The organism is Mesorhizobium bavaricum, assembly GCF_056781655.1.
On the sequence record NZ_JBXAYV010000001.1, the window covers coordinates 230131 to 285851 of the forward strand.

The following is a 55721-nucleotide window of genomic DNA, read 5'->3' on the forward strand; positions in this document are numbered from 1 at the left end:
TCTGCCCGTGAGACTCCCGTTCGATCGCAGGAGTCTCGAATCGCCGCAAATCCTCTGGGCCCAACTTACGCTTCAACACTTGATGTTTCTGGTCCTGGCTCAAAACTCTTCCACCTGAGATCACGTGACTATTGCTGTTCGCTGTAAGCGGCGTCAGATCCCACCAGGTTCGGCTTTGAACTGGTGCCGCCAGTGTCTGTCACATTGGCCGCAGAGCTGCGCGACAACCAATCGCTGTTGCTCAATGTGCACAGCGCGTATGCTTTCAACGGGAGCAAGAGAAAGATGTTGATGAGTGTGTGGAGCGAGAATCCGAGAAATCGAAGTTGGCGCGCACGAAACGCTGCCACGCTGCAGCGAACTATAGTCATGGCTGCAATCATCAGGCATGCCGTCCAAGGCACAGTACCTGTCGTTACCAATTGCGCGAGCCCCGCCAGAATCGACAAAGAGAGCAATAATGGGCCAATATTCTGGCCAATCACGTCCAATGTGAGATAAATATTAAGGCCGCGCAGCAGTTGGAACGCCAGCAACGTGTCACGGAAAGTGCTCCGGGCCCAGCGAAGCTGTTGGCGCAGATAGGGACCCATGCTGTTGGGAACGACTGTTGCCGCGACGGCCTCCGGGACATACTCTGTTCGAAAGCCTGCTTTCAGCATCAGGATCGTAAGGTGGCGGTCCTCGCCGAAGTCGCTCGGCTTCCCTCGAAAGCGCTGCGTCTCGTACTGATCCAGCAGCGAAACAAGCGCGGATCGCCGGTACATGGCACACGGACCGCAGCAACACATGACGGCACCGAACCGAGCCTGCGCTGCCCGCTCTTCGTTGCAGGCGAGCCAGTATTCCATGTCGATCAACCGCGTCAGCCAAGTTTCACTGCGATTGCTAGCCGCCAACTGGCCCATGGCGGCGCCGACCGCTTGATCTTGCATCTTTAGCGCAAGCCTTGTGATGACGTCCGGCGCGAGTATCGTGTCCGAATCTACATTGAGCACCAAATCTCCGCACGAGCGGCGAATGGCGGCAATCTGCGCCTTGCGCTTTCCGACATTCTTTGGGAGCGCAACGAAGTTGAACCTCGGGTCGCCCGCGTATTCCTCGTGTACACCTACGAGGGCATCGCGGTTTGCAGAACCGTCATCAACAACATAGACCTGCAGTTTACCGGCGTATTCCTGACTTGCAATGGAAGCCAGGCAGTCCGAGAGGGTGCGAGGCGCCTCGTTGTAGCACGGGATAATGACATCGACGCTCGGCCAAGGCTCACCGCCGGGCGGGTCGCCCGAGGTCGGCGGTACGTTTGTAGGCAGGGTATAAAACACCTGCGCGGTTTTGTAGACGGTCGACAGCAGCGCATAAGAGCAGATGGCAACAGTACTGGCTGTGGCAAACAGGGTCATGAGATGTCAGATTTTTCTGTGAATTTGAGGAAGCGAGCGGATACCAGATCCGCGGTCATAGCTCTGGACCGTTCCGATCGATCAAAGTGCCGGCCGGCCACTCGCTCATCGAGCGTCCAATTGGGAGCACCATGAGGAGTACGTCGTCGTCGACTCGCGTCGTGGAAGGCAGATCGGGGTACACGTCCGGGAGGGTTGAACGCACGCGAACGCCCGTCAGAATGTTCGCCAAGCCTTTGCGGCAGAACCTCCCAACATGGTTCCGGAGCGCCTGCCGAACCGTGCCGAAAGCGAATGGAACGCCAAGCTGCTGCAGCACTGGATACATGACGCTAATCGAATGGGCGATTCCCAGCCCCTCAAGATCCGGACGCACCCCGTATAGACCGAGTTCAGCAACCAGCAGATCAACGTCGCCAACTTTGATGTATCGGCGCAGCACGCCCATGTGAGCCGCTACCCCGTGCACATCATAGCCGATTGCGCGGAGCTCCGGCCTTGCACCGGCCCAACTTCGACCGCCTTCGAATTGCTTTCCATTGAAGGCTCCGGTCGGCTCATAGGTCTTCCGGAAGAACTCAGAGAGTTCGAGGTGATCGGGAAGCTGCAACTCGTTTTCCCAGCATAACCTCCACTGCACGTCAGGGCGCATGCGAAGACTTCCTCTTTTTCGGGTTCTTTTGTGCACCTCACGCGGTAGAGCAATGGCGGTGCATGTCATGGGTCTATGAACGACCCTCCCGGATTGGTAAAATTGATTGTTTAGATCGCGAGCATCCACGCTATGGATGTTAAAACCATGCCTTTCAAAGGCCCTGATCTGAACCTTCTGGTGGTGCTCGATTGGCCCCGATAGCGGCGACGCACCGATGGCAGCTGGCGGTGACACAACCTGCCTCAAGAGCGGCCGCCAGCGGCGTGGCTGTGCCTCGTCGCGAAGCAGCGATCAAGTGGAGGATGGGGCCGATAGGCGTCAGCAAACGCGGCGACCGTTGACGCACGATCGCGCGGCTCTGGATCGCCGTCGGCAAACAGGTTCCGCGAAGCCTCTGGCTCGACAAGTTGCGGCACGGCGGCATGCCAATGGCGCGATGGTCGCGCTCGCCAACAGGAATCGTCTGGTCAATGCTCTCGAGTGTCGCCTGTCAACCGGACTGTCGGCGAAAGCACCTGGAGCGGAAGGAGGGTGGCGCTTTAAGGTTTTGGCCGACTGAAGTGCGCGAAGGGGCTGGCCCCAAACTCTTATCCCGCGCCCCATCAAAGATCGCCGCACACAGAAAAGGCAGCCTAAGGAGCGTCAGCACTTGCGCCGGCCGAAGGGCCGGGACGCGGGACTGACTGCAACGCCGAGATCGGTTAAAAGGGCAGCCGTAGGAGTGTCAGCATAGCGCCGCCGAAGGCGGGACACGGGACCGACGGCCCCCAACGAGGAGTGCCGCTTTCCCGGCTAGGGATCGTCAACCACCTGGGCCGAAACACCTTTGAGGTTCGGTGGCGGCAGCCGTAGAGCCCGTCCCGCATAAGGAGCCATGCAGAATAAGGACTTCGCTTCATTTGGGTATCTATGGGTCATTTATTGGGTAAAGCCGTTACGCAAAATGGCAGAGGTGGGGAACGGTCACCCCGCCGCTTCCGAACCTGATGTCTGGACCGGAAAGGCTTCGGCCGACGTCTGGGGCCGTTGAGGTGGAAGCGGGCGAAAACCCCTCGAGGCTCGCGGCGCAGAACATCGAGCCGCATGAAGAAGCCGGATGTAGTCAGCAGTTGTTACCATCAACCGGATCCAGCTACATGTTGCAATTGGGCGCACTATACGTCCGCATATTGGGTCAGCTTGACACCGCAGAAGCGCACAGTGTCTCCCAGTGTTTTATCAGGAAGCGGAAATCGGCTTTCGGAAGAGAGCCAGCAGGCAGTCTTCATTGATCGACGCGCCCCGGCACTCGATGCACTCGATCTCGGTCAACGATTCGTTCAGCATGGCGATGGTGGTCTCTGCACCAGCAGCGTGCCCCCAGCGTTGGCAATTGGCGTCACGTGCCGATCCGAAAACCAGCTGCCCGCCTGGCGCAAGCAGACCTACCAGGTTGCGGACTGCCGCGCGGATCTGAACGAGGTCTCCGACGTAGTAAAGAACCTCCGCAACGACGATCAGGTCGAACAGCTCATCACTCGAAAACTGTTGAACATCGGAAATTATCCAGCTGATGTGCGGCGTCTCCTTCATGCGTAAACGTGCTCGCGTAATCGCTGGCTCGACGACATCGATAACGGTGAGCCGCTGGCAAATGGGGGCTAGCCGCTCCGTAAAAGCGCCGGCAGCGCACCCGACTTCGAGCGCATTTGCGACTCGACCTTGCGCAAGTGACAACCGGAGAATTTGGGTGTGGCGCTCCCGCTCGAACGGGTTGCCATCGAGCCGCCATGGATCGTCTGCGGCCATTTCTCGATTCAGCAGTTCATGATCGATTTTGTGGGTCAAATTCGCACCTAGCTAAGGCAGCAATCACCGGCGCTGCAAATGCCGTGAGATGGGTAGGGTCGGGACCCGGGCACGCTTCATTCCGAGAAGCGGGGGCGTTCGTGAGACCCGATGTCAAAACACGAGTCCGTTTGACGCGCGACATAGACACCGATGAGGAAGAACGTCCCGGCAGCAATTTCCACTGCATTCGGGTCGTTGCATTCTGTTGCTCCTTAGGGCCCAGGTGGTTGGTGCTCAGGCTTTTTCGTCGGGCGTCCTGCGGGCCGAGGCACTTGATTTCGGTCACGCTCCTAATAGGGTCGGCAGGATTGGCAAAATTGATTGTTTGGATGACAACCATCCACGCGCTGAACACATCGAAGGCGGAATTGGGCTGGCTGGGTCCACTTCTGCGTGGCGCCGGCCGACAACGCTTTGCGGCGGTCGGGAATTCCGCACACACGGCGATTGACACGCTGACGATCCGCGATGGAAGAGGCTCGCGTCGTTCAGCAGCCCCGTCTTCATCAAGCTGATCCCGCGCAGCCGCGACGCCTCACACCGAACCACACGCGCCCGCCTGCTACGACGCCGCACGCTGATGCCGACACTATGGTGACTGGGGTTTACCGCCTCAGCATGGCCGCAATGCCATGACGGACAAAGGGAAGATGTTGGCCGAGGCGCAGCCCCACATGCCTTGCAAGCCGCGCCGCCGGATGCTCGCTTGAGTAGAGTCCGACGAGGATATTCGTAGCATGGTAGAGCGGCGCCGCCGACAGGCGCAGTCGGCTTTCATATCTGTGGAGCATGTCGGGATCGGCAATGTCGCGACGGTCGCGCCATGCGGTCTCTATACCGCGGGCGAGCTGCTTCTGGCCGCCGAGGCCGATGTTGAAGCCATGCGCGGTCACCGGGTGCATGCCAATGGCAGCGTCGCCGATCAATGCGACGCTCGGCGCCCGGAACCTGTGCGCCCAGGTCGTGGCCAACGGATAGATATAGCGTTGGCTTGCCAGGTTCATATTGCCGAGGCGGCCTCGACAGCGCTTTGTCAACTCTCTCAGGAACAACTCGTCGTCGAGGGCAAGCAGCCCGTCGGCCTCGTTTGAGGGCAAAGTCAAAAGCAACGACGACACGCCTTGCGCGAGAGGCAACATCGCCACCGTCTGATGGTGATCGAACCATTCGATCGCGATCTGGTGGTGGGGGCGCTCGTGCCTCACCCGGCAAATCAGCATCGAGTTGCCAAGCCGATTGATATCGGCGCCAATGCCGAGCAGATTGCGGGTGGCGGAAAAACGCGAATCGGCTGCAACGAGAAGCCGAGCGCTCAGCTGCCTGCCATTGGAGAGCGTTATCACTGCTCCTTGACGGCTGTTTGTTGCACGCACGACCGAGTGGCCGCACAGCAGCCGGGCATGGCCCCGCAAGCGGATGATCTTGAACAGGGCATCGCGGATCTGGCAATTCGGGACCAGAACGCCCAGTGGTTCCGCGGATCCGCCGGGGGAATCGAAACACAACGCAAACGGGCTCGATCCGTTGAGGACGCGTGCGCCTTGAAGCGGTGACTTGTCCGAAGCGGAGATAACATCCCAGGCGCCGAGCTCGCGAAGGATTCCAATCGAGGCGTGGGTGAGCGCGATCTCGCGACCGTCGAAGGCCGGACTTGCCAGTCTTTCCAGGGACTGCCCTTCGACAACCGCCAGTTTGAGCTGGCTATGGGCAAGCGATGCGGCGAAGGAAAGTCCGACCGGCCCGGCGCCCACGACAATAATGTCGAAGCTGTCGTCACAGCCGGCCATCAGCGTGCCGCCAGCGCGTCGGTTCTCTTCGTGAGATGATGGGGGAGTCGAGCCGCATGTCGTGCATCGATTGCGCTGTGATCTATTGCCCGCATCGCCTCAAGCGCGTTTCTCACGTCGGTTCCTGGCTGGTGAAGCGTCATTTGCCTGCTTTATGATCTGGATTGTCAAGATGATGGGAGCGACGACCAGGCTGTCGGTCGGCCCATGCGTTTTCCCGTGAAGGACTGGCGATCAAACCACGCCGACAAGGGCGTGGCCTTGATCTGGGTCAGTCGAGGCCCAACCGGCGTCAGATGACATCGATCCAATCCAGTCATGTGCCAGCTGATCCCATGACGACGCCATGGCACCAGCCAGCCAAGGAAGAACCAGGCGTCTGATCTGGGGAAGGCTGTTTCAGGACTTTTGCGAGATCAGCGAATAACCGGCTCGCCATGGAAGCGCCGGCGCGAGGGCGGCGAGACGCCGAAGCCGACTTCCATCATCAGCCGTGGCGTGCGCGAAGGCACGGTGCCCATATGGAAGCCGAACGGATCCTCGACGAAACCGAGACCGGCTTCGCCGGTCAGCGTGACGGGGCTGTCATCGCCATAGACCTTGAGAACCTCCTGCGCCAGCACGCCGCCCGGCGAGCGAATTTCCGAGGTCTTGATCCATCCACTGGCGACGTGCTGAGGGAAATTTCCCGACATGGGGTCGAGGAGGCGCGCAGCGGTCGACCAAGCGTATATGGCGCAGGCTGGATGGGCGGCCATGACGGCCGGGAGTGCTGCGACATGCTATGGCGCTGGCATCAGCTGATCATAGACCATAACGTCGGCCTTGCTGCCATTCTTACGGCGGAGATGGGCAAGCCGCTTGGCGATGCCAGTTCGAAGTCCCTCACGCGGCCCGCGTCTCTGCAATGGTACGCCGAAGGCCAATCGTGTCTATGGCGAGACGATCTCCCCCGCCCTCGTCGGACTGGCGCATGCTGGCGGTCAAGCAGCCGGTCGGCGTTGCTGCCTCGATGGTCGCGCGCTGGCTCCCGCCGGTGCTGGCGGCGGGCTGCGCGGTCATCCTCAAACCTGCCGAACAGACGCCGCATGTTGCAGGCGCGATGATTGCGCTCGCGGCGGAGGCCGGCTTTCCCGAAGGCGTCGTCAACCTGATCTATGCTTGCAAAGGCGATGCCATCGGCCGCAGCTGATTAGCCGATGAACTTGATCCACAGGCGCTTGATCCATGCGAGGATGGCCCTGAGGCCCTTTGGCTGGGCGCCGCGCTTGAGAAGGCGGTCATAGGCGCGGCCGGCTTCGATCTGCTCGCGAGACATCTTGCCCGCCCAATGGATTCGGCCACGTTTGACAATGTAGTGTGAGCCACAAGCGAAGTCGTGGTTGCCGATCGACGGCCAGATCGAAGCGCCCTCGTCCTCCATGACAAGGTCATATTCGGTTGGAACGAGCGGTGTCGAAACCTCCTCGCCACAGCCACAGGCGCAATTGTGGAGGGCAACGTGGCATTGGCGCGACACGTAAAGAACCCCGTCTTCCAGCTGTTCGGGAATGTCTTCGACAAACACCGTTGTAAGACGATCCACCCGAGCCATCATGCCCCCCGGTTGGTGATGTTGTTGCCCTCGATCATGTATGTCGCGTTTCTTTCGTTGCGCTCGTCACGATAGAAGGTCAGCCAGCGCTTCCAGCGCATGATCGCCATGATCGCGTTCAACGCATTGAGCTCGGCGGTCTGGATCTCGGTTCCGTACACATCGGCCTCTTCATCGTCATCACCGAACGACAGATGGGTCGCCACCTCCGCCCACGGCGTGCCGGGGGCAATGAAAGTCGCCCGTGCGCAACCGTCGAGCGTGTTATCGTCGAGCCCAAGACCAATGCCAGTGTCGACGAATGGGATGCCCAGGCGAACCAGCCCTTCGGCAATCACGCGCCGCGAGGATCCCTTGTCAACACAGACAAAGACGAAGTCATAACCCGCAAATTCGTCAATGTTGTCAGCCTTGACCCTGGTGGCGTGCGGCTTCACGCCCTTGTGAATGCGCGCGTAAAGCGCTGCGTAATAATCCACCTTGCGGGGAAAATTCTTCGCCAGCGCCAGTTCGGGAGCACCGGGCGAACGGAAAAGATTGTGGTTGAGAAGTTGGTCATCGTCGTAGATGTGGATCTCGGCAACGCGGGTCTTGGCGGCGAGATCGAGCAGATAGGCACCGGTGCCGCCGAGGCCGATGATTGCAATGCGGCCCTTGAGCTTGCGGTTGGCGATGACGATCCCATAGCGGGCTGACGCAGAATCGGGGATCGCGAAGGGGCTATCGTCCTCCGCGCTGGCTAGCGTGACGCCTGTGCGCGCGTTGGCGGTCTTGTCGTGCGACCGCGCGGCGGCCCCGAGGTGCGATTCGTAGGTGACAACCTTGTCGTAAATGTTGGCATACTGGCCGGTCCCTTCTGGCTTCGACGAGAAATAGTGGTGGACCTTGATGTCGGATCCGACAGTCGCCTCGTTGCTGTTGTGGATGATATTGGTCATCGGCGTGCCATCGCGATGGCACGGCGTCTCTCCGGTAAACCACATGGTGTGGTCGGTTTGTGGAGTCGAGGTCAAGCCTTGGGTATCCAGCGACAGAGTGCAGACAAGCGTGCCGCGGCCAAGCGACTTGTCGCGCTTCACGTAGGGGACGCTGTGAACGAGGAGAAGAACGAGCTCGCGCATCTCGAGCTCAAACCCCTCGTCCAGCAGCCGCTTCAGATGCGGATCACGACTTATCAGATCGGCGGACATTGAAGACCATCCCGTTCTTGACTTCGATGTTCTCGCCCTCCACCAGATCACCTTCCGCGCCGTGGACACCTTTCAGGTACGTGATCGTGTACTTGAACTTCTCAAAGTTGGCGTCGGGGTAGGCGAGCAGTGCAATCTCGCGATAGCTGTGCTTTCTCCTTGGTACCGTGCGCGATCGACCGTTGACCTTGATGATCACCGTTTTCGCCTCGCGGCTGCGGATGCGCTCCACGCCCTGTCCGCCAAGAGTCACCGCGCCGTCAGCGGGAATGACCGCATCGCCGGCGCTGTCCAGGATCAGCTCGAGATCCTCGTCGATGCTCGCGTAGCGATAGATGTCGGCCGCGGAGATTGTCGCCGATCCCCACTCCCAGCCACGCTCGTTGACGGTGAAAGAAAAGGCCCTGTCGCCTTGGAATGAAAGGAACTCAGAGTGGGGCATCTCCCTGAAGTCGATCGCTTCCTCAAGGCCGATCGAACGCGATGTCCTGTCCGCTATCTGGATGAGAATATAGTCGCTGGCCGGATCAAGCCCACCGAGGGCGCGGACCTCGCGACCAGAAATGATGGCGTCATTGGTAGCCACCACGCGGCCGTCCAGCTTGAATGTAAAGTTCGTCACGTCAGGCATCGAAGCCTCCTTGTCTCTCATTCTGCACAAGACATATATGCAATGTTTAGCCAATGTCTAGCTAGTTAATAGCTATTTTATCCTCATTTTTTGATTGACAATTATGGACTTTATAGCTACATAAAAAAACACCGGTTAGGAGGCGCCTATGAAGCGCACGATGACGCTTAACTTGTCGGACGCGGAAATGAGCGTCCTTGAAACCATGTGTGAAGAAAAAGGGCTGTCCAAAACCGCGCTCGTTCGTCAGGCGCTGCGGCTCTACAAATCCGTCGACGATCGACTGGCGCGTGGCGAAAAGGTGTTTGTCGAAAGCGCGGATAAGTCAGAAAAAGTAGAGCTGATGGTTCTATGAAAGAGCTGATCGATCGCGTCTTTCTCTTAAATCGCGCAACAGGCCGGTTCGAAGATGCAGATCTGTATCATGGCCTGGACAGCACGAATCTGGCGCATATCGAAGGACGCTGGCGGCCGCTTTTTGAGCTGCGTCGCAGGGAAGCCAAGGCCTCTCTTCAGACTCTAGCGGAGGTCAATGCCGAAGACGCCCATTGGGAATGGGGCAAGAAGGCGCTGGCAGCGCTGAACGACCCGTTCCTGTTCGATTTCTTCGTGCTCGAATGTGGTGGCAGCACACAGGCCATCATGATGACGCGCAAAGGTGGCCAAGACTGCTTCAGTCGCCATCCCGAGCATCAGCGAGTGCCGCTGATCTACGTGGAGTTTCTGGCGACGGCGCCATGGAATCGACCAAAGCTGGTTGCTGAGCCGACTTACAAGGGTGCGGGGCGTGCGCTCGTTGGCACGGCCGTCAGCTTGAGCCTGGAAGAAGAGTTTGGTGGCCGGATCGGTCTGCATTCCCTTCCTGGCGCAGAAGTTTTCTACCGGGATGCGATCGGAATGACGGATCTTGGAGCGGATAGCGAAGGAGTGCATAAAGGGCTGAGATACTTCGAGCTTTCCAGCAGCGATGCTGCGACTTTCCTATCCGTGCAACACTAGCAAAGAGGAGTCGACCATGAAATTACATTTCACTGCCGATTGGCTACGCAGCCATATCGAACATGATCCAGATGTCGATTGCGACGCGGGACTCCCGCTGCGCGATGCAGCTCCGCTTGAGCGTCTTATGCAGGAGAAGTCTCGTCATCAAGCAACTGCGGGGCAGCCTTCGGCTGCCTCTGAACACAAAACTGTTGTGCTGTTTAAATTGGTGCATCAGCTTCGACGCAAGGACGGATTGAGCATTGCGCAGTTGGCTGCCAAAATTCGTGTTGATGCGGCGGAATTGGAGAAGGTGGAGAAGGATCCCTGCTATGTTCCAGGCCCGCGTACCGTTCATCAGCTAGCCGAGTTCATTGGGGTTTCAGCACGTGCTGTAGAACAGCTGACCGCGGCATCGTCTGCGCAGAACGATAATCTCACCGAAGCGGCGCATCGTTTTGCCGCGAGTTCGGACGACCTGTCGAAGCTAAGCCAGGCTGAAAGGCGCGACCTCAACGATTTCGTCAAGGTACTGGCGTCAATCGATAAGAAGAATGGATGACCATGTCCGCGATTGAGCCGATAATCGGGGACTTTGAGCGCCGAGATATCCATGAGCACATATCACGTCTGCTACGTGATCTCGGCAATCCGGAGCCCCCGTTACGGCTCGAGCAGGTACGCGCGCTGCAAAAGCTTGACCTTACCTATTATAGCAAAGCGAATTTGAGCCTACTGGATGAGATCGCCCACCGGGCGCGAATCGCTGGGAACGAGATCACCAGTACCGCCAAGCGCATGGTCGATGTGGTCCAGCAATATGGCCTTCGTGGTATCCTTATGCTGAAGGAAGGCGACAAGCGAATCTTCATCGATGATGACGTAGCCGAGCTGAAGCGACGCTTCCTCATCGCACATGAGATTACACATGATCTTCTGCCTTGGCATCGCTCCCTGCTTCTGGGCGACAATGAGTCCACGCTGAACCCGACATTCCATCAGGCAATGGAGGCGGAAGCCAATTATGGCGGGCGCCGTCTCTTGTTTCTCGGGGGAAGATTTCGTCCCGAAGCGCTGGACTGCTCATTTGAATGGAAGAGTATCGAGCAGCTTCGCAAGCGCTACGGGAACACCCTTACGACGACGCTTTGGCAAATGGTTTGCGAACGCGATCCGGACTTTCCTGCCTTCGGCGTTGTCAGCCGGCATCCCTATCACAGAGATATCTGCGAGAAGGCTGGGATCGACAATGTAGCCTATTTCCCGAGATCGAAAGCGCTTGCTGAGCACTTTCCCGGAATCACCACTGAAGTTGCCTATTCCGCGATCTGCGATCACGCAACCAGCCGAAAGCGGGGTCCGGTGGGCGAAGGCGAAAGCATCTTTTGTGATGCGAACGGCGAACCCCACATATTCTGGTTGCACAGCTTCTCAAATACCTATGATTTGCTCACTTACTGCATCTACAAGAAGAAACACCAACGCATTTCCCCCGTCGGCTACAGGGCAGCCTGACTACCAACAGACGGTTATTTCAAGTGCCAGATGACAGCACAAAGGCGGCCGCTTGCGGCCCGCGACATGCTGTGGCGCTGGCATCAGCTGATCATCGACCATGCCGTCCGCCTTGCTGCCATTCTTGCGGCGGAGATGGGCAAGGGCGCTCGACGGTCGCCACACTCAATCGGCGCCAGCCGGAATACGAGCAGAGCCGACCGGTGCGCAGAGGCTGGTTGCCGCGCCGATCAAGTCGGACACGTCGGCCTCGGTCGTCGCGAAAGAGGTGACGAACCTCACGATCCCGGTCTGCCAGCGATCATGGTATAAGCGGAATCCCATGTCGAGCAGCCCCCGGATCAGGGACATGGGAAGTCTGCAGAACAGGATGTTGGCCTCGGGACGCTGCTGGATTTTCACGCGAGGCACCAGGGCCAACCCCCGCGCGAGCGCCGATGCCATCGAATTGGCATGGGTCGCGTTGCGAAGCCAGACACCGTCCCTCAGATAGCCGTCCATTTGCGCCGCCATGAAGCGCATCTTGGAACTCAACTGGCCGGCCCGCTTGCGGCGAAAGGCGATCGTGCTCGCGAGATCTCCGCGGAACGAGACGACCGCATCGACCCCAAACGTTCCATTCTTCGTGGCGCCAAATGACACAAGGTCGACGCCGGCCTTCCACGTCATCTCGGCCGGCGAGCAGCGCAGAGTGACGAGGGCGTTGGCGAAGCGAGCACCGTCCATGTGGAGCGGCAGGTTCGCTGACCGGCAGATATGTCCGATCGCCTTGATTTCGTCGAGCGCGTAGACCGATCCCATCGAAAGAGACGGAGGTCCGCCCTGCCTTGATGAACATGGTGGCTGCAGCACGCGCAATTCGGGAAAAAGCGCAGACCGCGTAGGGCTCGGTGCCCCTCGCCGGCGGTGAGCGGCAACGCCACACACCGGGCAATCTTGGGGTGAGTCCATCCGGCGCACCCAAGGCAATCGGGCAGCCCGTAACGATGCGCCTCGGCAACCTTGGCCTGGCCGAGGCCCTTGTCATGGCGCGTCGAAGTCAGCTGTTCCAGAGGCCGCCGTTGGCGGGTGATCGAAGGAGGCTTGGGCCCCAAATGAGCCGGCCAGAAACGAGACGGCTCACCGCCAGCCAGTTTCGCATTATTCCGTATTGGGATCATCCAGTGTCACTATCGTCCCCCCGACCTTGGTCGCCGAGCGCCCGCTCCCCACCATCGGGAGAGGCATCGGCGTTCACGCGGCCGGTCGGCGAAGCGTGTTCCGGGAGATGCAGGGCCAAGCTGGGGGAAGGTTCAAAAGGCATTTCTGGAGACTATTGAGGCGGCATCGACGCTCTGCCATCTGCAGCGGGCCAACTCCCGGTCAATGGCTCCGTCTGCCTCTGTCTCCAATCACGATCGCCGCGAAGGCGAAGCCGAGCGGCAAGCTGGCTGCCGGACCCCTTGTGTTTTGATGGTGGAGACCCGGCGCCGAACCAGGAAAGCCGTCGCGGAAAGAGCGGGGGGTTGGCTTGGTCCTGGCGGATGCCGGCGGAGGAATTCGGACCGCGATCAATAGCGATGCGCAGATGGCCGAAATTCATGAGCGGCGTCCTAACCCGAAAAATTCATGGTAGGTTGGCGGATGTGGTGCAAGCCATTGAAATGACGTAGGATTTGGTTGCTAAGGCCGATCCGAATCATTTCCCGGAGACCACACCCGCCATGAATTTTTAGGGTTAGGAGGATTGAATCAATCATCCAACCGCAAGTATGTATGACATAATTTCCTTATCAAACATAACGAGGGATAACATGATTATCGGTGACGCACTTTTCCGCAACAACGATTTGGACAATTACCTACGGGCTCAGGTTGGCGCGGTTGATGAGCACGTGCGCAAGACCGTCTCCAAAACGGACTTAGGGAAGACCGATTCCGAGATCGCCCAGCAGCATCTGCCAGGTGCTCGGGTCGAACCACTGCAGGTAGACTTCGAAAATCCCCAAAAGGACGTGAGCGAGGCGCGTGTGCGTGTCCATGACGTTTTTGATGGTGCAGTCACGATCGACGGAGTACGCGCGACCCGCAGCTTCGCATTTACGGGCGATCCAGCTCTCTTTTCGCTCAAGACCAATCCCTATTCGAGTGTGTTGCCCCATGGTCTCGTCAGAGGCAACCGCATCGTCATTGGCACGGAAGGCCGCAACGACGCGGAGACGTTGAAACGCGAGATCGATAGCCAAGAGCAAACCCTGCGCGAGTATGTCGGACGCTCAAAAGCACAGGTCGATGCGCATAACGCTAAATTAGAGGCCCTGCTAATTGAGGCCATTGCGCGTCGGCGGAAAGCTCTCGTCGGCATCGACGCCCTCAAAGACCGTATTTAGGAGAAGCATGAACAGTTCGCCGAGAACAGGCGACCGGATTGAGGCGGATATGCGAAGCCACGACGGCGTTGTTGAAAATTGGGAACTCTTAACTGAAGACGAGGCGATAGAAGCCGCGATCGAAAAGCACAGCAAGGACCCTACCACGTCGGTCGCCTATTGCGCCCTGGAAGTGTCTGGCAATGGCGATGATCCAGAATATCGGTTCTGGTACGATCTGTTTCTGAGACTTTCCAAAAAGGATCATGTCGGATGGGCTTAGCGTAAATGGCGATGACAGAAACCAAATACCCGGGAGAGCTCGCCTCCCCGCATCAGATCCATGCACTGGCGGAAGAATACCGAAAGGGGGCACACCTGCTCCTTCCGCTCGGCAGACCCGGAAAACCGCTCACCAGAGCGCCGTTCAGATTATCGGCCATCCACGCGATCGAACTCTATCTGACCGCGCTTTTGCTGCACCGTGGCCACGATCCAAATCAAATCCGCAAGATGCAACACGACCTAGCGGCACGGGCGAAGCACACCCTCGAAGCGGGGCTGCGCCTTCGCGCGAAAACCGCCAATCATCTTCAGTCCCTCAGCCAGAACCGGGAATATCTGATTACCCGCTACGGCCCGGAACTGGCGGCAACCGCCTCGCAGATCAACCGGCTCACCGCCACCCTCGAAGAGGTGGCGGTGAAGGTTACCCTTTTGATCGCGCCGTCCTCAAAAACCCACCCACTGCCAAGCGCGTCCGCAGCAGGCAAGGCCTAAGCGATTACCGACTTGCATGATTCAAGTCTGCGGTTCGGCGGCCTCTCTGTCGGCTTCAGCCGCCAGACCAATGACATGATCGACCAGGAATAGATCGATGTAGTACGCGACCTCGCCGCGCGGCATCGGCAGCTTGTCGATTAGGTCAGTAGCCAGCCAACTGTCGATGTAGTCACCGGCATCCCAGAGGCTTCGGGTCAGCTCCTCATTGCCCGGTTCAGTCCGCTCTATAACTCGCTCGAATGCGATATTAGCGGCGTCGATCGGCACAGTACGGTCGGCCCCCTGTAACCGGCAGGGACTCAATAACGGCCTTGGAATCCATGAGAAGATTATCCTTCTGGAAGTGGCGTTTGCGACATCAGCCTGTCGGTCGCCATCCCGACGGTGGTTCTTAGTGTGGTGGCCAATCAAGGCGCCAGGCGCCACCTTATGCTCACATGCGCACCAGCAGGATACGCGAGAATTCGTCAGACGCAACGCGAAGCAGCGCGGCCGTGCCCCCAACACTTGCTTAGTCGCGCGCGGTCTCCCCTTCCAAATGGTGGAAGCCTGTTCTGAGCGCTAGTATCCTCGCTTTCCCTCGCTCCATCATTGGCGGCCTGACTCGTTAGACGCTTCAGCGCCGCCTTCACGATCGCGCTCTGATCGGAGAGATAGCCAACTCGGGCGTAGGCCGCCTTAAGACCCACCAAGCCGCCGGCGGAAGAATTTGCTGGTCGGTACGGTAGGATCTGAATCGATGACATCCACCGACAGGTGGCCGTGCTGATCCATCAACCTTCGCAGGTGATCCAGAAGCTGTTCATCGGTGATGCGGCTGCCATCTTCGTTGCAGCGGATCGTCGATCGCCTGACGCCCCTCTCATGGCGCTCACGCTGATTCCGCAATGAAGCTTCCCGGCGGGCTGTCGTATTCGCTTCGCCAAAGTCTGCCAGATGAAACGCGTTGGTCAGACCGCCGAACCTGCGAATAAAATACCTAGGCGGTGGGCGACTGGAGATCTTTGTTGATGAGCGCCGCCGCTAGGTGCACGTGCTCGGCGTAGATGCGGCGCAGTTCGTTGAGAAGATCCTCGTTGGTGTAGGGTTGCCCTCGGCATTCAGTTTCCATCGCGTCGGCATTTCATAGCCGACTGACAGATAGGCCGCGTAGAGGCTCCCATAGCGTTTCCGCAACGCCTGGGGCAAAGGCAGGTACGGACAGTTATGCACGAGCGAATACGCATGGAGTCCGTAACCTTTTGAAGAGCTCCCAAGCTCGTATGAAGATCTGGGGCTGGCATTACCGCTCCTCGTTGTCGATCGTCGTCCGCAGCGTCTCTACGGCCGTGCTGATAGGCCCCCAGCTACCATGGTCCAAGCCTTTCAGGAACGCTCGGCATAACACTTCGACATGTTGATCGCTGCGAGCCCAAATACAGGGGAAAACGTGGAATGGACTTATTATGGCCTTCGACACGTCGCGGATCGGCGCAGCAACACCTTGCAAGCGACCGCAAGAAACAAGGGCGTACAAGGCGGAAGCACCGAAATGCCCGCCAGCGGGACCAAGTCATTTCGATGCTGGAGAAAGTTCGTGGCCCTGAGACCGGTTTAACAGGGCGGCCGTAGGAGCATCAGCATAGCGCCGCCATCAGGCGGGATGCGGGGACCGACCGCCTCCGGCGAAGGGCGCCGTATGCAGGCACTACAAGGGGACCTTGGGACCGGGCATCAACCTATCATTTCAATATTCCAGCCCGCCACAGATCGACGAAGATCGAGCGTTCGAGCTGGCACGCCTGCAATTGACGGCGTTCTTCTACATGCAGACCTACAACCACGAGACCCGGCGGGGTGGCTATTGGCTTCACGGCTATCATCCCGTCATGACCACCAACCGCAGCGATTGGGGCAATCCGCTGATGGTTGGTTTCATGCGGACCATCGGGAGTTGGGATTGCCGGCTCTTGGCGATTTCCGCTGACGGTTTCTTCAAGCTCATCACACGCAAGCACCCGTTGACTGAGACTTGGGCTTGGGCACTTGAGTGGAACCACAACCGCCGCTTAATCGGCTTCTTCGGTGAGCCTGATCCTGCGCAAGACATCGTCAATAGCCTGCCGAGATTGGAAGCCAAAACGGTCTACCAAGCGCCCAACGAATCGCTTTCCTTTCGGGTCGAAACGCCGCTTAAGGAGGACGAAGACGCCCTCTTCTTGGTCTTTGATGAAACCGTGCAACCGGACGCCTGACCATATCGACGAGACGCCGGTATGGCATCGGGCTCGTTAGCCTCGCGCTTTGCGCCAAGGTGGGCTGCCCCAAACACGCGACGTGGCGGTTGTCCGGCGCCGAAAGCCTGCGCCCGTGTCATTGGTGAAGACGACAGGCTTGTGTCGGAACTGTAGGAACGACGGCCATCGTGGCGGGACCGACCTGACAGCTCTGACGTGAACGAGTACCTCGTCATGCTCGCCAATGTCTTTCTCTTCTACAACCGCATAGCGAGTGTGGGTTTCGGTCCCGCCATCGGATACAGCCACCACGACGTTGAACCGGGTCGGTGGCCGCAGTTGAGCAACTGCGGCCGCCATCGCTTGTACAGCGTTCCCCGAACTCCGGTCGCCAAAGTACAGATTTGCCGCGCAGTTCAATACCTGCTGATGGTTGCAGGCAAGAATGTCCGCCGGATTTGACACATTGATCCAACCGCGGGCGTGCTCCGCCTGATAGACATCTCCGTCCAGAAAAGTGGCCAGGAGGGTTGGCGTAAGCGGCAAGAACAGCATGGCTCCAGCACTGGAGATACCGTACGATCTGTCTTGCGCGCGCTGTTGATGCCACCGGTTGGCGAGAATGGCGGGATCATCGGATGTGAGGAACGGTACTGACGTGAGGTTTCGAACAACCCGCACCTTTAGATCGTCCACGACGGTCATCGTGTTAGCGTAGTGGCGCATCGCAGCGATGACCGCATCTTTCACCGCCTCCTTGAAAGTTGGTTGTTCGAAGCCGAAGCCACCTACGTTCGTGGTTGCGAAAGCAAGCTCCGCGGATCGACGCGCAGCAGCTTCTGTGCGGACATGCTGCATGTGGGCGAAACGCCTTAGGACCGTGGCATGAGACTCGTTGATAACCGCGGCTGGCTTGCGGAGGTCAGCGACGCAACGGCCGTAGTATCCCTCGACGGCCTGGATGGCCTCTTCGAGCATCGCGTCCTGCCCATAGAAGTAATCCCTGGAGCACTGATTTTTCACAGGCGCGTCGAAAATTACCTTCTTTCGGTCAAGGTTGAACAAGTGGATGGCTTTGCCTTCCGCGCAAACGCTGAAAGGCGTTAAGTGCACCCTGGGGACGAAATGCTGGTTCTTGTTTTCCGCCATGCAATAGTACGATCCACCTTTCCGATATGTCTTCAGTGCTCGCAAGAGGCCCTGCTGGTCGTTGCCTATCACAGGGAGGCACCCCCCGGGAATCTGGCACCCGGGGGTGCTTGGCGGCGCTCAATCGACCAGATGACCAACGCCCCTCGGTGGCGTTGGTCACCCGAAGGGCTCAATTTTGGATGCAACCGGTGCATCGAGCCTCGCTGGCATAAGTCGATCACGACTTATCCCCGGAAATGCCGATCACGGCGAGTGCCGTGAGACTGGCGGTGCCGATCTCCGGACAGCCAACAAAGCGATGTCGGGTCACCCCAATCGATCTTAATGAGCAGCCAGGTCGCGCTGGCTTCCGAAGTGAACGGTTTCCGGATCGATCTCCGTGAGGAGGCAGGTCGCGCCTGCATCCGGCGTGAACAGTTTGACGACGGGCATGAAGTCGATTTCGCCGTCGGTGCCGCGAAGGGGTTGCTGCTGGCGACCGTTCGCCAGCAGCTTGTCCCGCAGTTTTGCGAGATCAGCGAATAACCGGCTCGCCATGGAAGCGCCGACGCGAGGGCGGGGAGACGCCGAAGCCGACTTCCATCATCAGCCGTGGCGTGCGCGAAGGCACGGTGCCCATATGGAAGCCGAACGGATCCTCGACGAAGCCGAGGCCGGCTTCGCCGGTCAGCGTGACGGGGCTGTCATCGCCATAGACCTTGAGAACCTCCTGCGCCGGATGGCCGACAAGCAGCGTCAGCTGATGCTTGATGGCGCGGCGGTTATGACTGCCACGGACATAGACATGCGGGCCGGTGCCTTCGTCGACCGGCGTCAGGTAGAAGAAGAATTTCAGCATCCGCCAGTCATCGAGATCGAAATGATACTTGTCCAGCGAGGCACGGTTCTTGTCGACGTCGGAAGCCTCGCTGGTCGGGAAGCTCCACCACGCGCGTGTGGTGATCAATTTCGCCTCAGCGCCCAGATAATGCGCGGCGATGTCGAGCAGCAGCGGGTCGTTCTGGATGGCGACCGCTGCCTTGCAGCCGAGGATGTGTTCGAAAAAGTGGCCGCTGAGCAGCGAGCGGCCGAAACGCTTCTCGGCCTCGGCATGGTCCTCAGGCATGAATTCGAGACGGCGATCGAAATTGCCGAAACAAGGCGTGTAGCGGGCGAAGGCGGCGATCTCCTCATGGATGGAAGTCGGCAGGACGAGCCCGCAAAACAGCCCGTCCGACCGCAGCGCCTCGACAACGTCCTGGCGATCGACGCCGGCAAACATGGTGTCGTGGGCTTTTTGCGACACGCGAACCGGCTTTGCCCCACGCCAGTGCATCCGGCGCGCCGGCATGGTGCGGGCGAGCACGAACATCGGCAGCCATGCCGGGTTCTCGCGAATGTCCGACAGATAGGTCGGAATGCGCACGGCGATGCGGCGCAGCACGCCGCCGTTTCGCGCGATCGCCTCGAGACTGGCGGCGCCGGATTTGTCAGGGCTCGAAAGGGTCATGAAGGTCCTTATCTGAATGCGATATCGACGAAGCACTGCCTCGCCGCTGGTCCAAGCCCGATTCCCGCAGCGGAAGGACGTGTAGGCGCGCGTCGGTTTTTGTGCAACGCACAATAGCCTTGCGCGTGACAAATGCTGTTCGGATCGCCGTGCGCATCAGCCAATATTCCAGCGGCAGGCAAACGGGGCGGCGGCACTTGAAAAGAGCCGCCGCCCGGCTTGGCACCTATTGGCGGACGAACAGCGGCTGGACGCTCGCCCATTGATCGGCGGTGCGGAAGCCACCGCGTTTCGTGTAGCTTTCGACCGGGAATTTCATCCAGTTGGGCAGCCAGTTGTCGATTTTCTCGCGGCCGTTCTCGCCCGCGAGGCAATCGCGGATGATCTTCTTTTGCGTCTTGACCTTCTCGGCGACATTGCCGTCGGCGACATGCTTGCCGGCGAGATCGGCCAGCATCGCATTGGCGATCTCCTTGTCGCGCAGCAGGTCGAAGAAGGCGTCGTGCGGTTGCCACCACGCGCCCATGTCGATGCCCAGATGGTTGCCGAGGGCCTCGACGACGGCGCTGCCGGCTTCGAGCGTCTCGGCCATGACAAGGCCGAGAACGCGCATGGTCAGATGGCGCGCCGTCTCGGCGTCGATGTCCTCGCGCCGATAGGCTTCGCGGATTTTGGGCAGAAGATCGCCGAGCGCCAGAATGCGTTTGACCAGAAGCTCGGTGATGCCGAAGGTTGCGGCGATATCTGGAATGGTGCGGCCTTCCCTGATCAGCCGCGAAAACGTCTCCCACTGCGACACCTCGTCGGGATCGAGCCGGGCGAAGTTTTCGATCAGCGAGGCCTCGAGCGCGTCGGCGTCGTCGCCGTCTTCCATGATGGCGCAGGGCAAGGCATTGCCCTCGCCTCGCTCGTCGGCGAGCGACTTCGCGGCGAAATAGCGGCGCCGGCCGGCGACGATCTCGAAGCTTTCCGGCGTGCCGTTGGGCCGCACCAGAAGCGGCACCAGGACGCCGCGCGCGCGAACCGATGGCAGGATGTCCGACACGTCGGGCGCGCGTTTGGAATGGCGCATGTTGAGCGCGGAAATGTTGAGCTTATCAAGCGGAATGTGGGCAAGTTGCATGGTTTGTCTCCTTCGTTTCAGGGGTGGGATTTCCCCGCCGCAGAGGCTGCAAGCCGGCGCGGCGGGACGGTTTTCGCGCCTTATCGGCGCGTCTGTTCCGCCGTGTCGGGCGGAAGCTTGGAATGGGCGTTGCCAAGGGCTTCTGCCGCCTGTCGCAGCAGCCGCTCGGCTTCGGTGATGTGGCCGGCGCTGCACGCTGCCTGGGCGTAAACGGAGAGCGGAAAGCGCGGCTTGAACCAGAGGTCGCGCTCGATGCCGAGGCCAAGCCGGCCCTTGACGCTTGCAAGCTCGACAAGGCTGACGCTGCCGAGTTCGGGGAAGCCGAAGCCGAGGTCGCAAAGGCCGAAAACGGTGTCGCCGTCGGCGTCGAGTTCAGTGAGAAGCCAGGTTGCTGGCCCGGTCGGATCGAACAGTTTGACCACCGGGACATGGTCGGTTTCGGTGTCGGTTGCGCCATTGGCGAGCAGCCGGGCGCAAAGCTCGTCGGTGATCAGGATCATGGGAAACTCCTCTCAAAACAGGTCGCGTTGATTTCTGGCGTCATCGAACAGCCCGATAACGAGCGGCTTTTGCGCCGCGCGCGGGCGCATCGGCGCGTCGGCCAAAAGGGCGAGGCGGTCGCGCGTGGTGGCCGGACATCGGGAATGAGCGTCTGCTCGCCTTGCGGCGTTGGCTCGGTCTGCAGGATGTGGCGATCGCACGCGCTCATGCCGCGATCTCGTCTTGTTGCGCGCCTTCGGCCTCGGCGTTGAAGCCGAGAATAAAATCGGCGGCCTTGGAGGCAAGGCTGGCGGCGCGAAAGATGACGCGATTGTCCTCGCGCAGCACCTTCAGTAATCAGGAGCAGTTCATAATGTGAAGGAACGCGCCGAACACGCGATTTTCCCAGCAGCCAGGCCCGATCGGCCTTCGGCGTGCTGCGCATTATTTTCGACATGAGATCTTTGGCTGTCGTTCAAAACGCAGTCGAGGAGATTTTCATGTCACACGAAACCAGCTCTCTGGTCACCGAACTGAAGGCGTGGCTGACGCAACAGCGATTCAATCCAGTTGCAATTTACAATTATTGCCGCAACGCCGAGTATTTTCTGCAGCATCTTTCCGAGCGAGGCATAGCTCTGGAGATGGTGACGCCGGATGATGTGTCGAAATACCTTCGCCTCGCCGTGCGTCGATTTCGAAAACGATATGGTCATCCACCGGCACCTCATTGGGAGGCCATCCCGCGGGCGGGAATCCATGCCCTTTTGCGACGTTCGCTTAAGCGATGGCCTCCAGAACCGGACCCGACCGATGCTGGCGAACGTCTCTACCGCGAGGTTTTGGCTCATTATGAGGAGTGGCTGCGGGAAGAGCGTGGGCTGGCGGCATCCTCGATCTACGCCCTGATGTGGGAAGCAAAGCATTTCTGTGGCTGGTACGCAAAGCACTCGGCGACCGTCGGCTTTGCGAAATTGAGCGTTCCCGACATCGATGCCTATATGGACATGCGGGCTCCTGGACTGACCCGCATATCGTTGAAGGATGCCGCCGAGCGGCTCCGATCGTTGCTGAAGCATCTTCATAGGTCCGGGCACACCGCCGCCGACCTCGCGACGCATGTCATCGCCCCGCTGCTCTATGCTTACGAGGGCATTCCATCCGCTCTAAGTTCAGATCAGATCGCCGCCGTCCTGGAGGTCGCCAGCAAGGATCAATCGCCAGGGGGATTGCGGGACTACGCCATCCTCCAGCTGCTGGCGGTCTATGGCTTGCGTGCCGGTGAAATAAGCGGGTTGCGACTGGAGGACGTCGACTGGCGCGGTGACGTTTTGCACATTCGCCATTCCAAGACCGGGGCGCGTTCTGTTTTGCCGTTACTGGAATCGGTTGGAGAGGCCTTGATTGCCTACCTTCGGCATGGCCGGCCGGAAACAGATGTGCGGGAAATCTTCGTTCGCATACGCGCACCGTACGTTCCCATGGTTCGCATCGGCAACGAAGTCCGCCGGCGGATAGAGGCGGCAGGACTCGCGCTGAGTGGCAAGCGCGGCCCGCACATCTTCCGGCATGCTCGTGCTGTCAGCCTGCTGCGTGCAGACGTGCCGAGGAAGGTGATCGGAGACGTATTGGGCCATCGATCGACGGAATCGACGATTCCATATCTGAAGCTGGCCACCGAAGATCTGCGCGCCATCGCTCTGGAGGTTCCGGGTCCGGAGGCGCGCGCATGAGCACCTGGCCCGACACCAACGGAAAGATCATCGAGCGCTATCATGCTCAATTGCGGTTGCGACATCCGAGTAGCCCGACCACCTATCGGCGGATTCTGCACAGCTTCCAGGAGGTTGCTGTCCGGCAACCGGCCAACACCACGCTCGTCACCCGGGAGACCCTGGAAACCTGGCTGAGCGAGCGGGCTCGAGACTGGGCTCGCCCGACGTTGATGCATCACGCCCGCATCATCAACCGATTCCTCGATTACCTCGTGCAGGAGGGTTTTATCGCCAGCAATCCCATCAACGAATTGTGCGCCGCTCATCAAGCCAGAAGTGACAAGGCGGTGCTGCGAGCGCTGCTCTCGCCGGATCCCGATCAAGCTCTGGAGGCATTGCGGCAGCTCCCAGCGTTCGGCAGTGTGCTCGGGGACCTCATGCGCAACCATATCGCTCTCATGCGAACCAGAGGCTATCGCTATCTGACGCAGGCGCATTGGCTCTGGCGCTTTGACCGCTTTTTGCAGACGCACCCGGAATTGGCGGCGGAGCCGGTACCGATCCTGCTACAGCACTGGGCGGCGGCACGGTCGACGGCGAACCATGCCGCCGAATGCGAGAAGCTCGCGCGCGTGCTGGGCAAGGCGCTTAACCGTCTTGATCCGGCGATCATGCCGAAACGTCCCGACCCGCGGCCGGGACAGCAGGTCGCGAAGCAATGGCGCCGGCCCTACATCTACAGTGTCGAAGAGATCCGTCGGCTTCTCGATATCGCCCAATCCTACCCTTCACCGCGGTCACCGCTCCGACCGGTGAGCCTCTACACGATGCTGGTATTGGCCTGTTGCTGCGGGTTGCGGCTGGGGGAACTCGCGCGTCTCGATCTTGGTGATGTCGATCTGATTGCCGGCACGATCACCATCCGGGAAACGAAGTTCTTCAAGTCCCATTCCTGCCGCTCGCCGGCAGCACACTGGCGGCGCTGACGGAATATCTGGTGATGAGGCGTAAGGCGAAGGCGCCGCAAAATGCGGAGTCCGGCCTGTTCTGGCACGATCAAGGCAATGCCCGATACACGTCGCAGGCCATCGCCCGTTGCCTGATCGACATCCTGCGTCGTGCTGGGCTCAAACCGGCGACAGGCAAAACCGGACCTCGCATTCACGATCTTCGCCACTCGTTCGTGGTGAACCGTATTCTCGAATGGTACCGCGCCGGCATCAATCCACAGGACAAGTTGCCGTTCCTCGCGACGTATCTTGGTCACCGCGATATCCATTCGACGCTCGTCTACATCACCGTCACCCAGGATCTTCTGGAGCAGGCAAACCAACGCTTCCGAAGGTTCGGGGCACATTGCCTTGCCGTATCCGAAGGGGTGCGGCCATGAGGATGGTCGACCCATTCCCGCGTGTGCTTCATGCCTTCTTCTATGACTGGCTGGTCCAGCAGCGAAACGCATCCAAACATACCGTGCGTTCTTACCGTGACACTTGGCGCCTATTCCTAAGGTTCGTCGCGCAGCGCCGGCATCGATCGGTTGCCCGGCTCACTCTGGCGGACCTGACAGCCGCCGAGGTCAGCGCCTTCCTGCGCCATACCGAGCAGGAGCGAGGAGACACGATTGGCACGCGCAATTGCCGCCTGTCGGCCTTGCGCAGCTTTTTTGGCTTCGTTGCTGGTCGGGAACCCGCGGCTATCGCGCAATGCACTGAAATCCTGCATGTGCCGATGAAGAAGGCACCAACCTCCGCGCCATGCTATCTGGAACCGGAAGAAGTGAAGGCGATTCTAGCCCAGCCCGATCGCTCGACGGTCGAGGGGCAGCGCGACCACGCGCTGCTCTCCTTCCTTTACAACACCGGTGCGCGCATCCAGGAAGCGCTCGACGTTTGCCCCGGGGCAATCCGGTTCAATACGCCTGCTTGCGTCCGACTCTATGGTAAAGGCCGGAAAGAACGCATCAGCCCTCTCTGGCCAGAAACCATCTTGCTGCTGCGATCATTGCTCCGGCGGCAGCCAAGACGCGAGGACGAACCGATCTTCGTCAATCGGTATGGCGCTCCACTCGGCGCTTCGGGCGTCCGCTTCAAACTGGTCGAATATGTCGAAGCGGCAACGAAGATCGCGCCAAGCCTCGCCTCCAAGACGATAACACCCCACAGCTTCCGTCACGCGACGGCAGTTCATTTGGTGGCGGCAGGCGTCGACATCACGGTGATCCGGAGCTGGCTTGGCCATGTCAGCCTCGACACCACCAACCACTACGCTCAGGCGAACCTGGAAACGAAGCGCCTGGCATTGGAGCGGCTCGAAATCCCATCGCCACCAGGCAAACGCCCGTCCTGGAAGGAGGACCAGAGCGTTATCGCCTGGCTCGACACCTTGTAGCTCCACTAAATAATGTCGAGGAGCGCGTCACCACCGGCCCAGCAAAAACCACGTGTTCGGCGCGTTCCTTCACATTATGAACTGCTGCTGATTACTGGAGTAATGGCGAGCTCGCCATTACTGAAGCCATGTGCCGATATAGTCGGCATGGCGCACGCTCGGCTCGATGCCGAGGGTCGAGCAGACAAAGGCTGCGGTGATTTCGGCAACCAGTTCCTCGCGCGCATAGGTCCTGGAACCGAAGGCGCCGGAGAGGTCGCGCGCCAGCCGCGCCGGGTGGCCGGTCCAGTGGCCAAGCTCATGGAAGCAGGTGCGGTAATAGTCGATCTGCTGAAAGAATGCCGGCTGCGGCGGCACCTGAATGGTGTCACTGCCCGGCATGTAGAAAGCGCGATCGCCGCCGATGCGGAAATCCGCGCCGCTCGCATGAATAAGTGCCTCGGCCTGCGGGACGATCTCGCGTTCGGGCAGCGGTTCGGCGTTGCGGTAAAGGTGCTCGGGCAGGCCGTCGCACTGCGCGACGTTGAAGACGGTGAAGCGCTTCAAATACGGCACCGCCTGCGGCTCGTCGCCGTCTGTCATGGCGCGCTCCTGCTCGCCCTTTGGGACAAAGCGGTCGGCATGCACGATTGTGGTGCCGCGCTCGCCCTTCCTGACATTGCCGCCAAGGGCAAGCGCCTGCCGGAAGGTCAGCCAGTTCTGGCCGGGATGGCTGCGCTCGATGACGGCGCCCCACAGGATGAGGATGTTGATGCCGGAATAGCGGCGCCCGGTGGCCGCGTTGCTGGGCAGGCCGAGGTCGGCCCTTGCGCTGCCCCATGGCTTGACCCATGGCACGGTGCCGCGCTCCAGTTCGGCAATGATGCGGTCCGTGATTTCCTGATAAAGGCTGGCGCCCGAGCGCCCGCCCCTGCCCGCGCCAGCCTCTCGGCTGCCGGAACGGTTGTGTTTTGCACGCATCGTCTGGTCCTCCGCTCTTCAATCCCGCGCCTTTCCCCGGAAGCGGGGTGGGCGGCGAGACGCGACCGGAAAGGCCCGCCGTCGGAGGCGGACCGCATCCGAAGGACCGGAACGAAGAGGAGGACCCGAAGCGCAAGCGAAGGGTTGCGGGATGCCGCGGCGGGCCTAGAAGGGAGTGCCGCCCACCCCGCTCCGCCGGGAACGGCCAACGAACAAACCGCGCCGGCCGACAGGCCGGCGACCGTCAGCAGCCGACAGGCTGCCCGCGCCAGGGGGCGAAGCCGGATGGCCGAGACCGCCTGAGCCTGGCGAAGAAAAAGCGGGCTCGGTTCACGAGCACCCGGCACGCGCCGTCAGGCGCGCGGGCGCGTCAGATTTCTGCGCCGTGCGGACATCGGTTTGGCGTTCCGGTCGAACTCGTTCAATCAGAACGAGGTCTTGATGCCGACCATCACCGTCGCCGCGGCAAAATCGCCGCCGATCCAGTCGTCTTCGCCGCCAGTCTCTGCGCCGGTCGCAATGTCATAGGTGTCGTAGTCGCCGCGAGCGGTGAACACCTTTTCGTAGGAACCGGAGACGAAGAAGCTGGTCCGCTCGTTGTACTGGTAGCCGATGCTGCCGCCGACCATCAGAACCGGCGCCGATCCGAAATCATCCTCGAAGCGCAGGTCACGCATCCAGTGATGATCGGTAGCGCCGGCCGAGAAGGTCGTGCCGCCCTCCAGCGCAAAGCCGAAGTTCCAGCGATCCTGGACATAGGTCGCATCGATGCCGGCGAAGGCGACCGGCAATTTCTGCTGGTAGCTGATGGCCTTTGCGTCTCCTGGGAAGTCGCCAACCGAATCCCGGAAGCCGGCAACGCTGTAGACATAGGAGCCGCCATAGGCAGTCCACTTGACCGACGTGTACTTGAAACCACCGTTGACGTTGATCAGCAGCTGGTCGCTGAACTGGAAATCGTGGCCGAGCGCGACGGTTGCCGAATAGAAGTAATCAAGATCGGTGTCGGAATGGCGCGAACGGTTGCTCCAGTCGTTCCAGCCATCATTGGTCGAGAATGACGGGGTCCAGTCATAGTCTTCCATGTAGCTGTCGCCGCTGAAGGCGATCTGGCCGGAAAGCTTGGCGGTCCAGCCGGCCTCGCTGCGCGCCGTCATCTCGGCTGAAATGACCGCAGAGGTGCTTTCCCAGATAAGGTGGCTCAGCTTCGAGCCGCTGCCGGGAGCCTGATAGACTAGCTCGTTGGCCTCGATGTCGATGACGCCGACGCCGCCAACGAAAGAGAAATTGGGATTGTAGGGCGCCGGTTCGCTCGCCACCGCGTCTCTGGCCATCGCCGGCCAGGCAGCGAGCAACGCTGCCGCTCCACCAAAGACTTTCGCGTACAATTTCATAGGACTACCCTCATAGGAATCATCCGCCATTCGGCTATACGCAGCGTGCCGGGTGCACGTCACGTGCGGTCGTCTATGCAGCGCCCCTGTAGGTTGGCAAAATTGCCGCCCTCGGCTCTGTTCCTCAACACTCAAGGAAACGTCGTTAGCGTGACCCGATTGACGGCGGTTTTTGCCGATGCGTTCCGGGCGGCCGGCGTGACGGGAACCCCTGCATTATCCGAGGCACACATTTGCGATGACGATGCTGATACGATTGCAGCGGCAGACGGCGACCACGCCGGACCTCAATCCGCTGAGATCGTGCAGGTTGCTTTGAGCCAGCCCATAGCAAACTCTCTAGTCTAGATAATCCGATAGAGCCGAGGGCCGAGTTCCTCGAAGCCGTTGCGCAGATAGAAATCGAGCGTGCGCTTCCATTTTGGTTGCCTGGGCGCTGCAAGCTCAAGTCGCTTCCAACCACGCGCACGGCCTTCCCGCGACGCGACCTCAAGCAGATGAGGGGCAATCCCTTTGGAGCGCTTTTCGGGTCGAACATACAGCTCCGAAATATAGCCGAACTTACCTCCTGCATAGATCGCCGTGCATTCATTCAGCACCATGATGCCGACCGGCTCGTCATCTGCACTTGCGATCACTGCGACCACGCCAGCGTCGGCAAGCATTATCTGCGCGCTTTGTCTCACGTCGTCGGGCGCGGGCGCTTTCCCGCCAGTGAGTTCATCAAGTAGCGCGTGAATAAAACGGACGACCGTCCCTGCGTCCGTTGCGTTGGCGCGGCGCGTAGATATGGAAGGCATATCTTCTCCTGCTAATGGTCAAAATCCCGATTCATGCTGCTATCCGCGCAGATCCGACTCACTCTTTTAAGTAACTCGGACGAGTGAACAGCATTTTTCATCAAAAATATGATAAAAGAATGCAAAATATATATTACAGGCATGCAGTATTCCGGATGACTTGAGGTCAACTGCGCAGATAGAGGACCTTCTTACAGAAAATCAACCCGGTCACATCGCAACTGCACGGTGAAGCCCCTTGCCGAGGTAAGATGAATTTGCAGGTCTGAGCCTGAGACAAAAGATACAGCCTGAGATGCCCGTGCGGCCAGAACGCTCGGACAATGCAGTCGAGCAAAGAGGACATCCGTGACGGGCGGCGAGAGCGCTCGTGCCACAACTCATTCGGCGCCAGCCGGAACACGAGCCGAGCCGACCGGTGCGCAGAGGCTGGTTGCCGCGCCGATCATGTCGGACACGTCGGCCTCGGTCGTCGCGAAAGAGGTGACGAACCTCACCATTCCGGGCTCCCAGCGATCATGGTAGAAGCGGAATCCCATGTCGAGCAGCCCCCGGATCAGGGACATGGGAAGTCTGCAGAACAGGATGTTGGCCTCGGGACGCTGCTGGATTTTCACGCGAGGCACCAGGGCCAACCCCCGCGCGAGCGCCGATGCCATCGAATTGGCATGGGTCGCGTTGCGAAGCCAGACACCGTCCCTCAGATAGCCGTCCATTTGCGCCGCCATGAAGCGCATCTTGGAACTCAACTGGCCGGCCCGCTTGCGGCGAAAGGCGATCGTGCTCGCGAGATCTCCGCGGAACGAGACGACCGCATCGACCCCAAACGTTCCATTCTTCGTGGCGCCAAATGACACAAGGTCGACGCCGGCCTTCCACGTCATCTCGGCTGGCGAGCAGCGCAGAGTGACGAGGGCGTTGGCGAAGCGAGCACCGTCCATGTGGAGCGGCAGGTTCGCTGACCGGCAGATATGTCCGATCGCCCTGATTTCGTCGAGCGCGTAGACCGATCCCATCTCGGTCGCCTGCGCTGGAGGGCTGGACCGAGTGGATATCGCCTACCATGCGCGTTGCATTGGCCGCCAAGGCGTCGATGTCGATTTTGCCAGCCTCGCCTGGAAGCTGCACCAACTTCGCACCGGCGGTGTAGAACTCCGGCGCGCCGCACTCGTCGCGGTTGATGTGCGCGTCGGCGTGCGAGAGGATGCTGCCCCATGGCGGCGTAATCGCCGCGAGCGCCAGCGCGTTCGCCGCCGACCCCGTCGAAACGAGGAACACGTCGACCGCATGCTCGAACACCTCGGCGAGCTGGCGCTCGATGGTATGCGTCAGCTCATCGTTGCCGTAGGGAAGCGCCTGACCCGACGCGCATGCGGTGATGGCTGCGATCACCTCGGGGGAGACGCCGGCGATGTTGTCGCTGGTGAAGCCGCAGGGGCGGGTCTGCTTGCTGTCGCTCATGGTCTTGACGCTCGTTTCATCCATTGAGCGTCCAAGCTAGACGGTTCGCCGCGCGCTTATTGAACGATATTCAAACGGAGAGGTAACGTGCCGGCGTCACCCCCAACACCGCCTTGAAGTGTCGGGTCAGGTGGCTCCTCCGATCTGACGGCTGAGGAATGGTCGCGGATACAACCGTTCCTGCCGGGCGCGGCCAAGACCGGGTGGCGCGTGGTGTGGATCTTCGCGAGGTCTTGAACGCGATCCCCTACATGGCCCGATCGGATGGCGGCTGGCGCATGCTGTCAACGGATTTCCCGCCCATATCGGTCGCGGTCGAGACGCCTTACGGATACGCCCACGGACTGCGCCAGCTGGCTGGAACGTCCACCGGCCTGACCACCGAGCAGCAGGCGACGATCAAGGCGCTGAACGCAGGATACGCCAAACTCGAAGCCGAGTACGAGCATGCCAACGAACTGGCGGCCGATGTTGACGAACTGCTACCCTGCGGCGGCTACGGCCGCACTCATTGTCGGATCTTCGACGAAGTCGGACATGAGACACAGCGCTAGCAGAATGATCGCGTTGTTTTGCAATGATTTTCTCATTTGGCACGACATATGCGGGGGCTCTCCCGCATGAGCGCTCCGTCAATCTCGATTGATGCGAGCAGGATTCAATCAAGGCGCAGTGCGTCGCTTTTGAAGATCAAGGAGAGAAAAGTATGGCGAGAGCGCGAATTGGCGTGGCGCGGGCAATGACAGCGGCTGTCGTCCTCATCGTTGCGGGACAGGCCAGCGCGGCAGATGTTCATCAAGCCGCGAGCGTCCCGCAGGCAGAAGCCCGGGTCGCGGAAGCGCCAAGCCCCTGGCAGATCCGCCTGAGGGCGTTGGGGGTGATTACCGAGGATTCGGGCTACGTCAATGCGGTACCCGGCTCTGGTCTTTCCTATTCGAACACCGTGACGCCGGAACTCGATATTTCGTACTTCTTCACGGACAACATCGCCGCCGAACTCATACTCGGCACCACCTATGCCAACATCGATGGCCAAGGTGCGATCGGCGGGCTTGGCAAGGTCGGCAAGGTTTGGCTGCTGCCGCCAACGGTGACATTGCAGTATCATTTTACCGATTTCGACGCCTTCAAACCCTATCTCGGCGCCGGCGTGAACTATACGATCTTCTATCATCAGCAAGCCGGCAGCGCCGATGATCTCAAGGTCAAGAACACATTCGGCGCCGCGCTGCAGGTCGGATTCGACTACATGGTGGACGAGCACTGGGGCGTCAACTTCGACGTGAAGAAGCTTTTCCTCAAGCCCGACTTCGACGTCACTGTCGCCGGCGCCAAGCTCACGGGCAAGGCCAAGCTCGATCCCTGGTTGATAGGCGCAGGTCTCACCTACCGCTTCTGAGGACGAAGCGCACTTTTCGAAGTCCGCGCGCGGATCTTCCGTGCCGAGAAGTGGACCCGCGATGGTTCTTAAAGGAGTTGTTGGCATGCGCGTAGAAAACGATCATTGCGACGTGATCGGTGTGCCGGCCGCTCCCACGCAACTTGATCGTCTTTCTTCTGCGATTCTGCGGCAGGGGGGGATGGCGCGAGTGTCGCTGCCAGGCGATGTGGTGACCTGGGCGGCAGCCCGTCACCAGACGCTCAGGCAGATGCTTTCCGACCAGCGTTTCAACAAGGACTGGCGACAGTGGCGGGCGCTGCAGGACGGCGAGATTCCCGAGGATCATCCGCTGATCGGGATATGCAAAGTGGACAACATGACCACGGCGCACGGCGCCGATCACCGGCGCTTGCGCGGCCTGCTGTCCAGCAGCTTCGCGCCCAGTCGTATCGCCTTGCTGGCGCCACGGGTCGAACAATGCGTCGATCGACTCCTGGCCGAGATGGCGCAGCGCGGCGGCAGTGCCGATCTGATGAGCGAGTTCGCCGCTCCGCTGCCCACCAACGTGATCGCCGAACTGTTCGGTTTGCCGGACGAACAGCGCGAAGAGATCGTCGCGCTCACCTACAGCCTGGCCAACACCTCCGCCACAGCCGAAGAGGTGCGACAGACGCGGCAGCGCATCCCGGAGTTCTTCCGTCGCCTGATCGCGCTCAAGCGGGGCCAGCTCGGCGATGATCTGGCTTCGGCCCTGATCGTCGCGCGTGACAAAGGCGAGCTCGTTTCCGACACCGAGCTCATCGACATGCTGTTCATGGTGCTCTCTGCGGGCTTCGTGACCACCGCCGGCGTCATCGGCAATGGCGTGCTGGCATTGCTGACGCATCCGCAGCAACTGCACTTGGTGCGCAGCGGCCAAGTTCCGTGGTCACAGGCGATCGAGGAGATCCTGCGCTGGGGCAGCTCAGCGGCCAATCTGCCGTTCCGCTATGCCACCCAGGACGTGGAGATCGACGGATGCATGGTCCGCCGCGGCGATGCCGTCCTGATGGCGTTCCATGCGGCGAACCGGGACGAAAAGGCCTTCGGTCCCGGCGCCGACAGGTTCGATGTCACCCGGCGGCACAACCCGCACCTGTCATTCGGCGAGGGGCCGCATTCCTGCCTGGGCGCTGCGCTGGCGCGCCTGGAATTGCGCTGCGCCTTCCCCGCGCTGTTCGGGCGGCTGGAGGATCTGGCGCTGACCATCGCTGCGGAGGACGTCGTCTACATGCCGTCTTACGTCATTCGCTGCCCGCAGCGCCTGCCGGTCAGCTTCCGCCCTTCCGTCGCTTAGAGAGTGCGGCATTCACCGCGGATTCGGTGATTCTCGGTTCGCCGGGATGGCTGGTCTCGCACGAGGGGGGCGAGCATGCCCGGTTACGCACGATCGTGACGCCGGCCTTCAGCAACCGCAGGGTGAAGCTGCTCGCGCAGCAGGTCGAGGCGATCGCCACGCAGTTGTTCGAGACGCTGACGGCCCAGCCCCAACCCGCCGACCTGCAGCGCCACCTCTCCTTTCCGCTACCGGACGTGGTCATCAGCGCGCTGATGGGCGAATGCGCAAGCACGCTGAGCAAAGCCGAGCGGGGAACAACTACCGGGATTCCCGGGGGACCGTGACGACCTGGCCCGACTTTACGCCCTTGAGCCCGGCGACCTCGATCTGATCCGGCGTCGCCGATGGGGACAAGGACCTCTCCGAGCCTGCACTGATGAGAGGCGGCATCATACGCGGCTTTGGGCGAAAGAGACCGATCAGCGCAAGGGCATTATTCGCATCATCACATAAACATCCCGTTATATGTATTGACAAGGAGCGAAGCGGCTGTGATTGTGCGTATGTCATGGTTCTCCGCGCGGCACTGCCGTAGCGGAGCTAAGAGGGAAGCCGGTGCGATGCCGGCGCTGCCCCCGCAACTGTTAGCGGCGAGCCAAGCCCATTGGTGTCACTGAGGCGAACGGCCTCGGGAAGACGGGCAGAGGCTTTGACCCGCGAGCCAGGAGACCTGCCACGACGAACAACGTCCACGGGCGGGGTGTCTCGGTGGTCGCAGTAGCCCGGCTTCGTGCCGCCTGCTCGCGCGTTCCTTGTCCCCACGCCCCAACCATCGGGGTATGGCATGACTGTCTCTCAACAAATTCCTGTGGCAACGCTCGGCGTGCCGCGTATCGGTCGACGGCGGGAACTGAAATTCGCGCTTGAAAGCTACTGGTCCGGAAAATCTCCCGCTGCCGACCTGCTCGCGACGGCGAAGGCGCTACGCGAGGCTAGCTGGAGGGAGCAGCACGATCACGGCGTGTCGAAAATCCCGTCCAACGATTTCTCGCTTTATGACCATGTGCTCGACACCGTCACCATGGTCGGCGCCGTGCCGGCACGATACGTCTGGACTGACGGCGAGGTCCCACTCGATACCTATTTCGCCATGGCGCGCGGCAACCAAGGTCAGAACGCTGATTGTGGACATGCCGGTGACGAGCATGCGGCCAACGGGCATGGCCTTGCCGCGATGGAAATGACCAAATGGTTCGACACCAACTATCACTACATTGTGCCGGAACTCACGGACGATCAGAGCTTTGCCCTCTCGTCGGCGAAACCGGTCGATCATTTCCTCGAGGCCAAGGCGCTCGGCATCCACACGCGCCCGGTCCTGCTTGGACCGGTCACCTTTCTCAAGTTGGCGAAGTCATCTGAGAAAGGTTTCAACCCTGTCGCGCTCCTGCCACGGCTGCTGCCCGTCTACGAGGAGCTCCTGCGGAGGCTGAGGCTCGCGGGAGCCGATTGGGTGCAGATCGATGAGCCGGCCCTCGTGCTCGACCTGATTCCCAACGAACGGGATGCGCTCCAATTCGCCTACTGCCGGCTGTCAAAAGCAGCACCGGAGTTGAAGATCATGGTCGCTACCTATTTCGGATCGCTGGGAGACAATCTCGAGACCGCAATTTCTCTGCCCGTGGCGGGACTGCACGTCGATCTCGTGCGCGCTCCAGAGCAGTTGGAGCCCGTCGGCCGGCTCGCGCAGAAGGACCTTGTGCTCTCGCTCGGGCTGATCGACGGGCGCAACGTCTGGCGCGCGAACCTGCCTGCCATACTTGACCGCATCAAGCCGATCGTCGCCGGCTGGCCGCTGGACCGCGTGGAGATCGCCCCGTCCTGCTCGATGCTGCATGTGCCGATCGACCTGGACATGGAGACGGCACTCGATGCGGATGTGAAGTCGTGGCTCGCCTTCGCGGCGCAAAAGACCGGCGAACTGGTCGTGCTCGCCCGTGCCCTGGCCGAAGGCCGGGACGCGGTCGCCGCCGAACTGGAGGCATCGGCTGAGGCTGCCGCCGTTCGCGCGACATCCGCGAAGGTGCATGATCCGCTCGTCGAAGGCCGGGTCGCCAGCATCAAGGTCGGCATGACGCGCCGGAAGAGCGCATTCGCCATGCGCTCCAAGCTTCAGGCCGACACGTTTGGCTTGCCTTCCTTTCCCACCACGACGATCGGCTCCTTCCCGCAAACAGTCGAGGTTCGCAAGGCGCGGGCAGCCCATGCCAAAGGCGAGCTGAGTTACGTCGACTATGAGGCGTTCCTGAAGAAAGAGATAGAAGCCGCCGTTCGCTGGCAAGAAGAGATCGGACTCGACGTGCTGGTCCACGGCGAATTCGAGCGCAACGACATGGTGCAGTATTTCGCCGAGCAGCTCTGCGGCTTCGTCTTCACGCAACACGGGTGGGTGCAGAGCTATGGCTCGCGCTTTGTGCGCCCCCCGATCATCATTGGAGATGTGTCGCGACAACAGCCGATGACAGTACACTGGTGGCGATATGCCCAGTCGCTGACGCTAAAGCCGGTGAAGGGCATGCTTACCGGCCCGGTGACGATCCTCAACTGGTCCTTCGTCCGGGACGACCTTCCGCGCTCAGCCGTCTGCCGCCAGGTCGCGCTCGCCATTCGCGATGAAGTGAGCGACCTCGAAAAGGCCGGCGCCAGGATGATCCAGATCGACGAAGCCGCACTGCGCGAGGGCTTGCCGCTGCGCGAGGCCGACTGGCAGGCCTATCTCGACTGGGCCGTCGAATGCTTCCGGCTGGCTTCATCGGCGGTCGGCGATGCGACCCAGATCCACACCCATATGTGCTACTCCGAGTTCGGCGATATCGTGGACGCGATTGCCGCAATGGATGCCGATGTGATCTCCATTGAAACCTCGCGCTCGCAGATGGAACTGCTCGATACGCTCCGAAGCTTCAAGTATCCGAACGGGATCGGTCCTGGTGTCTATGACATTCACTCGCCGCGGGTCCCGGAAGTGGGGGAGATTTCCAACCTCATCATGCTTGCGCGCGAGCGATTGTTGGATGGCCAACTGTGGGTGAATCCCGACTGCGGTCTCAAGACGCGCAGATGGGAGGAGGTCCGCCCTGCCCTGATGAACATGGTGGCTGCAGCACGCGCAATTCGGGAAAAAAGCGCAGACCGCGTAGGGCTCGGTGACACTCGCCGGCGGTGAGCGGCAACGCCACACACCGGGCAATCTGGGAGAGTCTATCCGGCGCCCAAAGAAATCGAGCTGCCGGTGACGAAGCGCCTCAGCAGCCTGGGCCTGGCCGAGGCCCTTGTTACGGCGCGTCGAAGTCAGCTGTTCGAGAGGCTGCCGTTGGCGGGCCATCAAAGGAGGCGGGCCTCGAATGGGGCCGACCAGGAACGAGAACGCTCTCCGCTAGCCGGTTTCGGATTATTCCGTATTGGGATCATCCAGTGTCACTATCGTCTCCCCGACCTTGATCGCCGAAACCCCGCTCCCAACCATCGGGGGGAGGCATTGGCGATCACGCGGCGCCGGTCCGCGGAGCGTGTTCCGGGAAACCGGATGCAGGGCCAAAGCCGGGGAACGTTCAGACGGCACTTCTGGAGGCTGTTGAGCGGCATAGACGCTCTGCCATCTGCAGCTGGCCAACTCCCGCTCAATGGCTCCGTCTGCCTCTGTCTCCAATCACGATCGCCGCGAAGGCGAAGCCGAGCGGCCGCAGCTGGCTGGCGGACCCCTTGTGTCTTGATGGTGAAAGATCCGGCCCCGGATCCAGGAAAGCCATCGCGGAAAGTGCGGTGTTGGCTTGCTCCTGGCGGAGCCGGCAGGGGTGTTCGGACCGCGCCCAATCGCGATGCGCAGATGGCCGAGATTCACGAGCGGCGTCCTAAATCTCAATCGCTGCGCAGAATGCGTGCTTCGAGCGCGGCTGTGACGAAAGCTCGTCGGGCGGCTGGTGGATGGGTCTTACCGCGTAACACCTGCAGACAGGTGTCCATCGCGATCCTGCGTTTGTCGGTCTCATGATGCAGATCCCGCAGCAAGATAGCGGCCGCGTCGTTGACGTCGAACACGACACGCTCCGAGCTGCGGCGGCTAACCTGAACTACGACTGGCCTCTCAAATCTGATCAACCCGGTCATCCCCCTCCTCCAACAGCCACCATGCGGCAAACAGCCCGGGTCGCATTTCTTTACTCAGCCGAACGCGACCGCTGCAGCGCGCCACTGAGCCTGGCCATTGGCGGGCAAGCGATCGCCATGAGGCGCGTCTGGCCATGGTCAGCTTGCCTGCGATCTGCGGTTTTGCAGTCGGTGGTGAGGAACTGCTTCTCATTCGCGTGGTCTAGCTGTGAAACCTGGACATAGTGCACTGTTTGACGCGTCTCGCCAGTCTCAAACATGTCGTCGAAGTCTACGCCTGCACTTTTCCACTGCCCGATCTGCAGGCGGCGATCCACTGCATGGCGGAGGTTGAATCTTCCAAGATGGCGACCCGCTTCGCAAAGCCGAAAAAGGCGTTGCGCGCCGTGCTTACCGGCTTGCGCCCATCGTATGCATCGTAGCATGCCCTCAGGGCGGCTTCGTGGATCAGGTCTCTGCGATCTTCCGGCCATTCGTTGAGAAAATCGATTGCATCCGCAAGGCCGGCAATCTCTTGGATGATGTGCGTTGCGCGCCTCACGAAAAGCGGGCTGCTGAAAGCCTCAGCGTTCATTAGTTCCTCCAACCTTCCAAATAGCCAATTTGTGTGAAGATGGCGCCGCATCGACGCGAGGCGACCCTGACACAATGTGTTGTCAGGGAGATGACGGTTCAAGCGGGACATCCGCGACCGGGTGCGTAGCGATCCGCCACATCCTGCAATGGCTTTGGTTGCCATCAAACGCCGTCGTCACTATTAAGCTACGAAGTGATTCTCACCGCCTAGTCTAAGCCCGCAGGAGCGTTTTTATGACCGAAGAAACCGAGAGCAAAGCTGACAGCCTCATCGAACTCACCGCCCATGTCGTCTCAGCCTATGTTTCGAACAATCCGGTTCCCGTCGGTGAACTGCCTGGGCTTATCGGCCAGATCCACATCGCATTGAACGGCGCTGCTGGCGGTGCCGCACCAGAAAAATCGGAAGCTCTCAAGCCTGCCGTACCGATCAGAAAATCGGTTACACCCGATTACATTTTCAGCCTTGAGGACGGTAAGAAGTTCAAGTCGCTCAAGCGTCACCTGGCTACCCACTATGGCCTTACGCCCGACGAATATCGCGCGAAATGGGAGCTGCCGGCGGACTATCCCATGGTGGCGCCGAATTACGCTGCGGCGCGCTCGGCATTGGCCAAGACCATGGGTCTGGGCCGCAAGCCGAAGGAACCGGAAACGCCGGCACCTGCCAAGCGTGCCCGCAAGAAAGCGGCAGCCTGACCGCACTTTTTCAGGATGGGCTAAGCGGATCAGGCATCATTTCGCACTCGCGAGATAAATTTTGTGCGTTGCAATATCCGCGGCGATCGGTATGATCATGTTGTCGGCCATCTACTCCTCCCAGATGTAGTGCCGACGCTGAATAGGGCGCACCTCCTCCCGCGTCTTATTCTAAATCGAGCCCGCTGCCACCTCCTCCCGGTAGCGGGCTTTTTCTTGTCTGAGGCGCAATCTTGGTAGGGCCGACGCATTGGCTCTAAGGGAGGCGAATGCTCCGAACTTCCGGGCCTTTCTTGCCCTGTCCGCATTGGACAAACACCTTCTGACCCTCCATCAGCATGCTCAGTCCTGAGCGGGTCAGCGCGGTGGCATGAACAAAGATGTCCTTCTCACCGTTTTCAGGAGCAATGAAGCCGAAGCCTCCCATGATCGTCCGACTGGCTTGAACAACGCACTGCGCTCCTGGCAGATAGTCTCAATCGGGCGATGCGTTGATGTCAACTGACCAGTTGGCCGCTTCACCCGCTCTGTCGTATCACGATCCCGCCCGACCTGTTGGCACGCGAGGTCGACCATGGCGGGTGAGCAAGATATGCCACAGGTCGAGCTGCTGATCCGAACGCTTTCCTATATCGCACGGCAGAAGGTTCGCACTGGAGGCGACACCGCAATCAACCGTTTCGATCGTGGCATCTAGCGGCTGCGTCTTATGCGGATGCGCAGCCGACATTTCGATTTACGTGCACTTCCCCGCATAGCCTGCAGGAGGGATACGGGCAGATCGTCTTTGAATCGCCCGGCTAGATCAACCCCGCCTGCTCGGCTTCGCGGCGCAAATTCTGCCTTGGCCTTGGGCCGATCTGTTGGATCACCAATCCGGCCGCCAATGAGCCAAGGTCGCCGCAGGTCTTGAGGTCGCGGCCTTGCGTGTAGCCATGCAGGAAACCGGCGGCATAGAGATCGCCGGCGCCCGTTGTGTCGACCAGTTCCCTGATGGCGGGCGCATGGATGACCACGGTCTCGTCGCCGCGCACGATGACCGAGCCTTTTTCCGAGCGGGTCACGGCGGCGATCCGGCAATCCTTGCGGATCTGCGCCAGCGCCTCGTCGAACGACGAGGTCTGGTAGAGCGACTTGATCTCGTGGCTGTTGGCAAAGACGATGTCGACGGTGCCCGAGCGCATCAGGTCAAGGAACTCGTCGCGGTAGCGGTCGACGCAGAACGAATCCGACAGCGTCATCGAAACCTCGCGGCCCGCCGCGTGCGCCAGCTTCGCCGTCTGCCGGATCGCTTCCTTGGCGCGTGGCGGATCCCACAGATAGCCTTCGAAATAGGTGACCTTCGCCCCAGAAGCCTTGTCGGCCTCGACATCTTCCGGCCCGAGCTCGACGCAGGCGCCGAGATAGGTGTTCATCGAGCGCTCGCCGTCGGGGGTGACGAAGATCATCGAGCGCGCCGTCGGCGGCTCGCCCTTGAGCGGCCTGGTGTCGAAGGCGACGCCCTGCGCATGGATGTCATGGGCGTAGATCTCGCCCAGCGCATCGTTGGAGACCTTGCCGAAGAAGGCGGCACGGCCGCCGAAGCTCGCGACGCCGGCCGCCGTGTTGCCGGCGCTGCCGCCGGACGCCTCGATCGCCGGGCCCATGCGGCTGTAGAGCAGCTCAGCGCGCTGGGTATCGATCAGGTTCATCGCCCCCTTGATGATGCCGTTTGTCTCCAGGAATTCCTCGTCGCACTGGGCGATGATGTCGACAATCGCGTTGCCGATGCAAAGCACGTCATAGTTCGGCATCAATGATGTCTCCGCCAACTACCCCACCGGCTTTCTGCTATGCCGGCCGGGCGCGGGTCTAGTTGAAAAGGGGTGCCGCATGCGCTTGATCCAGCGGCGCTCACGCAGCTGCCGGTCCTGCTTCACGCAGCAAGTCGTCGGCTCTGTCCGTCTTCTCCCAGGTGAACTCAGGCTCTTCACGGCCGAAGTGTCCGTATGTCGCGGTCTTGCGGTATATCGGGCGTAAGAGATCAAGCATCTTGATGATGCCTTTCGGTCGGAGATCGAACAGCTCAAGAACAAGGCACTCGATCCTTTTTTCGTCAATCCTTGCGGTTCCGAAGGTGTTGACCATGACAGAAACCGGACTGGCCACGCCGATCGCGTAGGCAAGTTGAACCTCGCAGACCTCCGCAAGTCCGCTGGCAACGATATTCTTCGCGACATACCGGGCGGCATAGGCCGCCGAGCGGTCAACCTTGGATGGGTCCTTGCCCGAAAAGGCACCGCCGCCGTGACGCCCCGTTCCACCGTAGGAATCGACGATGATCTTGCGTCCAGTGAGGCCGCAGTCGCCGGCAGGCCCCCCGACCACGAACCGCCCTGTTGGGTTGACCAGAAATCTGATCCCCGTCGTATCCAAGTTGGGCGGCAAGAGCGGCTTTATGATCTCCTCAATGACGCCTTCGCGGACTGTATCTTGGGAGACCGCCTCATCATGCTGCGTCGACAGGACTATGGTGTCCAGCGCCACCGGGCGGAGACCCTCGTAGCGTACGGACACTTGAGATTTCACGTCCGGACGCAGCCAGCCGAGCTGTCCCGTTTTCCGGACCTCTGCCTGTCTTTTCGTCAAATGGTGAGCGAGTTGGATCGGCAAGGGCATCAATGTATCGGTCTCGTTGCATGCGAATCCAAACATGAGGCCCTGATCCCCCGCCCCCTGCTCGAGATCCTGCCCTCGTCCTTCGTCAACGCCCTGGCTTATGTCGGGCGACTGCTCGGTGAGAGCCAGAACGACGGCGCAACGTCGACCATCAAAGCCGATGGCATCGTCGTCGTACCCAATATCGAGGATCGTATCGCGGGCGACTTGGCTGTAATCGATCTCCGCGTGGCTAGTGATCTCTCCAGCCAGAACGACCATCCCTGTCTTCACTAACGTTTCACAGGCGACGCGCGCCTTCGGGTCGGTGCGGAGGATGGAATCGAGGATGGCATCGGATATGTTGTCTGCCATCTTATCGGGGTGTCCCGCGCCGACGGATTCGGAAGAGAACACGAACTGCCTGGTCATGGAATGTCCTCGCTTCAAGTGTTGGAAGGTGGAGTTTCTGGATTGGGGTGGCTTATCGGTCGGTTATGCCGGGGACGTCGAACGCGGTGCAGAAGTCGGCAACGTCTCTTCGTACGCTCGCATGAACTTCCTGGGCGTCCGGCTGGCGGCAGACCGAGTCAATGAAAGCGGCGATCTGCACCATTTCCCCCTCACGCATGCCCATAGAGGTCACCGCTGGTGTCCCTAAGCGGATTCCGCTTGTGACCGTCGGGTCGCGCGGGTCGCCCGGCACCATATTAAAGTTCGTAATGATGCCTGCCCTTGCCAGGCGCTCGGCATAGGCTTTGCCTGATAGTGGCCGGTCCCGCAGATCAAGGATCAGCATGTGATTGTCAGTCCCGCCGGTGACCAGGTCATAACCACGGTCCACAAGCGCCTCGGCCAGAGCCTTGGCATTCCTGACGATCTGCTGACCGTAGGTACGGAAAGAGGGGGTCGCGGCTTCCTGCAAAGCAACAGCTAGCGCGGCGATGATATTCATGTGCGGCCCACCTTGCAGTTGAGGAAACACCGCGCGATCAATGCGTTTGGCGAGATTGTGTTTGCTCGTGGGATGATAGAGCGCTTGATAGCGATCTTCATTCTTCGACAAAATAAAGCCTCCACGGGGGCCGCGGATCGACTTGTGAGATGTGCTGGTGACGACGTCGCAATGAGCCACGGGATTCGGATGCGCTCCGGCGACAATCAGGCCGCTGATGTGGGCGAGGTCGGCCACGAGATAGGAGTTCGCCTCCAGAGCGATTTCTGCCATTGCCGCGTAGTCAAAGACACGCGGATAGGCAGTTCCGCCGACCCAGATGAGTTTCGGCCGTTCCCGCCTGGCTGTCTCGCGCAAGCGGTCATAGTCAATTTGCTGCGTCTTTTCGTGCAGCCCATAGGGGACGCGTTGATAATCAGTGCCGGAAAAGTTGACGGACCAACCATGAGTCAGATGGCCGCCTTCGGGTAAAGGCAAACCCATGACTTTGTCACGGGGGCTCAAAAGCGCACGATAGACAGCCTGGTTGGCCGGCGAGCCGGAATAAGGCTGAACGTTGGCGTGCTCACTGCCAAATAGCGCTTTCAGGCGCTCGATCGCGAGGGTCTCAAGCTCGTCGACGATCTCGTTTCCCGCGTAGTAGCGCGCACCCGGGTACCCCTCGGCGTACTTGTTCGTGAAGATCGAGCCGGTCGCTTCCAGCACGGCCGAGGAGGCAAAATTCTCAGAAGCGATCAGTTTGAGCGTCGTCCGCTCTTGCTGCTCCTGTCTTAGAAGCAGTTCGTGAACGCGGGAGTCGACGGCGGCTAAGTGAGACCGTCCGGAAGTGTCGGGCTGCGCGATGGCGCTGGCGGCGGAGTTGTCCATGGTAGTCGCGCTCCATTTGGCTTGATCTATTTCACGATCAGCAGCAGTCCCCTTCGACCACGCGTCTTGTGCCGCCTCGAGCCGCTCCAGGTCCCGCTTATGATACCCATCGTCGTGGGGCAGGAGATCGACTAGGAATTGAACCAACCCTCCGTCCTTGTCCCCTGCATTGAGATGATATGAGGACCAAGGACGTTGTCCGTTGCCGCAAAGAAAGTCAGCTCTGGCCAGCATCCGGACGTGTCTCGCAACGCGCTGCCGACGAAGATCGAGAACCTCCGCCAGTTCGCGGACGGTCAGCTCGGCATGCGCGCAAAGGCCCAGGATACGAAGACGATCAAGATGCGCTGCCGTCTTCAGGCGCCTGACCAGTGTCATCATTTTTCAGGAGCCCGTAGAAAGGCTGGATATTCGTCCTGCTGACTTTGTCATTTGGCGTTCTCCGCAAAGGGTGTACTTGTTTTAAGCTGCGAGTAGCGCCACCTGCGGCCTTCAGAGCCGAATGAGCGCTCCTCTTGCCCTTGGTTGTTATTACCGATGTTGGGTTCCGTGCGGCGGTCCGGGGCGTACATCGGTATAAGCTCCTTCAGCCGTGCCTGACCTCAGACCTTGCGGAAAACGTACCATCGTCAGGGGTTTGCGCTCGCAAAGTTTTCGTAAAATTTGTTTGCAGGTTTTGTTGCAACGCCCGAAATTTTCTCAAGATTGTTAGAGGTGACATGGCTTTGCAGGGCAATTGCCATTCAGCCTGATCTGGGCATGCCATGGCACGCCTGCTTCACACTCCATCCACCGGACGATCAGGCTGCGTGCGGGGAGGCCTGCAAAGCGATCGTGGCCGGAAGATCGAGATGCTTGAGGCAAGGCGCCCTCCCCCTTGCAACAGCGGAGTGCGCAACATCAGGCCACCCTCGCCAATTCTTCTGCCTGCGGCTAGAGTTCGTAGATAATTGACAACGCGTTGCGCGTGGGCGGCTGCCTGGAAGACCGTTATGGCGCAGCGACGCGAGATCTGTTCTCTTTCCTGTCCATGAATGGAACCTCCACTCGAGGCCGCGATCGGCGCGGCCAAACAATGAGATTTCCTTCTCTTTCAAGGATCCGAAGCCGGATACATTGCAACATGCAAAAGGCCGGCGCCCCGTAGGGAGCCAGCCTATGGAATGGGGCGGAACCGAAGTTCCGCCCGAAGAGTGTCAGCCCAGAGCCGCCATCTGGAGATCAGCCGCCTGCCGGCTGACGCCTTGGCCGGGGTTTTCGAGCTGTCGCTCGTAGGGCTTCCAGCTCTCGCCGACGATGTGCTCGTAGGCGACAACGGTGCCTTCGGCCGCCATGCGCAGGGCGTGTGCCTGAAGGCCCATTTCGGCGGCGAATTCGCGTTTGCGCTGGGCCTTGCTGTCGAAGCCGACCGGACCGTCAATGTCCTCGTCGCGGGTGTCATTGGCGAGCTTGGCCGTGGCATCCTTCGCCTCGGTGACGGCCTTCGAGTAGAACTGGCCTGCTCCATAGGCGGAGCCGACATAGGAGCCGACGATCCTCTGCAGGTGGATCTGCATCGCCTTGTCCGAAAGGCCCTCGGAGAGTGTGTCTGCACCATCGAACAGGCTGCGCTCGTGGAATTTACGGATGCCGTCACTGTCGAGGACGGGGAGGCCAAAACTTTTCGAGATGAGTGCGGCCTGGCGATCACGTCGCCGGCGACACGGGCGACAACGCCGCTGTCCGAGCGATTTTCCCTGCAGGACAAAACGTCGATCAGCAAGGACCGCACGGCAAGGCGCAGCGTGTCCATGTCGAACTCGAGCTTGCCCTCCTGGTCGAACAGGCGCGCGGCATGTTGGCCGAGGCCTGCGGCCCCGTAACAGGAGATGTCGCGGGCGCCAGATGCCACCGTAACATTCTGGCCGGCGAAGCCGAGAACGAGCAGCGCCATCAGCGTGTCGTCCCCGATCGGTGCGCGCGACAGCGCCTCGTGCAGCGCGTCGGTGCGCAGGTCGCCGATCATCTCCATGCCTTTGCGCGTGACGTCCGGACGGGGCTTTGCCGCAACGACGTTATCATCGCCATCGGCCCCGACATCCGCCCCATTCTCGCCCTTAGGCTTTTTGGCCGCTGGCATGCGGTACGCGACCGACTGCACCTTGCCGTCGCGGTCGAGATACATCGCGCTGTGATCGGACTTCGACGGCTTGCCGTACACACGCTCGGCCTTTGGCGGCAGCTTCGGCTCGCCCCACTGGCCGGCTTCCACGATTGCGCCACGCTTGGGAAGGTTGTTTGCCATCCACTCCTGCTGAGCGCCGAGGAAGGCCTCGACATCGGTTGTGTAGCGGCTGTCCTCGTCAGCCGGGGCAAACAGGTCTTCGACCCAGGCGATGCCATAGGCCTGGGCCAGGTCGTCGCCGAAGCTGGCGTCGCGCGCGTACATACGGCGCTTCGTCAGGCCCTGCGCCACGCTCCACCACGACACCTGGGGATCGGCCTTGGACGGCTTGTGCTTCTTCCAGACCTCCTTCTGCTCATCGAGCGAAGCCGACGCGATGGTGCGCAGCTGCTGCTCGTTGGGCATGTCGCCCTTCGCCATCTGGTCCAACATTGCCGGCAGAACGTTGGCGAGCAGGCGCAGCTTCCTGATCTGGCGGACGGGAAGCGCCAAAGCGACAGCGATGGCTTCCTCAGTCCAGCCGAGCGCGACCAGTCGCTCGATCGCGCGCCATTGGTCGACGGGATTGAGCTGTTCGTGCGCCAGCGTCTCGGCCAGCGACCGCATTGCGCCACCATCCTCGGCCCTCTCGATCACCAGGACGGCGATCTCTTCCAGACCGGCCGCGATCGCCTGCTTCACCCGGCGATGGCCGGCATCGATGACGTAGCCATTGCCGCCTTCCGTCTCCAGCGCCACGACAGGCGGCTGCACGATGCCGACGGCGCGAATGGTAGCCAGCAGCAGCGCGTCGGCCTGCGGACTGGATTTCGAGCGTCGCGCCTTGTCAGGGTTATCCTTCAGCGCACGCGGATCGACAAACGTCAGTTCCATGGAGATGCTCCTTCAAGGGGTTTGCGGACACCGCCGTTCGTTCGCTGTGTCCTTCCTCGTCTTCTTCCCGAAGACTTCCCCCGGCCCGCGGAGCGGACGGGCCGGTGCAATTGCGGCCGAGCATCCCTGCCCGCCTGGCCGAGCGGGGCTCTTGGGCCCTGCGCAGGACGACGCGGCCGGGATCGCGAGCGGCGCGGTTGAGCGCGAGCGTCAGCGGCCCGCCCGATCTGCGAGCGGGTTTTATTCCTCTTCCCTTCGACGCGGCCGCTGTGGCTGCGTTTTCCCACAAGGTATTTGTTCTATGTTTGTTCCTTATGAAGAGAAACCCGGCTGCTAACGGGGGACCCCGGTATTGTCCCATTTCGGGACCAAAGTGCTGGCATTGCTATTGCTTCGGACGTAGTGCCGGTTGATCCCGGTCCTGATCGCCTACTTTGATCAGGTGTAGGCTCGCCGGGCTTGTGGTGGTTGGGGTTTCTTCGCCCGGCGAGTTCCGCCACGCTAAGAACAAAGGCCGGCGCCCTCGCTGAAGCTTATCCGAATGGCGCCGGCCACGGGCGGGATTGGAATCCGCCGCGCCTTGACATAGCTGGGTCGTTACGTAGCGTCAGGTGGTGCGGACGCTTTGGGTTTCCGCTTCGCAGGTGCCTTCTTGGCTGGTGCGACGGGTTCAGCCTTGCGGCCAAGCCCGATGGACTTCGCCAGTTGCGAGCGCTGGGCGGCGTAATTCGGAGCCGTCATCGGATAGTCGCGCGGCAAGCCCCATTTCTCGCGATAGGCGTCCGGCGTCAGACCGAAGTCCGTGCTAAGGTGCCGCTTCAGGGATTTGAACTTCTTGCCGTCTTCAAGGCAGATAATGAAGTCTGGCGTCACCGACTTCTTCGGGTTGACCGCGGGAGTTTGCGGCTCAACGACAGGCGCCATCGGCGTACCAAGCCCGGACAGAGACATGTGCACGGATGCGATTAGTTCAGGCAGGCCGGTAGCCGGCACAGGGTTCTTACTTACGTAGGCGGACACAATCTCCGCAGTAAGCTCGGCTAGTTCGGCGGCGGGGCGGTCGGATTCTTCTGTCAATGTGTCGGTCCTTTCGTCTGATTTGTCCCATATCTATTTGAGCACTGTCGAGTACGCAACCGGGCCTGATCTATTCTGAGCCAATGATGGCGGTCGTTTGCGGCGCTGGGCAAAGAGCGACGCCGAAATTGACGCGTTCTTTTGGCCGCGACTAAGCTGGAGACCGATAAAACAGGCTGCCCGTCAGCCATCCAAGTGACGGGCCGATTACATGCCGATTAGCTAAAATAACGGAACGTCCAACGGACAAGCACGGAACCAAAGCGGTTACGTCAGAGCTTTGCTCGCATGGCGCAAGACTTTGGTCCTGCCGTCTTATGGTGAAGAACGGAAGTTGATCGGCACGACATAGGGGCATCCCGCAACGGATCGATAGCAAACTGAATTTAGGCGGCTATGGTGTGAACGCAGAAGTCGGGTCAAATCCGTTTGAAGTCCTTAAGCCCTAGACCTTGTCCAGGGAGATCCGAGCCTGGCGATCGTCGAGGGCTTGGTCGGCATCGCTCGCAAGCTCGACATTCGGGTTATCGCCGAAGGCATCGAGAACGAAGCGCAGGCCGGTTTACTTGCGAAGATCGGGTGTCAGCTCGGTCAGGGGTATCTGTTTTCGCAAGCGGTGCCACGTCAAATAGCGAAAGGCCTTTTGAAGCGGTTTGGGCGACCGACTGCCGAGGAGACTTGGATGGCGGGTGCGATGGCGAACCCAATCGACCGGATCGCCTAACAGAAACCCTCCCTGGGGTGGCTTGCACAATCGATAAAGAATGCTGCGGCGTGCTACGGACCTGGATGGAGGCCGCTTTGATGCGAGATGGTGTCGCTCACTTCCCGGAGGCATATAGTGCCATTATGTCGGCAGCAATTTTGTGAGCTATACGGTTATTTCCGTCCTCGCCATAATGCTGGCTGTCTATGTAAATTGGCCTGGAAAAACCGGAAAATATAGAGCGTAAGTCGTGGAGCACGTTTTGCTCCGCACGCTCATGATCCTTCGCGACCACCTTGTTTCTCATCAGAGAGTAAAGACTGTTTGCTCCAGGTAACCATCTCTCATGTCTTTCGACCCCCTTCTGTTCATAGATAGTCACGTGCGTCTTATCCGTTAGCTGCGGCTCAAGGTAGAATAACGTCTTAAATACGAGGCTCTTTGAAATCGCCTCTATAAACCGAATATTTGCGAAATAGACATCTGCAGCCCCATCGGACAGCGCGTCTAGGTTCTTCTGGCACCCTCCGTGCTGTTTCCTGCCAGCGAGGAACCTCATTATAGCAAAGTGCTCCGGTTTTATACTCACACGCGCCTCGTTTCCACGAGACATCCTTTCGAAGTCGGGGCCGTCAAGAGGAAGTCCTGGTCTGCCCTCATTGCAGGCGGAATCCGCGTCAATCAGTCCGCCGTAAAAGATCACCAAATCGGGAACGTTTCGCTTTCTTAATTCGAAAATGAAGCGAATCAGGCTTTGGGTAGTTGCATCCCCATTGACCGCATAGTTTGTGACTTTAGCGCTAATTCCACTTTCGACTAAGTCTTTGGCAACGAGAGAAGGAATAGTGAAATCGTCCCTAGATCCCCAGCCCCACAAGGTGGACCCACCAAAGAAAAAAATATTGACTCGAGTACTCTTGTCGCCGTTTGTTGGCTCGACGTTCCACGTTCTTCTTACCCCGTCGTGTACATTAAGAAATTTTCCTGTATAGTCTGGCTCGCGTGACTGCGTATAAGGGGCCAACGGCAATGGCCAATCAACCGCATCCACGCGTTCTGTCAAGTACTCCTCCGCCAGTACCGCATCTTTGTATACACCAGAATAGGCTGCAGCCTTTACGGCATGTTCACTTTTTGCTTCATCCGAACTCGTATAGTAGAACGTCAGAGACACTTCCAGCATCGCTACCAGGAGAAGAGCGACAGAGAAGTTCAACCACGTCTTCGCCGTTAAGGTAGTCAAGTGACTAACATGCCTTATTGCTGTAAATGTTCTTAGTTGTGAATTATTTGACTTCATCGATGTTCTCCGTCGAAGTGGGCTCTTCAAACGTCGCCGGGTATTGTTTCACTAAAAACTTCATAATTGCGTCCGCATAGAGCCCGGCCGCCTTACCATTCGGGTGGGCATCCGTTTTGGTGACCCAGAGCGAATGTGGAGCTTGCTTTTCCAGAGACGGAAGCAGGTCTAGAAATGGAATTCCAAGCACTTTCACTTTAGAGGCAACGAGGTTCGTTATGTCTTCGAACGGATACGGAGACAACACATGCAGTTCCGGATAATTTACAACAATAAGTCGTATATTTCGAGCCCTACAATAGCTCACAAGTTCCATCAGTGCATTCTGGGTGACTAGCCAGCCAGGTTGATGCTCCCGGTAAAGCCCTCTGTAATACTGTTTCCAGTCGGATTTTCCGAAAAATCTCCGCATAATGACGTCGAAACGACCTGCAATGAATACAGCTGAGTAAAAATTCTCCAAAAAGAAATTATTTGTTCTTCGCGGTGTTTGCTCCGCATCATTTATAAAGTAGTTGAGTATTACTATATCTGGGTTGTACGCATAGGCCCGTTTTATGAAGTAAGTTGCTTCCATGGCCGTGTTGGCGTTCCCAATCCCGGAGTTGATAACCTCGACTTTGTTTTTCCTCGTGCTCAGAAGTCTTTCTAGGCGATACGATGTGACGTCTTCGGGCCTTGCGCCCCATCCAAACGTTAACGAGTCACCTAGCATCATGATTCGAACGGTGCCGTCCTCTTTCTCCACGGAATGCTCGCGATCGCGCCAGCCTGCTGAGTTGATCGTTACTGGCACTCCCATGTAAACCCCGCTCTTCCCGGGGATATGTTCGTGGCCCACATCGGGTATGTCGCTAATCCTTTTCAGATCTTTGGCGTAACGCCACATCTCGATGTCAAAATTGGTACCGTCTGTCTCCATCAAACGCACGTAGAGTTCTAGTAGGCTGGCCGCCACAATCAGGCTAATGGATGTAGAAAGGATTCCGAAGATTGCACTTTTGATTTTTACGGCCATGTGGGACATCTTCCTCAATGTGCCTGTCGGGGTCCTGCATTCGGGAGATAGAGATCACGGCGCCAGCCACAAGCAACGGTTGAGCCGCCTCACTTTTAATCGAGTTCATAAGAAGTCCGATAGTCCTTCATTAAGGCTCTGCTCTGCTCTTCCTTTCGTAAGAGCGAATTGCCGACGGCAAGCAGCTCGATCTCTGTTCCCATGAAACACCGGAACGCATCCTCTGGAGTGCAAACGATCGGTTCCCCCCGCACGTTAAACGAGGTATTGACGACAACGGGGCACCCGGTTAACTCCTTGAACTTCGATATCAATCTATGAAATCGAGGATTGGTTGTTTTGTGCACAGTTTGCACCCGCGCGGAATAATCCACGTGTGTGACGGCTGGAATTTCGGAGCGCATGACATTCAATTTATCTATGCCGAAGAGCTGCTGTTGCTCTTCTGACATTGGCAACTGCTTCGTGCTCGTTACGTCGGCCACCAGGAGCATGTATGGGCTATCGGAATTTAGGTGAAACCATTGAGACACGTCCTCTCGCAAAATACTGGGCGCAAATGGACGGAAAGATTCGCGATACTTGACCTTGAGATTTAGCTGCTTTTGGACAATCGGTGAGCGGGGGTCAGCAATGATGGAGCGTCCCCCTAGCGCTCGCGGGCCGAACTCCATCCGACCCTGCATCCACCCGACCGCCTTACCGTCGACGAGAGCATGTGCGACAGCGTCAATCAATGCTTCATCGGATTCGGTCGTGAATACCGCGCCGGCCTTTCCTAGACTTTCTTCGATTTCGCGCTGGCTAAACTCTGGGCCGAGATACGCGCCGTTCATGCTGTCGCCAGAACGGATACTCCTGGGCTTATCAAGCATCAAATGATAGGCAGCGAGTGCTGCGCCTACTGCCCCGCCCGCGTCGCCGGCAGCCGGCTGAATCCAGATGTCGTCGAAGAGCTTTTCTCGCAGGAGCTTTCCATTCGCAACACAATTTAGCGCGACTCCTCCTGCGAGGCAGAGATTTCTCTGCCCGGTTGTGGCCCGGATTCCCTTTGCAAGCTTTAGAACGACCTCCTCGGTAATGGCCTGAATAGAGGCGGCTAGGTCCATCTCTCTCTGCGTCAGCTCACTTTCGGGGCGTCTGGGGGGGCCACCAAATAGCCTCTCGAATCGACTATTGATCATCCTTAGCCCGGTGCCGTAATCAAAGAAGCTCATGTCCAGGTGGAATGACCCGTCTTCTTTGATGTTGATGAGATGCTCCCTTATCAGATGCACGTACTTGGGCTCGCCGTAGGGGGCCAGTCCCATTAACTTGTACTCACCGGAGTTCACCTTGAAACCGGCGTAGTAAGTGAACGCTGAGTACAACAAGCCCAGAGAGTGCGGAAAGTGAAGCTCCTTGTAGACCGATAGTTCGTTTCCCCTACCAATCGCAAGCGAGGTTGTCGCCCATTCTCCCACGCCATCCATCGTTAACACTGCGGCTTCGTCAAATGGCGATGGGAAGAACGCCGACGCGGCGTGACTGAGATGGTGCTCTGAAAAACGAAGTCGACTTGACCAATCATTATCGCTCCCAAGGTGGTCGTTCAGTGTCTCCGTAATCAGTTTTCTTTGAAACAGCTTGTCCTTTAGCCAAACTGGCATCGACATTGCAAAGCTCTTAAATCCCTTTGGGACAAAAGCTAGATAGGTCTCAAATATCCGCTCGAATTTGCTAAAGGGTTTGTCGTAGAAGATTACATAGTCGACGTCGCCTGGACACAATCCTCCGGCGCGGAGGCAGTAACGAGCCGCATAGGCAGGAAAGCCCGCATCGTGTTTTTTTCGCGTGAAGCGCTCTTCTTGCGCTGCGGCTATCAGTTCGCCGTCTGAGACGAGACAAGCGGCAGAGTCATGATAGTAAGCTGAGATACCAAGGATATTCATTGGTCAAAACAGCGTGTAAACGAACGGCGCGATGACAGAGCCTTGTGCCAGAATTAACATAGCTCCTATGACAACAATGAAAATAACTAGGGGCGCGGCCCAGATTTTTTTGCGAAGCCGTAGGAAAGCCCAGAGCTCTTTGATGAATAGATACATTTGCGCCTCAGAACTGGTTTCTAAAAGATTGGGCTGTCGGACCGGGCGGGTTACGAGTTATCCAGTAGCTTGCGACCGGTAGTCGCTTCAGTCGAAGCTCATCGCGCCCGAGCAACCGAGCGACGATGCCGATCGGTACAAGAAGCGCGAAATAAATTACACCGAGGACCAGCGGACTCACTATCCGCCCTAGTAGCTCTCCGAAGTAGAACCAGAGTAGATTGAGCGGCGCGAGAACTCGAGGAAAGGTCAATGCTATGCCGCCGAATGCGGCACTGATCGCAAAGAGTGAAACGAAAGCGGCATCGACGCGTCCCTCGATGGCCGTGTACGCGCCCAATGCAAGAAATATGGCACAGAATGTGAGCCCAAAGCGTCGATTGGACGGCAGTTTGGCCGGGACTTTCATACCATGCCCCGTGCGATGTACCGCGTCTCAAAAGACTGGCCGGGCAGAACATATTTTGCTACTATGTCGATCGGAGCTAGAAGTCCGAAAGAAGTCATTCCAAGGACGACCGTCCTGGCGACCTGTCCATCGTTGCGAGTGGTGGCGACAATCATGTTACCCTCAGATCTCCCTGTTGGTGTTGACGACGCTCAGCCAAGAATTCGCAATGATCGTGCCAGGATCGTATCAGAGAAAAACGTAGTCTGTTCAAGCAGATAGCGCGGTGTGCGGCCTATCAGAACGTTGTGTAAACTCCGACATACCCGCGACCCCTGTTACAAACACGACACCCGCGAGCATCGATAATGCCTGCGTTTGCTGGTGGCAGGGCGGATCGATCGTCGTGGCCTGAATGCGAAGATTGAGGAGCCTGCCGTTATCGATCTCCAGCGCTTCGCCACGAATCTGAAGACGGCTTGGAAGAGTGGCGAGACCCGACCAACGCATCGGCGGCCGTATCGGCGGACCAAACCCTATCCGAAGCGACCCAGCATGTACGAGCCGTTCGAGGCGCAGATCAAGGCATGGCTCGAGGAAGAGCCGGCGCTGTCGGCAACAGTGTGTTGCAACGCCTGACAAAGATCGACCCGTCGCGCTTCAAGGATAAGAACCTGAGAATGGTGCAACGGCTTGTGAAGGACTGGCGCATGGAAATGGTTGGGCTGATCAACTCGATGGCGGTTGGATGAAGAGCTGGCCCTCTCCCTCCGCCGCGACGGAGGGAGATAGTGGCCATGTCGGCTCCATCGCGCTCGGTAACATTCCTCGGTGAGGCAATAGGGGGGCGGTTTCTCAATTCGACCGACAGCGCCGAATAGCGCTTAAGCGCTCGATCACCCCGCGGTGATCACTGTGCTCATTGTTCTTACCTAGAGCACCTCCTATGATCGATGAATCGATTGTGATGTGACGGCTGCGTTTTGTGCTGATTCAACGTCCACCTCGATGGAGGTCGTCTAATTCGCGATCGTTGAGTCAAGCACCTTTATAGTTTCTGAGACGCGTATGCCGGGTGCAGGGTCGTCTTCGCGGTCGACATCGGTCGCCGCATGATGGAGCTTCGCGGGAGGAGCCTTCAAATGTGGACGACGCACTCTGCTGAGCCAGCGGTGCACCCCATCAAGCGGAATGGCTCTGCCCACGTCCCGGCAGGGACGTCTCAGCGCGCTCGGGGACCGAACGCTATGCCTAGGCTATCACGCTGTGGCGCCGGCGGTCCGATCGAAGAACTCACCGGCCTTCAGCATCGCGTGCATCGTCACGGCCAGTTTGCGGGCTACGGCAACAGCAGCTCGTTTGAAGCCGATCCGCTCGCGGAGTTTGAGGCCCCATGTCCGCAGGGCGCTGTCGGCCGAGCTGCAGGTCAGGATCACCGTGGCGGCTTCCTAGAGAAGCCCTCGCAAATGACGATCGCCGCGCCGGGATATGTGGCCATCATAATCGACCTCTCCTGATTGGTAGCGGCGGGTCGTCAGACCAAGCCAGGCGCCAACAGAGCGGGACTTCTTGAAGTTGTTGGGATCTTCAATGGCGGTGACGAAAGAGGTCGCGGTGATCGTGCCGACGCCAGGGATCGACATGAGGAGCTGACACGCTTGGTTTTGGCGCGCAGCAGCGACAAGCTGGCGTCCGAGCTCGGTGGCACAGATGCGCATGCTGCGCCAGGCTTCCAGCATCGGCAGCACGATAGGGGCGAGCCCGTCCTGATCGACAAGAAGACTCCGGACATTCTTTTCGAATGTGCTTCCCTTGCCCGCGGGAACGAGCAATCCAAATGTCTTCATGAGCCCCCGGATCTGGTTTGAAAGCTCGGTGGTGATCCTGACCAGCCGGGTGCGTGCCGCCACGAGCGTGCGGGTCAACATGCTGTCGAACCCTTTCACCCGCACCTCACGAAAGAACCCTACTTCTGCAAGATGGTCCAAACCGTCGGCATCGTTCGCGTCAGTCTTATTCGCGGCCATGTCCAGCGCTGCTTTGGCATGGCATGCATCGATGCAGATCGCTGGCACCCTTTCCGAGCGTAGCGCGTGATAGAACCAGACGGAAAGGGGCCCAGTCTCGAACACCACGCGTTTGGCGGCTGGCGCCCGCTTACGGATAAGCTCGGCAATGATCTTTGGATCAGAGGCGCACTTCCCGCGCCAGACGCGCTTGCCTTCACGTCGGATCGACACCGCTGTCTCTTTCATCGACACGTCGAGACCGATATATTCTTCCATGGCTGTTCTCCATCAGATGCTTGGGCCCGGCGTCACGTCGTGAGCCCGTATTTCCATCTTATCGGGGAACAGCCACCTTCCAAGGCTATGATTGGTTCTCTGGGCGACTCGCTCCCGCGATTACCCCATGTGGACGATGGGAAGAGCATTGAGCGGGGATCTTCGGTCGCGGGTCTTGAAGGCTTCGGACGATGGCATGTCGGCGCGGCAAGCGACGGCGCGGTTCGGCGTGGCAGTGTCCAGCGCGATCCGCTGGATTGCGCGGGCGAAGATCGGCGAACTGGCGCCACGCCCGCAGGGCCGCCGCCAAGCCTCCAGCCTCGATGCGCTGAAGCCTTCATCGTCGGGCTGATCGAGGAGCGCAAGGACATCACGCTGAACGAGATGGTGGAGGGGCTCGTCGCCGAACGGTCGGTGCGGATCAGCCGCAGCGGGCTTGAGCGCCTGGCTTCGCGGCTGATCGGCGATGCCGACGGCATTTACGATCCGAGCACCTACAATCACCGGCTGTTGCTCGGCCTGAAGGGCACGATGAGTGAGGCTGAACTCCATATCCTGAAAGCCCGTATGCACGAAGGGCGCAAAGCCAAGGCGCGGCGCGGCGAACTCATTCTCGGTCTACCGCGCGGTTACGTGCTGAAGCCCTCGGGCGAAGTGGCATTGGACCCGGACGAGGGGGTTCAAAGGGTCATACGCCTGGTCTTCACCTTGTTTGAAAAGCGTCGCTCGATCAGTGGTGTCCTGCGTTACCTCGTGGACCATGACATTGCGCTTCCCGATCGAATCCGGAGCGGACCTGAAAAGGGCGACGTGTGCTGGAACCGGCCTAATACAGCGACGCTCGGCGACATGCTTCGTCACCCTGGTTATGCCGGCGCCTGTGTCTTTGGGCGCCGACGCCACGACGGCCGGCTCCGGGTTCTCGGCAAACCTCACAGCGGCCGACGCTTTGTTCGCGATCCGCAAAAATGGATGGTGCTGCACCAAAGCGCACTTCCGGCGTACATTGACTGGCAAACGTATGAGCGGAACCAGGAGTTAATGGCGGCAAACCGTTCGCGATATACCGGCGTCCCGCGTGGTGGCACTGCTTGGCGGCTTGATCTCGTGCGGCGTGTGCAGCCGAAAAATGGTGACCGGCTACAATGACGACGGGAGGGAAGCACGATATAGCTGCAGCTACGAGGCCACCACCTACGGCGGTCCACGGTGCCAGTCGATCAGCGCTCGTCCGGTGGACACCTGTGTGACCGCGTTGATGCTCGAAGCCCTCTCACCCTCGGCAATCGACGTCAGTCTTCAAGTTGCCGAGGATATCGAACTCG

At 59.6% G+C, this 55721-nt stretch carries 52 protein-coding genes, 7 pseudogenes and 1 riboswitch (2 of these 60 only partly in view); of the genes and pseudogenes, 24 read left to right on the forward strand and 35 right to left on the reverse strand.

Annotated features, from left to right (window positions below; genetic code table 11):
* The 6 genes and pseudogenes from nodI to AC1RZR_RS33855 form a co-directional block, all read right to left on the reverse strand.
* Positions 1-79, reverse strand: partial view of a nodulation factor ABC transporter ATP-binding protein NodI gene (gene nodI, locus AC1RZR_RS33830; protein ID WP_481829623.1) — the 5' end (the start) only. The gene continues 944 nt to the left of window position 1, outside the view; the window shows 79 of its 1023 coding nt (coding positions 1-79); the start codon lies at positions 77-79; its stop codon lies beyond the left edge, outside the window.
* 49 nt (positions 80-128) lie between these two features.
* Complete coding sequence (gene nodC, locus AC1RZR_RS33835; protein ID WP_481829486.1) at positions 129-1403, reverse strand: chitooligosaccharide synthase NodC; 1275 nt, start codon at positions 1401-1403, stop codon at positions 129-131.
* Between the two features lie 55 nt (positions 1404-1458).
* Entirely contained in the window at positions 1459-2055 is a 597-nt protein-coding gene (locus AC1RZR_RS33840; protein ID WP_481829487.1) for a NodA family N-acyltransferase, read from the reverse strand.
* A 1221-nt stretch (positions 2056-3276) separates the two neighbouring features.
* On the reverse strand, positions 3277-3846 hold the full coding sequence (nodS, locus tag AC1RZR_RS33845) for a nodulation methyltransferase NodS (protein WP_069091159.1): 570 nt from the start codon (positions 3844-3846) through the stop codon (positions 3277-3279).
* 647 nt (positions 3847-4493) lie between these two features.
* Positions 4494-5675 carry a 5-demethoxyubiquinol-8 5-hydroxylase UbiM gene (gene ubiM / locus AC1RZR_RS33850; protein ID WP_481829488.1) on the reverse strand — a complete coding sequence of 394 codons (1182 nt, stop codon included), beginning with the start codon at positions 5673-5675 and terminating at the stop codon, positions 4494-4496.
* Positions 5676-6091: 416 nt separating this feature from the next.
* Positions 6092-6292: pseudogene (locus AC1RZR_RS33855) on the reverse strand (hypothetical protein); the annotation flags it as partial.
* 356 nt (positions 6293-6648) lie between these two features.
* Between AC1RZR_RS33855 and AC1RZR_RS33860 the strand changes: the two are divergent.
* On the forward strand, positions 6649-6867 hold the full coding sequence (locus AC1RZR_RS33860; RefSeq protein ID WP_481829489.1) for an aldehyde dehydrogenase family protein: 219 nt from the start codon (positions 6649-6651) through the stop codon (positions 6865-6867).
* Here the strand turns inward: AC1RZR_RS33860 and AC1RZR_RS33865 are convergent, their stop codons facing one another.
* Genes AC1RZR_RS33865 through AC1RZR_RS33875 form a run of 3 tightly spaced genes read right to left on the reverse strand, consistent with a single transcriptional unit; the run spans position 6868 to position 9090 of the window.
* The gene (locus AC1RZR_RS33865; protein WP_481829490.1) at positions 6868-7269 is read right to left on the reverse strand and encodes a ubiquitination-like system serine protease family protein; all 402 of its coding nucleotides are present in this window, start codon (positions 7267-7269) and stop codon (positions 6868-6870) included. It lies immediately after the preceding gene.
* Positions 7269-8459 (reverse strand): ThiF family adenylyltransferase, encoded by a 1191-nt coding sequence (locus AC1RZR_RS33870; protein ID WP_481829491.1) that lies wholly within the window; start codon positions 8457-8459, stop codon positions 7269-7271. The genes AC1RZR_RS33865 and AC1RZR_RS33870 overlap by 1 nt, the downstream gene beginning before the upstream one ends.
* A complete protein-coding gene (locus AC1RZR_RS33875) occupies positions 8434-9090 on the reverse strand; it encodes a multiubiquitin domain-containing protein (protein WP_481829492.1) in 657 nt (218 codons plus the stop codon). The genes AC1RZR_RS33870 and AC1RZR_RS33875 overlap by 26 nt, the downstream gene beginning before the upstream one ends.
* A gap of 148 nt (positions 9091-9238) precedes the next feature.
* Here AC1RZR_RS33875 and AC1RZR_RS33880 point away from each other — a divergent pair, with 148 nt between their 5' ends.
* From AC1RZR_RS33880 to AC1RZR_RS33895, 4 genes are read left to right on the forward strand one after another with little or no spacing between them, the layout of a single operon-like run.
* On the forward strand, positions 9239-9445 hold the full coding sequence (locus AC1RZR_RS33880) for a ribbon-helix-helix protein, CopG family (protein ID WP_010913797.1): 207 nt from the start codon (positions 9239-9241) through the stop codon (positions 9443-9445).
* Complete coding sequence (locus AC1RZR_RS33885; RefSeq protein WP_010913796.1) at positions 9442-10089, forward strand: hypothetical protein; 648 nt, start codon at positions 9442-9444, stop codon at positions 10087-10089. Before AC1RZR_RS33880 ends, AC1RZR_RS33885 begins: the two co-directional genes overlap by 4 nt.
* A gap of 16 nt (positions 10090-10105) precedes the next feature.
* Positions 10106-10633: a helix-turn-helix domain-containing protein gene (locus tag AC1RZR_RS33890; protein WP_214393634.1), complete on the forward strand. Its 528-nt coding sequence runs from the start codon at positions 10106-10108 to the stop codon at positions 10631-10633.
* Positions 10630-11586, forward strand: coding sequence for an ImmA/IrrE family metallo-endopeptidase (locus tag AC1RZR_RS33895; protein ID WP_434725464.1), 957 nt, complete (start codon positions 10630-10632; stop codon positions 11584-11586). The genes AC1RZR_RS33890 and AC1RZR_RS33895 overlap by 4 nt, the downstream gene beginning before the upstream one ends.
* A 165-nt stretch (positions 11587-11751) precedes the next feature.
* On the opposite strand, the gene AC1RZR_RS33900 is transcribed toward AC1RZR_RS33895, so the two are convergent.
* Positions 11752-12387 (reverse strand): threonine aldolase family protein, encoded by a 636-nt coding sequence (locus AC1RZR_RS33900; protein ID WP_481829624.1) that lies wholly within the window; start codon positions 12385-12387, stop codon positions 11752-11754.
* A gap of 992 nt (positions 12388-13379) precedes the next feature.
* Here AC1RZR_RS33900 and AC1RZR_RS33905 point away from each other — a divergent pair.
* The 3 genes from AC1RZR_RS33905 to AC1RZR_RS33915 are packed head-to-tail and all read left to right on the forward strand — an operon-like array spanning position 13380 to position 14714.
* Complete coding sequence (locus AC1RZR_RS33905) at positions 13380-13955, forward strand: hypothetical protein (RefSeq protein WP_481829493.1); 576 nt, start codon at positions 13380-13382, stop codon at positions 13953-13955.
* Positions 13956-13962: 7 nt separating this feature from the next.
* Positions 13963-14217, forward strand: coding sequence for a Y4oE-related protein (locus AC1RZR_RS33910; RefSeq protein WP_481829494.1), 255 nt, complete (start codon positions 13963-13965; stop codon positions 14215-14217).
* A 5-nt stretch (positions 14218-14222) separates the two neighbouring features.
* Entirely contained in the window at positions 14223-14714 is a 492-nt protein-coding gene (locus AC1RZR_RS33915; RefSeq protein WP_481829495.1) for a hypothetical protein, read from the forward strand.
* A 21-nt stretch (positions 14715-14735) separates the two neighbouring features.
* Here the strand turns inward: AC1RZR_RS33915 and AC1RZR_RS33920 are convergent, their stop codons facing one another.
* The gene (locus AC1RZR_RS33920; protein ID WP_481829496.1) at positions 14736-14984 is read right to left on the reverse strand and encodes a hypothetical protein; all 249 of its coding nucleotides are present in this window, start codon (positions 14982-14984) and stop codon (positions 14736-14738) included.
* 489 nt (positions 14985-15473) lie between these two features.
* On the opposite strand from AC1RZR_RS33920, the gene AC1RZR_RS33925 reads away from it, so the two are divergent.
* Positions 15474-15608, forward strand: a complete 135-nt coding sequence (locus AC1RZR_RS33925; protein ID WP_481829497.1) for a hypothetical protein — start codon at positions 15474-15476, stop codon at positions 15606-15608.
* 809 nt (positions 15609-16417) lie between these two features.
* On the forward strand, positions 16418-16951 hold the full coding sequence (locus tag AC1RZR_RS33930; protein WP_481829498.1) for a hypothetical protein: 534 nt from the start codon (positions 16418-16420) through the stop codon (positions 16949-16951).
* A gap of 36 nt (positions 16952-16987) precedes the next feature.
* Here AC1RZR_RS33930 and AC1RZR_RS33935 read toward each other — a convergent pair whose 3' ends face one another.
* The 6 genes from AC1RZR_RS33935 to AC1RZR_RS33960 all read right to left on the reverse strand — a co-directional run bounded on the left by AC1RZR_RS33935 (position 16988) and on the right by AC1RZR_RS33960 (position 21525).
* Positions 16988-18082: a DUF4238 domain-containing protein gene (locus AC1RZR_RS33935; RefSeq protein WP_481829499.1), complete on the reverse strand. Its 1095-nt coding sequence runs from the start codon at positions 18080-18082 to the stop codon at positions 16988-16990.
* Positions 18083-18406: 324 nt separating this feature from the next.
* Positions 18407-18622, reverse strand: a complete 216-nt coding sequence (locus AC1RZR_RS33940) for a DUF2958 domain-containing protein (RefSeq protein ID WP_481829500.1) — start codon at positions 18620-18622, stop codon at positions 18407-18409.
* Positions 18600-19574: a hypothetical protein gene (locus tag AC1RZR_RS33945; protein ID WP_481829501.1), complete on the reverse strand. Its 975-nt coding sequence runs from the start codon at positions 19572-19574 to the stop codon at positions 18600-18602. Before AC1RZR_RS33945 ends, AC1RZR_RS33940 begins: the two co-directional genes overlap by 23 nt.
* Positions 19575-19800: 226 nt before the next feature.
* Positions 19801-20697: a ParB/RepB/Spo0J family partition protein gene (locus tag AC1RZR_RS33950; RefSeq protein ID WP_481829502.1), complete on the reverse strand. Its 897-nt coding sequence runs from the start codon at positions 20695-20697 to the stop codon at positions 19801-19803.
* Between the two features lie 80 nt (positions 20698-20777).
* Complete coding sequence (locus AC1RZR_RS33955) at positions 20778-21197, reverse strand: DUF2958 domain-containing protein (protein ID WP_481829503.1); 420 nt, start codon at positions 21195-21197, stop codon at positions 20778-20780.
* 205 nt (positions 21198-21402) lie between these two features.
* The gene (locus AC1RZR_RS33960) at positions 21403-21525 is read right to left on the reverse strand and encodes a hypothetical protein (protein ID WP_481829504.1); all 123 of its coding nucleotides are present in this window, start codon (positions 21523-21525) and stop codon (positions 21403-21405) included.
* Between the two features lie 152 nt (positions 21526-21677).
* Here AC1RZR_RS33960 and AC1RZR_RS33965 point away from each other — a divergent pair, with 152 nt between their 5' ends.
* From AC1RZR_RS33965 to AC1RZR_RS33975, 3 genes and pseudogenes are all read left to right on the forward strand, one after another.
* Positions 21678-22910 carry a site-specific integrase gene (locus tag AC1RZR_RS33965; RefSeq protein WP_481829505.1) on the forward strand — a complete coding sequence of 411 codons (1233 nt, stop codon included), beginning with the start codon at positions 21678-21680 and terminating at the stop codon, positions 22908-22910.
* Positions 22907-24282, forward strand: a pseudogene (locus AC1RZR_RS33970) (tyrosine-type recombinase/integrase). The gene AC1RZR_RS33965 and the pseudogene AC1RZR_RS33970 overlap by 4 nt, the downstream one beginning before the upstream one ends.
* A complete protein-coding gene (locus AC1RZR_RS33975; protein WP_481829506.1) occupies positions 24279-25283 on the forward strand; it encodes a tyrosine-type recombinase/integrase in 1005 nt (334 codons plus the stop codon). Before AC1RZR_RS33970 ends, AC1RZR_RS33975 begins: the two are co-directional and overlap by 4 nt.
* Positions 25284-25400: 117 nt before the next feature.
* On the opposite strand, the gene AC1RZR_RS33980 is transcribed toward AC1RZR_RS33975, so the two are convergent.
* The 4 genes and pseudogenes from AC1RZR_RS33980 to AC1RZR_RS33995 form a co-directional block, all read right to left on the reverse strand.
* A complete protein-coding gene (locus AC1RZR_RS33980; protein WP_481829507.1) occupies positions 25401-26243 on the reverse strand; it encodes an ArdC family protein in 843 nt (280 codons plus the stop codon).
* Positions 26244-26668: 425 nt separating this feature from the next.
* Positions 26669-27637, reverse strand: coding sequence for an omptin family outer membrane protease (locus tag AC1RZR_RS33985; protein WP_481829508.1), 969 nt, complete (start codon positions 27635-27637; stop codon positions 26669-26671).
* A gap of 344 nt (positions 27638-27981) precedes the next feature.
* Entirely contained in the window at positions 27982-28437 is a 456-nt protein-coding gene (locus AC1RZR_RS33990; RefSeq protein WP_027033344.1) for a GNAT family N-acetyltransferase, read from the reverse strand.
* Positions 28438-28817: 380 nt separating this feature from the next.
* A pseudogene (locus AC1RZR_RS33995) lies at positions 28818-29922 on the reverse strand (threonine aldolase family protein).
* Positions 29923-30056: 134 nt separating this feature from the next.
* Between AC1RZR_RS33995 and AC1RZR_RS34000 the strand changes: the two are divergent.
* The 5 genes and pseudogenes from AC1RZR_RS34000 to metE all read left to right on the forward strand — a co-directional run bounded on the left by AC1RZR_RS34000 (position 30057) and on the right by metE (position 35823).
* Complete coding sequence (locus tag AC1RZR_RS34000) at positions 30057-30452, forward strand: transposase (RefSeq protein WP_481829509.1); 396 nt, start codon at positions 30057-30059, stop codon at positions 30450-30452.
* Between the two features lie 185 nt (positions 30453-30637).
* Positions 30638-31297: an OmpW/AlkL family protein gene (locus tag AC1RZR_RS34005; RefSeq protein WP_436175784.1), complete on the forward strand. Its 660-nt coding sequence runs from the start codon at positions 30638-30640 to the stop codon at positions 31295-31297.
* 85 nt (positions 31298-31382) lie between these two features.
* A complete protein-coding gene (locus tag AC1RZR_RS34010) occupies positions 31383-32615 on the forward strand; it encodes a cytochrome P450 family protein (protein ID WP_481829510.1) in 1233 nt (410 codons plus the stop codon).
* Positions 32582-32875, forward strand: a pseudogene (locus AC1RZR_RS34015) (cytochrome P450); the annotation flags it as partial. The gene AC1RZR_RS34010 and the pseudogene AC1RZR_RS34015, both read left to right, overlap by 34 nt.
* 274 nt (positions 32876-33149) lie before the next feature.
* Positions 33150-33349, forward strand: a riboswitch (cobalamin riboswitch).
* Positions 33350-33465: 116 nt separating this feature from the next.
* Positions 33466-35823, forward strand: coding sequence for a 5-methyltetrahydropteroyltriglutamate--homocysteine S-methyltransferase (gene metE / locus AC1RZR_RS34020; RefSeq protein WP_481829583.1), 2358 nt, complete (start codon positions 33466-33468; stop codon positions 35821-35823).
* A 692-nt stretch (positions 35824-36515) separates the two neighbouring features.
* Here the strand turns inward: metE and AC1RZR_RS34025 are convergent.
* Together AC1RZR_RS34025 and AC1RZR_RS34030 are read right to left on the reverse strand one after the other, a co-directional pair.
* Positions 36516-36764 (reverse strand): DUF982 domain-containing protein, encoded by a 249-nt coding sequence (locus AC1RZR_RS34025; RefSeq protein WP_481829511.1) that lies wholly within the window; start codon positions 36762-36764, stop codon positions 36516-36518.
* 271 nt (positions 36765-37035) lie between these two features.
* Complete coding sequence (locus tag AC1RZR_RS34030) at positions 37036-37338, reverse strand: DUF982 domain-containing protein (protein WP_481829512.1); 303 nt, start codon at positions 37336-37338, stop codon at positions 37036-37038.
* 236 nt (positions 37339-37574) lie between these two features.
* Between AC1RZR_RS34030 and AC1RZR_RS34035 the strand changes: the two genes are divergently transcribed.
* Complete coding sequence (locus tag AC1RZR_RS34035) at positions 37575-38039, forward strand: Ros/MucR family transcriptional regulator (RefSeq protein ID WP_481829513.1); 465 nt, start codon at positions 37575-37577, stop codon at positions 38037-38039.
* A 256-nt stretch (positions 38040-38295) separates the two neighbouring features.
* Here AC1RZR_RS34035 and AC1RZR_RS34040 read toward each other — a convergent pair whose 3' ends face one another.
* From AC1RZR_RS34040 to AC1RZR_RS34065, 6 genes are all read right to left on the reverse strand, one after another.
* Positions 38296-38466, reverse strand: coding sequence for a cold-shock protein (locus AC1RZR_RS34040; RefSeq protein ID WP_481829514.1), 171 nt, complete (start codon positions 38464-38466; stop codon positions 38296-38298).
* Positions 38467-38839: 373 nt separating this feature from the next.
* Positions 38840-39832 (reverse strand): adenosine kinase, encoded by a 993-nt coding sequence (locus tag AC1RZR_RS34045; RefSeq protein ID WP_481829515.1) that lies wholly within the window; start codon positions 39830-39832, stop codon positions 38840-38842.
* Between the two features lie 100 nt (positions 39833-39932).
* Positions 39933-41108: a methionine adenosyltransferase gene (metK, locus tag AC1RZR_RS34050; protein WP_481829516.1), complete on the reverse strand. Its 1176-nt coding sequence runs from the start codon at positions 41106-41108 to the stop codon at positions 39933-39935.
* Between the two features lie 52 nt (positions 41109-41160).
* Positions 41161-42498 carry a serine hydroxymethyltransferase gene (locus AC1RZR_RS34055; protein WP_481829584.1) on the reverse strand — a complete coding sequence of 446 codons (1338 nt, stop codon included), beginning with the start codon at positions 42496-42498 and terminating at the stop codon, positions 41161-41163.
* Positions 42499-43654: 1156 nt separating this feature from the next.
* Positions 43655-45535, reverse strand: a complete 1881-nt coding sequence (locus AC1RZR_RS34060; RefSeq protein ID WP_481829517.1) for a ParB N-terminal domain-containing protein — start codon at positions 45533-45535, stop codon at positions 43655-43657.
* Positions 45536-46132: 597 nt separating this feature from the next.
* Positions 46133-46612: a Ros/MucR family transcriptional regulator gene (locus AC1RZR_RS34065; RefSeq protein WP_481829518.1), complete on the reverse strand. Its 480-nt coding sequence runs from the start codon at positions 46610-46612 to the stop codon at positions 46133-46135.
* 460 nt (positions 46613-47072) lie between these two features.
* On the opposite strand from AC1RZR_RS34065, the pseudogene AC1RZR_RS34070 reads away from it, so the two are divergent.
* Positions 47073-47336 (forward strand): annotated as a pseudogene (locus tag AC1RZR_RS34070) (EAL domain-containing protein); the annotation flags it as partial.
* A gap of 97 nt (positions 47337-47433) precedes the next feature.
* On the opposite strand, the gene AC1RZR_RS34075 reads toward AC1RZR_RS34070, so the two are convergent.
* The 5 genes from AC1RZR_RS34075 to AC1RZR_RS34095 form a co-directional block, all read right to left on the reverse strand.
* A complete protein-coding gene (locus AC1RZR_RS34075; protein ID WP_481829519.1) occupies positions 47434-48618 on the reverse strand; it encodes an SGNH/GDSL hydrolase family protein in 1185 nt (394 codons plus the stop codon).
* Positions 48605-49636, reverse strand: a complete 1032-nt coding sequence (locus tag AC1RZR_RS34080; protein ID WP_481829520.1) for an SGNH/GDSL hydrolase family protein — start codon at positions 49634-49636, stop codon at positions 48605-48607. Before AC1RZR_RS34080 ends, AC1RZR_RS34075 begins: the two co-directional genes overlap by 14 nt.
* 95 nt (positions 49637-49731) lie before the next feature.
* The gene (locus AC1RZR_RS34085; protein WP_481829521.1) at positions 49732-51567 is read right to left on the reverse strand and encodes a carbamoyltransferase family protein; all 1836 of its coding nucleotides are present in this window, start codon (positions 51565-51567) and stop codon (positions 49732-49734) included.
* A 3-nt stretch (positions 51568-51570) separates the two neighbouring features.
* Positions 51571-51723 (reverse strand): DUF5989 family protein, encoded by a 153-nt coding sequence (locus AC1RZR_RS34090; RefSeq protein WP_481829522.1) that lies wholly within the window; start codon positions 51721-51723, stop codon positions 51571-51573.
* Positions 51724-51730: 7 nt separating this feature from the next.
* Entirely contained in the window at positions 51731-52132 is a 402-nt protein-coding gene (locus AC1RZR_RS34095; protein WP_481829523.1) for an SxtJ family membrane protein, read from the reverse strand.
* A gap of 566 nt (positions 52133-52698) precedes the next feature.
* On the opposite strand from AC1RZR_RS34095, the gene AC1RZR_RS34100 reads away from it, so the two are divergent.
* Complete coding sequence (locus tag AC1RZR_RS34100) at positions 52699-52863, forward strand: hypothetical protein (protein ID WP_481829524.1); 165 nt, start codon at positions 52699-52701, stop codon at positions 52861-52863.
* A 507-nt stretch (positions 52864-53370) separates the two neighbouring features.
* On the opposite strand, the pseudogene AC1RZR_RS34105 reads toward AC1RZR_RS34100, so the two are convergent.
* Positions 53371-54396: pseudogene (locus AC1RZR_RS34105) on the reverse strand (IS110 family RNA-guided transposase).
* Positions 54397-54532: 136 nt separating this feature from the next.
* Between AC1RZR_RS34105 and AC1RZR_RS34110 the strand changes: the two are divergent.
* From AC1RZR_RS34110 to AC1RZR_RS34120, 3 genes and pseudogenes are all read left to right on the forward strand, one after another.
* Positions 54533-54853, forward strand: a pseudogene (locus AC1RZR_RS34110) (IS630 family transposase); the annotation flags it as partial.
* 110 nt (positions 54854-54963) lie between these two features.
* Positions 54964-55545 carry a recombinase family protein gene (locus tag AC1RZR_RS34115; protein ID WP_481829585.1) on the forward strand — a complete coding sequence of 194 codons (582 nt, stop codon included), beginning with the start codon at positions 54964-54966 and terminating at the stop codon, positions 55543-55545.
* Positions 55526-55721, forward strand: partial view of a hypothetical protein gene (locus AC1RZR_RS34120; protein ID WP_481829525.1) — the start only. It continues 416 nt past the right edge of the window; only the first 196 of its 612 coding nucleotides appear in the window; it begins with the start codon at positions 55526-55528; its stop codon lies beyond the right edge, outside the window. The genes AC1RZR_RS34115 and AC1RZR_RS34120 overlap by 20 nt, the downstream gene beginning before the upstream one ends.

Coding starts and splice junctions, on each gene's coding strand:
- AC1RZR_RS33895 (WP_434725464.1), top strand. CDS start 10,630: ATGACCATGTCCGCGATTGAGCCGATAATCGGGGACTTTGAGCGCCGA.
- ubiM (WP_481829488.1), bottom strand. CDS start 5,675: ATGGCCGGCTGTGACGACAGCTTCGACATTATTGTCGTGGGCGCCGGG.
- AC1RZR_RS33990 (WP_027033344.1), bottom strand. CDS start 28,437: ATGCCTTCCATATCTACGCGCCGCGCCAACGCAACGGACGCAGGGACG.
- nodS (WP_069091159.1), bottom strand. CDS start 3,846: ATGGCCGCAGACGATCCATGGCGGCTCGATGGCAACCCGTTCGAGCGG.
- AC1RZR_RS34045 (WP_481829515.1), bottom strand. CDS start 39,832: ATGCCGAACTATGACGTGCTTTGCATCGGCAACGCGATTGTCGACATC.
- AC1RZR_RS34025 (WP_481829511.1), bottom strand. CDS start 36,764: ATGACCGGGTTGATCAGATTTGAGAGGCCAGTCGTAGTTCAGGTTAGC.
- AC1RZR_RS34055 (WP_481829584.1), bottom strand. CDS start 42,498: ATGGACAACTCCGCCGCCAGCGCCATCGCGCAGCCCGACACTTCCGGA.
- AC1RZR_RS33950 (WP_481829502.1), bottom strand. CDS start 20,697: ATGCAACTTGCCCACATTCCGCTTGATAAGCTCAACATTTCCGCGCTC.
- AC1RZR_RS34100 (WP_481829524.1), top strand. CDS start 52,699: ATGGCTCGAGGAAGAGCCGGCGCTGTCGGCAACAGTGTGTTGCAACGC.
- AC1RZR_RS33865 (WP_481829490.1), bottom strand. CDS start 7,269: ATGGCTCGGGTGGATCGTCTTACAACGGTGTTTGTCGAAGACATTCCC.
- metK (WP_481829516.1), bottom strand. CDS start 41,108: ATGACCAGGCAGTTCGTGTTCTCTTCCGAATCCGTCGGCGCGGGACAC.
- AC1RZR_RS33915 (WP_481829495.1), top strand. CDS start 14,223: ATGGCGATGACAGAAACCAAATACCCGGGAGAGCTCGCCTCCCCGCAT.
- AC1RZR_RS34115 (WP_481829585.1), top strand. CDS start 54,964: ATGCACGAAGGGCGCAAAGCCAAGGCGCGGCGCGGCGAACTCATTCTC.
- AC1RZR_RS33955 (WP_481829503.1), bottom strand. CDS start 21,197: ATGATCCTGATCACCGACGAGCTTTGCGCCCGGCTGCTCGCCAATGGC.
- AC1RZR_RS33945 (WP_481829501.1), bottom strand. CDS start 19,574: ATGACCCTTTCGAGCCCTGACAAATCCGGCGCCGCCAGTCTCGAGGCG.
- AC1RZR_RS33905 (WP_481829493.1), top strand. CDS start 13,380: ATGATTATCGGTGACGCACTTTTCCGCAACAACGATTTGGACAATTAC.
- AC1RZR_RS34030 (WP_481829512.1), bottom strand. CDS start 37,338: ATGAACGCTGAGGCTTTCAGCAGCCCGCTTTTCGTGAGGCGCGCAACG.
- AC1RZR_RS33935 (WP_481829499.1), bottom strand. CDS start 18,082: ATGGCGGAAAACAAGAACCAGCATTTCGTCCCCAGGGTGCACTTAACG.
- nodC (WP_481829486.1), bottom strand. CDS start 1,403: ATGACCCTGTTTGCCACAGCCAGTACTGTTGCCATCTGCTCTTATGCG.
- AC1RZR_RS33940 (WP_481829500.1), bottom strand. CDS start 18,622: ATGGCGAGCCGGTTATTCGCTGATCTCGCAAAACTGCGGGACAAGCTG.
- AC1RZR_RS33975 (WP_481829506.1), top strand. CDS start 24,279: ATGAGGATGGTCGACCCATTCCCGCGTGTGCTTCATGCCTTCTTCTAT.
- AC1RZR_RS34040 (WP_481829514.1), bottom strand. CDS start 38,466: ATGGGAGGCTTCGGCTTCATTGCTCCTGAAAACGGTGAGAAGGACATC.
- AC1RZR_RS34075 (WP_481829519.1), bottom strand. CDS start 48,618: ATGAAGTCAAATAATTCACAACTAAGAACATTTACAGCAATAAGGCAT.
- AC1RZR_RS34085 (WP_481829521.1), bottom strand. CDS start 51,567: ATGAATATCCTTGGTATCTCAGCTTACTATCATGACTCTGCCGCTTGT.
- AC1RZR_RS34080 (WP_481829520.1), bottom strand. CDS start 49,636: ATGGCCGTAAAAATCAAAAGTGCAATCTTCGGAATCCTTTCTACATCC.
- AC1RZR_RS34095 (WP_481829523.1), bottom strand. CDS start 52,132: ATGAAAGTCCCGGCCAAACTGCCGTCCAATCGACGCTTTGGGCTCACA.
- AC1RZR_RS34010 (WP_481829510.1), top strand. CDS start 31,383: ATGCGCGTAGAAAACGATCATTGCGACGTGATCGGTGTGCCGGCCGCT.
- AC1RZR_RS33965 (WP_481829505.1), top strand. CDS start 21,678: ATGTCACACGAAACCAGCTCTCTGGTCACCGAACTGAAGGCGTGGCTG.
- AC1RZR_RS33985 (WP_481829508.1), bottom strand. CDS start 27,637: ATGAAATTGTACGCGAAAGTCTTTGGTGGAGCGGCAGCGTTGCTCGCT.
- AC1RZR_RS34035 (WP_481829513.1), top strand. CDS start 37,575: ATGACCGAAGAAACCGAGAGCAAAGCTGACAGCCTCATCGAACTCACC.
- AC1RZR_RS33900 (WP_481829624.1), bottom strand. CDS start 12,387: ATGGGATCGGTCTACGCGCTCGACGAAATCAAGGCGATCGGACATATC.
- AC1RZR_RS33840 (WP_481829487.1), bottom strand. CDS start 2,055: ATGCGCCCTGACGTGCAGTGGAGGTTATGCTGGGAAAACGAGTTGCAG.
- AC1RZR_RS34060 (WP_481829517.1), bottom strand. CDS start 45,535: ATGGAACTGACGTTTGTCGATCCGCGTGCGCTGAAGGATAACCCTGAC.
- AC1RZR_RS33885 (WP_010913796.1), top strand. CDS start 9,442: ATGAAAGAGCTGATCGATCGCGTCTTTCTCTTAAATCGCGCAACAGGC.
- AC1RZR_RS34090 (WP_481829522.1), bottom strand. CDS start 51,723: ATGTATCTATTCATCAAAGAGCTCTGGGCTTTCCTACGGCTTCGCAAA.
- AC1RZR_RS33870 (WP_481829491.1), bottom strand. CDS start 8,459: ATGTCCGCCGATCTGATAAGTCGTGATCCGCATCTGAAGCGGCTGCTG.
- AC1RZR_RS33875 (WP_481829492.1), bottom strand. CDS start 9,090: ATGCCTGACGTGACGAACTTTACATTCAAGCTGGACGGCCGCGTGGTG.
- AC1RZR_RS33980 (WP_481829507.1), bottom strand. CDS start 26,243: ATGCGTGCAAAACACAACCGTTCCGGCAGCCGAGAGGCTGGCGCGGGC.
- AC1RZR_RS33860 (WP_481829489.1), top strand. CDS start 6,649: ATGCTGGCGGTCAAGCAGCCGGTCGGCGTTGCTGCCTCGATGGTCGCG.
- AC1RZR_RS33880 (WP_010913797.1), top strand. CDS start 9,239: ATGAAGCGCACGATGACGCTTAACTTGTCGGACGCGGAAATGAGCGTC.
- AC1RZR_RS34000 (WP_481829509.1), top strand. CDS start 30,057: ATGGTCGCGGATACAACCGTTCCTGCCGGGCGCGGCCAAGACCGGGTG.
- AC1RZR_RS33890 (WP_214393634.1), top strand. CDS start 10,106: ATGAAATTACATTTCACTGCCGATTGGCTACGCAGCCATATCGAACAT.
- AC1RZR_RS33910 (WP_481829494.1), top strand. CDS start 13,963: ATGAACAGTTCGCCGAGAACAGGCGACCGGATTGAGGCGGATATGCGA.
- AC1RZR_RS34005 (WP_436175784.1), top strand. CDS start 30,638: ATGACAGCGGCTGTCGTCCTCATCGTTGCGGGACAGGCCAGCGCGGCA.